Origin of the sequence: Hydrogenophaga sp. (genome assembly GCF_028698005.1) — a bacterium.
Lineage (GTDB): Bacteria > Pseudomonadota > Gammaproteobacteria > Burkholderiales > Burkholderiaceae_C > Hydrogenophaga.
Map to the genome: position 1 here is coordinate 1 of NZ_JAQVEJ010000005.1, position 44,779 is coordinate 44,779.

Genomic DNA, 44,779 nt, shown 5'->3' on the forward strand with positions numbered 1-44,779 from the left:
TCAGTTCAGCGCGTCCTTGAGTGCCTTGCCCGGGCGGAACTTGGGCACCTTGGCAGATTTGATCTTGATTTCAGCACCCGTGCGCGGGTTGCGACCTTTGCGTGCCGGGCGCTTGGTCACCGAGAAGGACCCGAAGCCAACCAGCGACACGGTGCCGCCTTTCTTGAGCGTGGTACGGATGGCGGTGATGGTCGAATCCAGCGCGCGGGTGGCGGCCGCTTTGGAGATATCGGCTTGTTTGGCAATGTGTTCGACGAGTTCTGTTTTGTTCACAAAAAGCCCCTCTTGAAGTGTTGAATACCGGCAGGATCATGGTCGATCCACAGACACACAAACGCATGCCCACCTTGGCTTGACCGTCGATCACATGACTCGCCCGGCATACCATCCAAGTAAACGCCGGGCGCCTTTTGATTAGACCCACGCCCTTGCAAGACTGTCAATACTCGCCTGCCCGATACGGCGCCCAATCTGGAACGGGAGGCGAGATTCTAGTCGCTTTCCCGCGCCCGCTTCCCACAAACGCAACGCCTGGCCGTCAGCTTCGCGTCATGTCAGCACGTCGTCAGGCTCGCGCGACCACGGCGGCCACGGCACGGCCGAGGTCCGAGGTCGTGGCCATGCCACCCAGGTCGCGCGTGCGGGGTGCGCCGCTGGCCGGGTCGAGCACGGCTTCGATGGCGCCCAGGATCGCATCGTGCGCCGCACGGTAGCCCAGGTAGTCGAGCATCATGGCGCCGCACCAGATCTGCCCGATCGGGTTGGCAATGCCCTGCCCCGCAATGTCGGGCGCCGAGCCGTGCACCGGCTCGAACAGCGAGGGGTGCTCGCGCGTGGGGTTGAGATTGGCGCTGGGCGCGATGCCGATCGTGCCCGTGCAGGCGGGGCCGAGGTCGGAGAGGATGTCGCCGAACAGGTTGGACGCGACCACCACGTCGAAATGGTCCGGACGCTGCACGAAGTGCGCGGTCAGGATGTCGATGTGGAACTTGTCCACCTTGATCTCCGGATAGGCCTTCGCCATCTCGGCCACGCGCTCGTCCCAGTAGGGCATGGTGATGGCGATGCCGTTGCTCTTCGTGGCACTGGTCAGGTGCTTTTTCGGCCGTGTCTGCGCCAGCTCGAACGCGAATTTCAGCACGCGGTCGACGCCGTGACGCGACATCACGGTCTCCTGCAAGACGATCTCGCGCGGCGTGCCTTCGAACATGCGCCCGCCGACGCTCGAATATTCGCCCTCGGTATTCTCGCGCACGATCAGCATGTCGATTTCGCCGGGCTGGCGCGGGCTGCCGTCGCGCCGCACCACCGGCGCGATCACACCGGGCATCAGGCGTGCGGGCCGCAGGTTGATGTACTGGTCGAACTCGCGGCGGAACAGCAGCAGCGAACCCCAGAGCGACACATGGTCGGGAATCTTTTCCGGCCAGCCCACGGCACCGAAGTAGATCGCGTCGTGGCCACCGATCTGCTCCTTCCAGTTGTCCGGCAGCATCTTGCCGTGCTTCTCGTAGTAGTCCCAACTGGAGAAATCGAAGTGGTCGAACTGCAGGTTGATGCCGAAACGCGATGCGGCGGCTTCGAGCACGCGCAGGCCTTCGGGCATGACTTCCTTGCCAATGCCGTCGCCAGCGATGACGGCTATGCGATGGGTGGAGCTCATCGGTGTTCCTTGTGCTTGTTGGAGTGTGGGGAAAAAAAGAATGGCGGTGCTGGCGTCAGGTGGGCCGCGGGACCCGTACCACGAGGCTGACGCCAAAGGCCGTGAGCGCGATACCTGCGATGGTGGCCAGTGTGACGGGCTCGCCGAACAGCACCCAGGCGACCAGCGCCGTGCAGGGCGGCACCAGGTACATGAGGCTGCTGACCGAGGCGGCCGCGCCGCGCTGGATCAGCAGGTACAGCAGCGAGCTGCCGCCCAGCGTCAGCCCCAGGACCGACCAGGCCATGGCACCGGCCAGTTCGCCGTTCCAGCGCATGGCCTCGGTCTCCAGCAGGGCCAGCGGCAGCGTCACGACCAGTGCGGCCAGCAATTGCACCGTGTTGGCGGTGCGCACGTCACAGGGCTGCACGAAGCGCTTCTGGTAGAGCGTGCCGGCCGTGATCGACAGCAGCGCGACCAGCGCATAGGACAGGTTGAGCCAGTTGGCCTGGTCGCCCGGCCCGCCGGCGCCGAATTTGTTGGACACCACCAGCACGAGGCCGGCGAACCCCAGTAGCAGGCCCAGCCATTGCTTGCGCGAGACGTGATGGCCACTGACGCCGGACAGCCAGATCGCGGTGAGCACCGGCTGGATGCCCACGATCAGCGCGGACAGGCCCGAACCCATGCCGGCCTTGACCGCGGCCCACACGCCCCCCAGGTAGCCCGCGTGCATCAGCGCACCCGTCACCGCCAGATGCAGCACCTGCCGCCGGCTTGCCGGCCAGCGCACACCCGCCAGCGCGATCCAGGGCAGAAAGCACAGGATCGACAGCGCGTAGCGCACCGCCAGGAACGTCATCGGCGGCGAGTGCGGCATGCCGTAGCGCGCCACGATGAAGCCGGTGCTCCAGATCAGCACGAACACCCAGGGCATGGCCCGGATCCAGGGGCTGGCGCCATCGGCGCGTGTGTCGGCGCGGCTCATGCTCCGGTGTCAGGGCTCAGCGCGCGCTCGCACGGATTTCAGGCAGGGCCTTGCGCAGATAGTACGCCATCGACCAGATGGTCAGCACCGCCGAGGCCCAGATCAGCCAGGTGCCCCACAGATGCGTGTCGATCACGCCGAACAGCATGCCGTGGTAGAGCAGGAAGGGAATGGCCGTCATCTGCACCGCGGTCTTGAGCTTGCCCACCATGTGCACCGCCACGCTCTTGTTGGCACCGATCATGGCCATCCACTCGCGCAATGCCGAGATGGCGATCTCGCGGCCGATGATGATGAGCGCCACAAACACGTTGGCGCGGTCCAGATGCACGAGCACCAGGAGGCTGGCGCAAACGAGGAACTTGTCGGCCACCGGATCGAGAAAGGCCCCGAAGGCGGACGTCTGCCCCAGCCGGCGGGCGAGGTAACCGTCGGCCCAGTCGGTGGCCGCGAACACGATGAACAGCACCGTGGCCACGAGATTCTGTTGCGCGGCGGGCACACCTTCCCAATAGAACACCCCGACGATCAGGGGGATGGCGGCGATGCGCGCCCAGGTCAGCAGGGTGGGAAGGTTGAAGAACATGGCGCGATTATGGAGGAGGACAGGCGCTAGCGCAGCGCCCGGTAGATGGTGTCGGCCAGCTCCGGCGAGATGCCATCCACCGAACTCAGGTCTTCGACGCTGGCGGCTGCCACACCGCGAACGCCACCAAAGCGCTGCAGCAGGCGCGCCCGCTTCTTGGGGCCGACGCCCGGGATGTCTTCCAGCTTGCTGCCACCGGTGCGCACCCGCGCACGTTGCGCGCGCATGCCGGTGATGGCAAAGCGGTGGGCCTCGTCGCGGATCTGCGCCACCAGCATCAGCGCGGCCGAGTCGTGTCCGAGCCAGACCTTGGGCCGGCCGTCGGCAAACACCAGTTCTTCCAGGCCGACCTTGCGGCCCTCGCCCTTTTCCACGCCAACGATCAGCGACAGATCCAACCCCAACTGCTGGAACACCTCGCGCGCCACGCCCACCTGGCCCTTGCCGCCATCGATCAGCACCAGGTCGGGCATGCGCGGTCCGCGCGGCGGCTGCGCGCCGGCGCCGTCGGCCTGCACCTCCACGGGGGTGTCGTCGCCGGCACCGGATGCGGGCGGGGCTTCGCCGCCCTGCTCGGCCCGCAGCGCCTCGGCGATGCGCCCGTAGCGGCGCAACAGCACCTGGCGCATGGCGGCATAGTCGTCGCCAGGGGTGATGCCCACGATGTTGTAGCGCCGGTACTGGCTGTTCTGCATCTTGTGGTTCTCGAACACCACGCACGAGGCCTGGGTGGATTCGCCCGCGGTGTGCGAGATGTCGAAGCACTCGATGCGCAGCTCGTCAAGGTTGTCGTCGGGCAGGCCCAGCGCCTCGGCCAGTGCCCGCGTGCGGGCCTGCTGCGAGCCCTCCTCGGCCAGCAGGCGCGCCAGCGCGATCTCGGCGTTCTTCTCGGCCATCTCCAGCCAGGCACGCCGGTGCTCGCGCGGCTGGTGCACGGCGTGCACCCGCACGCCGGCCTGCGCGCTCAGTGCCTCGATCAGGTCCTTGCCAACCGGGTGGCTCGTCACCAGCGTGTGCGGCAGCGCCGCACCCAGGTAGTGCTGCGCGATGAAGGCCTCGAGCACGCGCACGTGCACCTGCTCGAGCGGATCGGGCGCCTGCGCGGACGGGCTCCCGGCCTCCAGGTCGGCGGCGATCTGGGTCGCGTCGTCCACGTGGGACGGGAAGTACGGCCGGTCGCCCAGGTGGCGCCCGCCGCGCACCATGGCCAGATTGACGCAGGCACGGCCGCCCTGCACGCGCACCGCCAGGATGTCGACGTCGCGGTCGCTGGCGGTGTCCATCGCCTGCTGGTGCAGCACGCGCGAGAGCGCCGACATCTGGTTGCGGATCTCGGCCGCCTGCTCGAATTCGAGCTTCTCGGCGTGCGCCATCATGCGCGCCTGCAGCTCGTCCAGCACGGCCTGCGTCTCGCCGCGCAGGAACTGCTCGGCCGCGGCCACGTCACGCCCGTAGTCCTCGACGCTGATGAGATCCACACAGGGGCCGCTGCAGCGCTTGATCTGGTACAGCAAGCAGGGCCGCGTGCGGTTGGCAAACACCGTGTCCTCGCAGGTGCGCAGGCGGAACACCTTCTGCAGCAGCGTGATCGCCTCCTTGACCGCCCAGGCGCTCGGGTAGGGGCCGTAGTAACTGTGCCGCCGGTCCACCACGCCCCGGTAGTAGGCCATGCGCGGAAACAGGATCGCGGGCGCCGCCCCAGGCCCCGCGGTGCGCCAGGTCTCGCGCGTGCCCGTGATCTTGAGGTACGGGTAGCTCTTGTCGTCGCGGAACAGGATGTTGTAGCGCGGCTGCAGGGTCTTGATGAGGTTGTTCTCGAGCAGCAGCGCCTCGGCCTCGGACCGGACCACCGTCGTTTCCATGCGCGCGATGCGGCTGACCATCTGGCCGATGCGCGTGCCGTCGTGGCTCTTCTGGAAATAGCTGCTGACACGCTTTTTCAGGTTGCGCGCCTTGCCCACGTACAGCAACTGCCCCTGGGCGTCGAAGTAGCGATAGACCCCGGGCAACGCGGGCAGGGCCGCGACCTCGCTGAGCAACTGTTCGGAATGGACCTCGGCCATGGGTCCGTATTGTGGCGCTTCGCCGATGGCTGCGCTGCCCCTGGCGCGGCGTGGACAATCGCCCCATGCGATGGGACATCTTTTGCCGCGTCATCGACAACCTGGGCGACACCGGCGTCTGCTGGCGCCTGTGCGCCGACCTGGCCGCGCGCGGCGAAGACGTGCGCCTGTGGATCGACCTGCCCGACGATCTGGACTGGATGGCACCCGGCGCGCTGCAGGGCCGCTGGCCGGGTGTTCAGGTCATCCGGTGGACCGACCCGCTGCCCGCGGGGCTGGTGGACGCCCTGCCCCCGGCCGACGTCTGGATCGAGGCCTTCGGCTGCGATCCGGCACCCGAGTGCATCGAAACGCTGGCCCGGCGCCTGGCGGCCGGCGCGACGCCACCGGTCTGGCTCAACCTCGAATACATGAGCGCCGAGGCCTATGTGGAGCGCTGCCACCGCCTGCCTTCGCCGGTGATGTCGGGCCCCCTGAAGGGTCTGACCAAGTGGTTCTTCTACCCCGGCTTCACGCCGGCCACCGGCGGCCTGCTGCGCGAGCCCGGATTGCCGGCGCGCCAGGCAGCCTTCGACGCCGGCCGCTGGCTCTCATCACGCCGTCTGCCGGCCGGCGATGCCGGACGCCACCGCATCAGCCTGTTCTGCTATGAGCCACGCCCGCTACGTGACTTGCTCGCCGGCGCCGGCACGGCCAGCCACCCGGTGGACTGGCTGGTCGCGGCCGGGCGCACCGCCGATGCCGTCGCCACGGTCTGGCCCGCCGATGCACCCCGGCCGCCCCATGCCCGGCTGCACACCCTGCCGCACCTGACCCAGTTTGATTTCGATCACCTGCTGTGGTCCTGCGACCTCAACTTCGTGCGCGGCGAGGACTCGCTGGTGCGCGCGCTGTGGGCCGGCAAGCCCTTCGTCTGGCACATCTACCCACAGCACGACAACGCGCACCACGCCAAGCTCGACGCCTTCCTCGACTGGCTGGACGCCCCGCCCTCGCTGCGCGCCTTCCACCACTGGTGGAACGACATCGCCACCGGGCACCCGGGCTGGCCTGGCTGGGACGTGGTGGCCACCTGGCGGGCCTGCGCGCAGGCGGCACGCGCGCGTCTTCTGGCTCAGCCCGACCTGGTGAGACAGTTGCTGGAATTCGTGAGGGAAAGGCGCTAAAATCCAAGGTTTTGCGTATATCCGCATCGGTTGTCGGGCCTGACGCCCGTCGATGCCGGCCGCAAGCGTGTGTCGTCTGCCTCGCCGCACAGATCGCCCACACTGCGCCACGCTGCTCCCTTCCCGGGGCAACGCCCTCCATCTGCGCACACGCGGCCCAACCGTTGGAAGACCCATGAAAATCGCTCAAGAAATCCGCGCCGGCAACGTGATCATGCACGGCAAGGACCCGATGATCGTCCTGAAGACCGAATACGCCCGCGGCGGCCGCGGCGCCGCCACCGTCCGCATGAAGCTCAAGGGCCTGCTGGGCAACATCGGCACCGAAGTCGTCTTCAAGGCCGACGACAAGATCGACAACATCGTCCTCGACCACAAGGAGTGCACCTACTCCTATTTCGCCGATCCCATGTATGTCTTCATGGACGCGGAATACAACCAGTACGAGGTCGAGGCCGAAAACATGGGCGACGCCCTGCACTACCTGGAAGACGGCATGGCCGTGGAAGTGGTGTTCTACGAAGGCAAGGCCATCTCGGTCGAGCTGCCCACGTCGGTCGAACGTGAAATCACCTGGACCGAACCCGCCGTCAAGGGGGATACTTCGGGCAAGGTGCTCAAGCCCGCCAAGATCGCCACCGGTTTCGAAGTGGCAGTGCCGCTGTTCGTGTCGCAAGGCGACCGGATCGAAATCGACACGCGCACCGGCGAGTACCGCAAGCGGGTCTGATCCGTCCCCACACAGCAAGAGGCTCCTACAGGAGCCTCTTTGTTTTGGGAGGCCTGAAATCGCTCGCCCAGCCGGCCGGCATCAGGACCCCGGCGATGAACTCACCACACGACAGGCAAAGAAAGGACACACGTTCATGGAAACCACCCAGCAACTGAGCGAACAGCGGCTGGCCGACGCGTGGGCCGAATTGCAGGCACATTCCAGCAACGGCAATGCCCTGCAGGCCGACGCCTACCGCCTGGCCTTCGCCGACCCCGAGTTCCTGCTGCGCCGCGAGACGCGCGGCATCCGCTTCCAGCTGGAGCTGCTCAAGCCCGATCTGGCCCAGAGCGAGCAGGGGATCGACAACACGGTCGTGGTGTATGGCAGCGCACGCCTGCGCGAGCCGGCGCTGGCGCGCGAGCACCTGGCCGAGGCACAGGCCAGCGGCGACGCCCGTGCGATCGCTCGCGCCAAGACCTTGCTGCGCAACGCGCACTACTACGACAAGGCGCGTGAATTTGCCCGCATCGCGGCCCGCTACAGCAAGCACTGCGCACGCGAAGACCAGCTTTTCATCTGCACCGGCGGTGGCCCCGGCATCATGGAAGCGGCCAACCGTGGTGCACACGACGAAGGCTGTCTCAACGTCGGGCTGAACATCACCCTGCCGCATGAACAGTCGGGCAACCGCTACATCACACCCGAACTGAGCTTCAAGTTCCACTACTTCGCGCTGCGCAAGATGCACTTCATGATGCGTGCCAAGGCGCTGGCGGTGTTCCCGGGCGGCTTCGGCACGCTGGATGAACTGTTCGAGGTCATCACGCTCGTGCAGTGCAAGAAAGCCAAACCGGTGCCCATCGTGCTGTTTGGCAGCGAGTACTGGAAGCGCCTGCTCAACCTGGAGGTGCTGGTCGAGGAAGGCACGATCTCACCGGAAGACCTGAACCTGTTCACCTACCAGGACGACCCGCAGGCCGCCTGGGATTACATCCTCGACTTCTACAACCTGCCACACGTCGAGTCGCGCTGCGACTGAGCGCGCTGCCCGGGCAAAGAAAAGGGCCCGCGAAACGGGCCCTTCCGGTGCCGGCACGTCATGCCGGATCATCGCCAGCCGGTTTAGCTGGCGTCGGCCGTCCAGCCACCGCCCAGGGCCTTGTACAGGCCCACCTGGTTGAGCTGGCGCGCCAGGCGCGTCTGCGTCAGGCCCTGCTGGGCGCTGAACAGCGAGCGCTGAGCATCCAGCAGATCCAGGAAACTGGCGACACCATTGCGGTAGCGCAGGTCGGCCAGGCGCACACGCTCCGCCTCGGCCTGCACCAGTTGCTCCTGGGCGGCCAGTTGCTCGCCATAGGTGGCGCGGCCGGCCAGGGCATCGGCCACTTCGCGGAACGCGGTCTGGATGGTCTTCTCGTAGGTCGCCACGGCAGCCACCCTGGAGGCTTCGGCTGCTGCCAGCGCCGCCCGGTTGCGGCCCAGGTCGAAGATCGGCAGCAGCGCCTGCGGCGCCAGCGTGAAGCCCCAGCTACCGTCCTTGAACAGACCCGAGAGCTCGGTACTGGCCGACCCCAGCGAAGCGGTCAGCGAGATCCGGGGGAAGAAGGCCGCACGCGCCGCGCCGATGTTGGCGTTGCTCGCCATCAGTTGCTGCTCGGCCGCGCGGATGTCCGGGCGGCGCGTCAGCAGATCCGAAGGCAGGCCTTCGGGCACGTCGGCCATCTGCACCGGCGGCTGGACGCCCGCCACCGGCAGCAGATCCGCCGGCACGGGCTGCCCCGCCAGCAGGGCCAGCGCGTTCAGGTCCTGCGCCCGCTGGCGCTCCTGCTGGGCACGCGTGGCGCGTGCCGTGGCGGCCAGCGATTCGGCCTGGCGCAGGTCCAGCGCCGACGCGGCCCCATTGTCAAAGCGCAGCCTGGTCAGGCGCAGCGAATCCTCGCGCGTGGCCTGAGCCCTGCGCGTGAGGTCCAGCATCTCCTCGTCGGCCTGCACCGTCAGCCAGGTGCTGACCACGGCCGCCACGATACTGGTCTGCGCGGCCCTGGCGGCCTCCTCGGTCGCCAGGTATTGCGCGAGCGCGGCCTCCTTGAGACTGCCCAGGCGGCCGAAGAAGTCGATCTCCCAGGCGCTGACCATCAGACCGGCCGTGTAGACGCTGCTGATGTCCCCGCCTTCGGTGCCCTTGCGCTCGCCGGTCACCCCGGCCGCGACCGTCGGCGCCTGGTTGGCGCGGGCGATGCGGTACTGCGCGCGCACCTGCTCCACGTTGGCCATCGCCACGCGCAGGTCGCGGTTGTTCTCCAGCGCCAGTTGCACCAGCTTGCGCAGGCGCTCGTCGGCCACGAAGTCCGACCACGCCGGCAACGCCTGGCCGGCCTGGGCATCGGCTGCCCCGCTGGGAAAGGCCATGGGCACAGGCGCGGCGGGGCGCTGGTAGTCGGGTGTCAGCGAGCACGCCGTCAGCACCGCCAGCGACAGCACGCTGGCGGCCAGCCGGCCGCGCGGGGCGGACGTCCGCGTCATGTTCTTGATGGCTTGCTCACTCATCGATCTTGGCTCCGATATGGGAATGTTCGGCAGCGAACTGCTGCTGCCGCTTGCTGCCCTTGAAAATCGAGCGCACCACGACAAAGAAGACCGGCACGAACACGACGGCCAGGATCGTGCCGCTGATCATGCCGCCGATCACGCCGGTGCCGATGGCCCGCTGGCTGGCCGAGCCGGCGCCCGACGCAATCGCCAGCGGCAGCACGCCCAGCGTGAACGCCATGGAGGTCATGACGATCGGCCGGAAACGCATGTGCGCCGCGCCCAGTGCTGCCTCGATCACGCTCTTGCCCTGGGCCTGCAGGTCCTTGGCGAACTCGATGATCAGGATGGCGTTCTTCGCCGACAGGCCGATGATCGTGATCAGGCCGACCTGGAAGTACACGTCGTTCGAGTACTGCCGCAGCAGGGTCGCCAGCAGCACGCCGAGCACACCGCAGGGCACGACCAGGATCACCGCCAGCGGAATCGACCAGCTCTCGTACAGCGCCGCCAGGCACAGGAACACCGCCAGGATGGCAAACGCATACACGATGAGCGCCTGCGAGCCGGCCTGCTTTTCCTCGCGCGACTGACCCGTCCACTCGAAGCCGAAGCCCTCGGGCAGTTGCGCCGCCAGGCGCTCCATCTCGGCCATGGCGTCGCCCGTGCTGTAACCCGGCGCCGGGGCACCTTCGATGCGCATGGACGGATAGCCGTTGTAGCGCACGGTCTGCTGCGCCCCCTTGACCCAGCGCGTGGTCGCGAAGGCGGACAGCGGCACCGGCTGACCCTGTTTGTTGGGTGCCGTCAGGCGCAGCAGGTCTTCCGGCTGCATGCGCGCGGGTGCATCGGCCTGCACCACCACACGCTGCAGGCGGCCGCGGTTCGGGAAGTCGTTCACGTAGGACGAACCCAGCGCAGTGGACAGGCTGCTGTTGATCGCGTCGAAACCGACACCCAGGGCCTGCGCCTTGTCGCGGTCGATGTCGATCTGCAACTGTGGCGCATCTTCCAGGCCATTCGGGCGCACCTGCGCCAGCACGGAGCTTTGCATCGCCATGCCCAGCATCTGGTTGCGCGCAGCCACCAGCGCCTCGTGGCCACGGCCACCACGGTCCTGCAGGCGGAACTGGAAACCCATCGAGGCGCCCAGCTCGGGGATCGGCGGCGGGTTCAGCGGGTAGATGAACGCGTCGCGGATGCCGGAGAGGGCACCGAAGGCCTTGCCAGCCACCGCCGTGGCGTCCGAGCCCGGCGCCGTGCGTTCAGGCCAGTCCTTGAGCGTCACGAAGCCGATACCGGCGTTCTGGCCCTGGCCCGAGAAGCTGAAGCCCAGCACGCTGACCATGCTCGAGACCTCGGGCTGGCCCAGCATGTACTGCTCGACCTGCTTCATCACGCTGAGTGTGCGCTCCTGCGTGGCGCCCGGGGGCAGTTGCACGTTGACGAGCACCGTGCCCTGATCCTCCTGCGGCAGGAACGAGGTCGGCAGGCGCTGGTACAGCAGCGCCACGGCGCCGATGATGGCCGCGTAGATGATCAGATAGCGGGCAGCTCGCCTGAGCACGCGTGCGACGATGCTCTCATAGCCCTTGGCCGTGCGCTTGAAGGAGCGGTTGAACCAGCCAAAAAAACCCTTCTTCTCGATGTGATGGCCCTTCTCCACGGGCTTGAGCAGCGTGGCGCACAGGGCCGGTGTGAGCGACAGCGCCATGAAGGCCGAGAAGGCGATCGAGGCCACCATCACCGCCGAGAACTGGCGGTAGATGTTCCCGGTCGAGCCCGCGAAGAAGGCCAGCGGCACGAACACCGAAACCAGCACCACGGTCACGCCCACGATGGCACCCGAGATCTGACCCATGGCCTTGCGTGTGGCCTCGAGGGGTGGCAGCCCCTCCTCACTCATGATGCGCTCAACATTCTCCACCACCACGATGGCGTCGTCCACCACAATGCCGATCACCAGCACCATGCCGAACATCGTCAGCACGTTGATCGAGAAGCCCAGCGCCATCAGCGTGGCAAAAGTGCCCAGCAGCGCGATCGGCACCACCAGGGTCGGGATGATGGTGTAGCGCCAGTTCTGCAGGAACAGGAACATCACCAGGAACACCAGCAGCACCGCCTCGAACAGCGTCTGCGTCACCTGCGTGATGGAGATGTCGACGAAACGCGAGCTGTCGTAGGGGATGTTCCACTTCACGCCCTGGGGGAAGTAGCGCGCCAGCTCGTCCATCTTTTCGCGGATGAGTTTGGCCGATTCCATGGCGTTGCCGGTGGAGGACAGCTGCACGCCCATGCCGACCGCGGGAACGCCGTTCAGGCGCGCCGACGTGGCGTAGCTCTGGCCGCCCAGCTCGACCCGTGCCACGTCCCTGAGGCGGACGGTGGAGCCGTCCTCGTTGGAACGGAGCACGATGTTGGCGAACTGGTCCACGCTTGAGAGCTGGCCCTTGACCGTCACCGTAGCCGCGATGCTCTGGCCCGGGATGTTGGGCAGATCACCGATCACGCCCGAGGCCACCTGCGCGTTCTGCGCACGGATGGCCGCCACCACGTCGGCGGACGAGAGGCGGTAGCCCTCGAGCTTGGCCGGATCGACCCAGACGCGCATCGAAGTCTCGCTGCCGAACAGCTGCACCTGGCCGATGCCCTTGACGCGCTGCAGTTCCGGCTGGACGTTGCGGGCGACGTAGTCACCGAGCTGGACGATGTCGAAATCGGGGTTGTCGGAGGACAGCATCGCGAACAGCAGGAAGTTGCTGCGCGACTTGTCCACCCGCACGCCCTGCTGCGTCACCGCCGCCGGCAGGCGCGGCGTGGCGCGAGAGAGGCGGTTCTGCACGTCCACCTGCGCCAGGTCGATGTCGGTGCCCGGCTCGAAGGTGACGGTGATGGAGCCCGAGCCGTCGGCCTGGGCCACCGATTCCATGTAAGCGAGACCCGGCGAGCCGTTCATCTCGCGTTCGATGACCGACAGCACGCTGTCTTCCAGCGTCTGCGCGGACGCGCCGGGATAGGCGGCGCTGATGACCACGGCGGGCGGCGCCACCGGTGGGTACTGTGCGATGGGTAGCTGCGTGATGGACGTCAGGCCCAACACGGCAATGAACAGCGCGATCACCCAGGCGAAGATCGGGCGTTCGATGAAGAACTTGGCCATATCTGCTCTTGTTCGTGTTCTGTGGGCTTATTGCTGACGCCCGGCGTCGGCCGGCTGGCCTTCAGCCGGGGCCGCGGCGGCGGGTGCGGCACTGTTCGGCGGCGTCCAGGGCACGGCCTTCACGGGCGTGCCCGGCGGCAGCATCTGCAGCTTCTGGAAGCCATCGACCATGACCTGCTCGCCCTCTTGCAGGCCTTCGGTGACGATCCACTGGTTGTCCTTGCCGGCCACGACCTTCACGTTGCGCGTGCTCAGCTTGCCTTCGGCATCGACCACGGTCAGCGTGTCACCCGCATCCGTGCGCGTGACGGCCTGCTGCGGCACGGTGATGGCGTTGTTCACCATCGCCTGCTCCATCTGCACCCGCACGTACAGGCCGGGCAGCAGCTCCCCTTGCGGGTTCGGCACCTCGGCGCGCAGGGTCACCTGGCCGGTGCTGGTGTCCACCGTCAGATCGGCGAACAGCAGCTTGCCCTTGTGCGGGTATTCGGTGCCATCCTCCAGCAGCACACTCACCTCGGCCGCACCGCTGCCCGCCGCCTTGAGCTGGCCAGCCTCCATGGCCCGGCGCAGGCGCAGGGCCTCGGAAGCCGGCTGGGTGAAGTTCACGTACAGCGGATCGATCTGCTGGATCACGGCCAGCGGAGTGGCCTCGCCCTGTCCCACCAGCGCGCCCTCGGTCACCAGGGCACGGCCGATGCGGCCCGAGATCGGCGCCGTCACGTTGGCATAGCCCAGGTTGATGGTGGCGGTCTGCACGGTCGCCTTGGCCGCGGCCACCTCGGCCTCGGCCATCTTCTGTGCCGACACGGCGTTGGCGTAGTCCTGCTGGCTCACCGCATTTTCGGCCACCAGCGGCTGGTAGCGATCGGCCAGCGACTTGGCCTGGACCAGGCTGGCCTCTGCCCGGGCGAGGTTCGCGCGCGCCGACTGCAGGGCCGCCTCGTAGGGACCCGGATCGATGCGGAACAGCAGTTGGCCGGCCTTGACATCACTGCCTTCCCGGAACTGCCGCTGCACGAGGATGCCCGCCGCACGCGCCCGCACCTGCGCCACGCGCGAGGCCTCCAGACGACCCGGCAGCTCGGTCCGCAGACCGACTTCGCCCGGCTTGGCCACCACCACACCGACCTGGGGTGCCGGCATCCCGCCACCCGGGGCGACCGGCGGCGGTGGCACATCGGACTGGCCACAGGCCACCAGCGCGGCGACGATGGGCAGCAGCACCAGGGGGCGCCACCCTCTGGCAAACGATGGGCCTCGACCGGCCGGGCGGGCATGGTGGTGGATTCTCTGGCGTTGGGCGCTGGGCATGGCGGTCCTTCGAATGCGTTGGCGAGGGAGACGGTAAAAACGGACACAGGACACTAGCGGCCAGCCCCGAGGCTGTCCGGGATATCCCATCAATCGACTGCGGTAAGGGGGCGAATTATACATACATACAAGAATGTATGTATAGTATGACTTCGGTTCCACCATGACGAGCACAGGAGGTTCACCCCGTGGTACGACGCACCAAAGCCGATGCCGAAGCAACCCGGCACAAGCTTCTGGACGCTGCGGAAACCCTGTTCCAGCTCAAGGGTGTTTCCAACACGTCGCTCAACGACATCGCCGTCGCGGCCGGCACCACGCGCGGCGCCATCTACTGGCATTTCAAGGACAAGGCCGACCTGTTCAACGCGATGATGGACCGCGTGACCCTGCCGCTGGAAGAAATGCTGGCGCGCATCAGCTCGCAGTCCGAGCAGGAACCTGCGCGCGACCCCCTGCAGGACATGCGGCAGAACACGCTGATCGCGCTGCACCGCGTCGCCACCGACGAGCAGACCCGCCGCGTCTTCGAAGTGGCCACACACCAGGTCGAATACAACAATGAGATGTCGGCCGTGCGCGAGCGCCACCTGCGGGTGCGCAACGAATGCATCCGCCTCACGGAACGGGCCCTGGAGGTCGCCTCGCAGCGTCAGCCGGGCCACCGCCTGCCGGTCGCGCCCCGGACGGCCGCGCTGGGCCTGCACGTGATGATCGACGGCCTGATCCAGAACTGGCTGCTCGAGCCGGGCGACTTCGACCTGGTCGTCGCCGGTCTGGACGCCATGGACACCTACCTGCTGGGCCTGGGCTTCAGACTGCAGCCCCGCCCCTCGCTGCCCTCGCCGGTGCCACCGCCGCCGCCCATGCCGGCGCTGGACGACCTGCCGCCCGAAACGCCCCCCGCACCCGTCAGGCGTCACCGCCGCCGTTCTGCGGTGGTGCCGTGACCGGTGACGGCTCGGTGGTCGCGTGCGGCAGCCTCCAGGCCAGCCGCGAACCCAGCCCCACGACGGCGCCGACACACCAGAACACGGCCCCCACACCGACCACCGCCCCCACCGATCCGAACAGCAGCGGCATCACCACGCTGGAGCCGTTGATCGCCATCGAGCGCATCCCCAGCGCCTCGCCATGACGCTCCCTGGGCGTGATCTGGTGCAGGGTGCTCATGATCATGGGCTGCACCGAGCCCAGCGCGAAACCCAGCAACACCGACAGCAGACCCATGAGCCAGGGGCCGCTGGCCAGCGGATACAGCCCGAACAGGATGGCCGTGGCCAGCATGGCGGCACCGATCACCGTCGCTTCGCGCAGGCGCGCCGCGACCCAGGGCATCAGCAGGCGGATCGCCGTGGCGGCCAGCGCGAAGGCTCCCAGGATGGTGCCAATCACCGTCGCCGACAGGCTGCGCTCGTGGCCGATCACCGGCACCAGGAAGGTGTGCACGTCCCAGCAGGACGCCATCATCCAGTTGAGCAGCATCAGGTCCCGGAAGCTCTTGCCGCGCAAGAGGTCCCAGGATGAGCGCCGGCGGTCACCCGCCGGTTGCCCATGCCCGGGCAGCTCCGCCACCGGCCGCATCCACCACAGGGCCAGCGGCGGCAGCAGGGCCATCAGCAGGTAGGCCGCACGAAAGCCCGAGGCGTCGATGAGCATGCCCGCCAGCAGCGGCCCCAGAAAGCTGGACACCGACGGCCCCAGCGCCAGCCAGCTGAACACCTGCCGCAACTCGGACGGCCCGTTGGCCATCAGGCCCACATGCCGCTGCAGGGCGATCATCGCCACGCAAGCGGCAGCGCCACAAGTCAGCGCCGTCACGCACAGCACGCCGAACACCGGCCAGACCACGGCCAGCAGTGCACCGGGCGTGGCCACCGCCGCCGCCAGCCGCATCGGCCGGTGTAGGCCGTGCCGCTCGGCATAACGTCCCGCCGGCAGCGCCAGGAACACCTGCGACAGCGCAAACAGCGCCAGCAGCACGCCGACGGCGACCGCACCATAGCCTTCGCGCAGAGCCATGAGCGGCGCGGCCATGCGGATGCCCGTCATGCACGCGTGCACGCAGACCTGGGCGCCGATCAGGCGCAGCAACGATACAAACAGCGGCGAGTTCAAGATGCGCCCGTGGTGTCCAGGGGATCGGCAGGCAGCAGGGCCTGGGCCTGCTCCTGGGGCAATGCTTCGACGGTCTTGAGTACCCTGCCCATGGCCCGGCTGCGCACCTCGGCCGCATCCAGCGTGTTGAGCACGGTCTGTGTCTGGTTCTTCACGCGGGCCAGCACGTCACCGAACTTGCCGAACTCGGTCTTGACCGCACCCAGCACCTGCCAGACCTCGCTGCTGCGCTTTTCCAGCGCCAGCGTGCGGAAACCCATCTGCAAGGAATTGAGCATGGCCATCAGCGTCGTCGGACCGGCCAGCGTGACACGGTGTTCGCGCTGCAGGGACTCCATCAGGCCCGGACGGCGCAGCACCTCGGCATACAGACCTTCGCTGGGCAGGAACAGGATCGCGAAGTCCGTCGTGTGAGGCGGCTCCAGGTACTTCTCGGCAATCGAGCGGGCTTCCAGTCGGATGCGCTGCTCCAGCGCCCGCGCCGCCAGCTCGGCGCCTTCGGCATCGGCACGCTGCTGGGCATCGAGCAGGCGCTCGTAATCCTCGTTGGGAAACTTGGCGTCGATGGGCAGCCAGCACGGGGCGCCCTCGTTGCCGCGCCCCGGCAGACGGATCGCGAAATCCACCACGTTCCGGCTGCCCGGGCGCGTGGCCACCTGTGCGGCGTACTGGTCGGGCGCGAACACCTGCTCCAGCAACGCACCCAGTTGCGCCTCACCGAACATGCCGCGCGTCTTGACGTTGCTCAGCAGGTGCTTGAGATCGCCCACGCCCTGCGCCAAGGTCTGCATCTCGCCCAGGCCCTTGTGCACCTGCTCCAGGCGTTCGGCCACCTGCTTGAAACTCTCACCCAGACGCTGCTCCAGCGTCGCGTGCAGCTTCTCGTCCACCGTGGCGCGCATTTCGTCGAGCTTGGCGGCGTTGCCCTGTTGCAGTTGCGTCAGTTGCTGCTCCAGCGTGGCGCGCATTTCAGCCACGCGACGGGCGTTGACCTCGCTCAGCTGTGCCAACTGTTGCGTCAGGGTTTCGGACAGGCTTGCGCGCAGGTGCGCCAGTTGCTGGGCAAACGCGTCAATCTGCGCATTCTGCGTGCGTGTGGCCTCGGCCGCTTGCTGACTCATCCCCAGGCTGATCGCCTGCAACTGCTGGGTCAGCGTGTCGCCCAGCGTGCCACGCAACTGCAAAAGCTGCTGCGCAAGGGCGTCAAGCTGCGCATTTTGCGTACGGGTGGTTTCCGCACCCTGCCGTGAAATCGTTTCCTGGAACGTGGTCAGCGTCTGCTGCATCTCCTGCCGGCCACTGCGGGCGTTCTCGCCGATGTCGCGCCGCAGCTCGCCCTCGACATGCTCGATGCGTTGCATGGTCTGCTGCGTCTGACCCTGCACCATCTGCATGATCGACCGCAGGCGGTCAACATCCTCGTTGTCGACCGGCGGACGGCGTAACAGCAGCGCGATCAGCAGCACCATGTTCAGCAGCAACAGCGCCAGCGCACCCCAAAGGATCCATGCATCGATCATGGAGCGGGATTATCTGCCCTGCACCGATGGCGCCTGCATCACTCGGGCATTTCACCCCGGCATTCAGCGGGATCCCGCGTCCACACCAGGTTCGTGTGCCACGTTCCCTTCGGCCCGCCCGGCGATGCCGGCACCAGCCGCCATGCCCGCGCCGCCTCCTGCGGCGCCGCCAGCGCCTCCGCGCCCACCGCCCGCTTCCGACCCCCGGCCCCGCCCAGCCTGGCCACCCGGCACACGCAGCGGCCCCTGGTCCGGGATACTCACCTCGGACGGAATGGGCTCCAGGTCCAGCGCCTCGCGCACATAGTGCCGCAACGAAGCCACCAACTCGGCGGTATGCACCACGCGCCCGGCCACCATGTCTTGCGCCGCGCGCGCAGCGAGCCGGACCTGTTCCTCGGTACCCAGCAGGATGACATCCGACAACGCGGCTTCCACCGCATCGCGCACGCGCCGCCGTCGCTCGGCCACCTCTTCCGGAACCGGCGACACCACCGCCTCCTGGTCCCCCGCGCTGCGCCGCTGTTCCCGCCGATGGACCGGATCGACCGTGAGCTCGCCCGTGAACGAACTGCCCAGCGTCTTGTACGCCGCCATCAGCGTGCGCAGACGCTCATTGATCTGCCGGTTTTCCCGCTCGCGTCACCGCTGTATCGTTTGCATGAACAGCAGCCGGACCCCCACCGCCACCAGAGAGAACAGCACCAGGCCGAACAGCGTCGTCGCCAGCGACGGGATGGAACTGAAATCCAGGCCACGCATGTCCGCCTCGCAGCGTGCCCGGTCAGGCGCGACCGACGACCTCCGGATTGAGCGGCGTCAGCGCCCGACCTTCCGTCAGGTAGGCGATCAGGTTGTCGGCCGCCAGCATGGCCATGGCCATCCGCGTGGGGAGGGTCGCGCTGGCGATGTGCGGCGTCAACACCACGTTGGGCACCGTCAGCAGGGCCGGGTTGATGCGGGGCTCGCCCTCGAACACGTCCAGGCCGGCAGCGGCAATGCGCCGCTCGCGCAGCGCGGCGACCAGCGCCTCCTCGTCGACGATGCCGCCGCGCGCGATGTTGACCAGCGTGGCGGTGGGTTTCATGCGCGCGATCTCGGCCGCCCCCACCGTGTGGTGCACGGCTGGCGTGTAGGGCAGCACCAGCACCACGTGATCGGCCTCGGCGAACAGCGTATCGCGGTCCACGTAGCGGGCGCCGATGGCCGCCTCCTTGTCCTCGGGCAGGCGCGAGCGGTTGTGGTAGATCACCTTCATGCCGAAGCCCAGCGCGCCGCGCCGCGCGATGGCCTGGCCGATGCGCCCCATGCCCAGGATGCCCAGCGTGCTGCCATGCACCTCGGCACCGGCGAACAGGTCCAGCGACCACTCCTTCCAGTGTCCGGCACGCAGGTAATGCTCGCTTTCGGTGATGCGTCGCGCCGTGGCCATGAGCAGCGCGAAGCCGAAGTCGGCCGTGGTCTCCGTCAGCACGTCGGGTGCGTTGGTGCCCAGCACGCCAGCGGCTGTCATGGCGTCCAGATCAAAGTTGTTGAAACCGACCGCCAGGTTGGCGGCGATTTTCAGTTGCGGGCAGGCCGCCAGCAGCGCCGCGTCGATGCGTTCGCTGCCCGTGGTCAGTACGCCTTCCTTGCCCTGCAGGCGCTGTACCAGTTGCTGTGCCGACCAGACGGTGCCGGCCGGCGTGGTCTCCACGTCAAAGTGCTGGCGCAGCTTGTCCACCACCTCGGGAAAGACGGTGCGAGCGATCAGGATGGAAGGGCGGGCTGGCATGTCGGTGTCTCCGGGTAGTGGGTCTTGTTGGTCGTGTCACGAAGGGTGGCCAAGCCGGGCCATGTGCTCCAGACATTCCCTCCGCCGGCCTGCCGGCGGGAGGGGCTGGCCACCAGGTCAGAAGAACAGCCAGGTCAGCAGCACGAACAGCGGCACCAGGATGCCGATCGACCAGGCCATGTAGCCGAAGAAGCTGGGCATCTTCACGCCGCGGTCCTCGGCAATGGCCTTGACCATCAGGTTCGGCGCGTTGCCGATGTAGGTGTTGGCACCCATGAACACCGCGCCGGCCGAGATCGCCGCCAGGGTGGGCGCCAAGGTCGTCATCAGCTCCTGCGGATTGCCACCGGCGGTGTTGAAGAACACGAGGTAGGTCGGCGCGTTGTCGAGGAACGAGCTCAGCACGCCGGTCGCCCAGAAGTACATCGCCGGGTTGGGACTGCCATCGGGATTGGTCACCGCGCGCACGATGGCACTGAACGGGCCATCCACACCCGCCTTGAGCATGGCGATCACCGGAATGATGGTGAGGAAGATGCCCGCGAACAGCTTGGCCACCTCCTGCATCGGGCCCCAGTTGAACTGGTTGTCGGCATGCACGCTGCCGGGGGTGACCTGCAGCGACACCACGGTCACGACGATCAGGCCGATGTCGCGCACCAGGCCGGGCAGGCCGACCTCGGTGCCGGCCACGTTGAACGCCACGTCCGACTTCCAGATACCGCTCATCAGCACCAGGCTCACGACGAACAGCAGCAGCACGAAGTTGATGCCGCCATCGAAGCCGAACGCACGGTCGTCGGGCGTCGGGTCGGTGGGCATCACCTCGCCCTCACGCCGGTAGAGCCAGCTGTCCAGCACAAAGAAGGCCACCAGCAGGACCGCCACCATGAGCGCGGTCTCGGGCAGGATGTGCCGCAGTGTCCACGAGAACTCGATGCCCTTGAGGAAGCCCAGGAACAGCGGCGGGTCGCCCAGGGGCGTGAGCGAGCCGCCCACGTTGGACACCAGGAAGATGAAGAACACCACCACGTGCACGACATGCTTGCGGTTGTCGTTGGCACGGATCAGCGGCCGGATCAGCAGCATCGACGCCCCCGTGGTCCCCATGAGGCTGGCAAGCACCGTGCCGATGGCCAGAATGCCCGTGTTCAGCCCCGGGCTGCCGCGCAGGTTGCCGCGGATGTAGATGCCTCCCGAGACGGTGAACAGCGCCGTCAGCAGGATGATGAAGGGGATGTACTCCGCCAGCAGCGCATGCACCACGCCCGCGCCGGCCGCACCGATCCCGTAGATGGCGGCGAAGGGCAGCAGGAAGGCCAGCGCCCAGGCCGCCGACACCTTGCCAAAATGGTGGTGCCAGAACATCGGGGCCAGCAGCGGCATGATCGCGATCGACAGCAGAATGCCCGCGAAGGGTACACCCCACAGGATCGACAACTGGCTGCCATCGATGTCGGCCGCCTGCGCCAGTAGGGGCATGCACCCGGCCGCGCCAAGGGTCAGACTACGGAGGTAACGGAAAGTCATGTTCTGGGGTCTCCTCCGGCGGCCGGTGCGTCGGCCGCCTTGTTGTCGATCAAGCAAACGAAACCGAGGCGCGCGCCGTTCACACGGCCAGCAGATCCACCTCGAACAGCAGGGTCGCGTTGGGCGGAATCACGCCACCCGCGCCGCGCGCACCATAACCCAGTTGCGGCGGAATCACCAGCCGGCGCGTGCCGCCCACGGCCATGCCCTGCACGCCCTCGTCCCAGCCCTTGATCACATGACCTGCGCCGAGCGGAAACTCGAAGGGCTGACCACGGTCCTTGCTGGAATCGAACTTGCCGCCGACCTGGCCATCCTGGTAGAGCCAGCCGGTGTAATGCACCTGCACATAGCGTCCGGCCTGCGCGACCTCGCCCTGGCCCACCACGGTGTCTTCGTACTGCAGGCCGCTGGGTGTCGTGATCATGGTTTCTCCTTGAGGTTTGAAAGGCCAAAGCACCCATTATTCCAGCAATGGCACCGTACCACGCCCGGGCCGGCATGCAGTGCCTGCCCCGATAGAATGCCCCGGAACCCACGCCGCACACGGCCCGATCCGACCAAGAAACGAAAGAACACCATGAGCGTCTACGACAAACTGTCCCAACTGGGCATCGAGCTGCCTCCCGTCGCCGTGCCGGCCGCCGCCTATGTGCCCTACGTGCAAAGCGGCAAACAGGTCTTCCTGAGCGGCCACATCGCGCGCCGCGACGGCAAGCCCTGGGTCGGCCAGCTGGGCCTGACCATGACCACCGGGGAAGGCCAGGCCGCCGCACGCGCCATCGCCATCGACCTGCTGGGCACGCTGCACGCCGCCTGCCAGGCCGCCGGCACCGACCTCGACGGGATCAAGCGCATCGTCAAGGTGATGAGCCTGGTGAACTCGGCACCGACCTTCACCGAGCAGCACCTGGTCACCAACGGTGCCAGCGAACTGATCGGCGAGGTCTTCGGCCCCGAGGTGGGCGCGCATGCCCGCAGCGCCTTCGGCGTCGCCCAGATTCCGCTGGGCGCCTGCGTCGAGATCGAACTGATCGCCGAACTGAAGTAAGCCAGCCCGCCCGTCAGAACCAGGTGTGGGCGGCATCGACGACGCGCCAGTCGTCATCGACCACCGGCATCCAGCGCCACTTGTCGAAGGTGGTGCACGGGTGCGAGATGCCCGACGTCACCGTCTCGCCCAGTTGCGGCCATTCTGTCGCGGGGGCTCCGGCGTCGAACCGCAGGTAGGCGTGCTGGTCGTTCAGGGCATCGATGCGCCAGTGGTCCGGCACGGCGCGCGGCAGGCCGCCGGCACCGTTCGCGCGCCACACCGGCTGCGGCAGGTCCATGTCGCTGGACACGTCGCGTTTGCCCATGCTCAACAGTGCCAGCCCCGGCTCCGGCTGGCTCTGCACGCAGGCCAGCACCTCCAGCGCCGGCTTCAGCGTCTCGCGCAACTGCAGCCGCTCGCCGACACAGCACAGGAAGCGCGCATAGCGCTGGTGGTCGTGCGTGAGGTAGCAACCCGATCGCAGCACGCCGCGCACCGGCCGCCCGATGGCCGGCAACAGGCGCTCGGCCACCAGATCGAAGATCGCCGAGCCGCCCGCGCTCAGGATGATCTCGTCCTCGCTGGCGAACCAGCCGGCAGTCACCGCCTCGCGGGCCACCACCGCCACCCGGTCCATCAGGACACCGACGGCCGCGCGGTCCCGGTCATGGTCGCAAAACGCGCTCGTGCCCTCGTAGCACTCCACGCCCGCCAACGCCAGCACCGGGCTGGCATGGATGCGCGCCGCCAGGCGCAGCGCATCCTCGTCGGTGCGGCAACCCGTGCGCTGGCCCGGCATGCCCAGCTCCAGCAGCACCTCAAACACCCCGGAAAAGCCGCTGCCCGCGGCCCAGGCTTCGATGCGCTCGACCTGGCCGACCGAATCGACGAGGAACATCGAGCGCAGCCCGGGTTGCCGCGCATGCAGCAGCGCCAGGGCTGACAGCTCCGCCGGCTGGATCACCTGGTTGGCGATGATGAGACGCCGCACACCGTGGCGCACGCCCACCGACGCCTGGAACACGGTAGCAAAAGTGATACCCCAGGCCCCGGCGTCCAGCTGCATCTGCCACAGCTCGGGCGACATGGTGGTCTTGCCGTGGGGTGCGAGCGACAGGCCACGCTGCGCGCAGAAGTCCCGCATCCAGTACAGGTTGTGGCGCAACGCCGGCTGCCGGAGCACGGCCAGCGGCAGCGGCAGATTGCCCCGCAGCACGTTCCAGCCGGCGCGGCCCAACTGCTCGCGCGTCAGGGGCGGCTGCCCGATCGGCCAGCCCTTGAGCCAGGGTCCGAAGAAAACCTCCGCGTCGCTGTGGCTGCTGCCCATCGCTGTCTCCTGCCTGTGCCGCCGCGCCACGGGTCGGCGCTTCAGCGGCGTTTGTTGCGTTCGCGCTCCTGCGCACGCCGTACCTGGCGGCTTTGCGAGCGCAGCGCCTGCGTGCGATCGCGCTGCGCCTGCCGGCGGCTGCGCCATCGCACGATGGTACGCGCCACGCCGAAGGTCAGCGCGAACGCGAGCGCAGCAATCAGCATGCCGGCGAGATTGCCCTCCATCATTCGACCCTTGTGATGCGGTTGGGCTTGAAGCCGAGGTCGGCCGCCTTGCCCTTGCGGGCGCGCGCCGCACGGGCGTTGTTCAGGCTGCGGATCTCCAGCGTCTCCTCGCGCGCCTTGCCACCGCGCCCGATGCCCTCGATGCGCACGCTGCGCGCGTAGGCCGCCGCGCCGGCCAGTGTGTCCTTGGCCTCCAGGTCGATGAGCATCAGCCCCCGGCCGCCCTTGTCCATCTGCTTGAGCTCGCCGATCTCGAACGTGAGGATGCGCCCACCCGTGGAGGCACAGCACACGTGCGTGGCCGGCACCGGTGGCCGGCTGCCCGAGCCGCCGCTGACCAGCGACGGCGCGCAGACCGTCTCGCCCTGGCCCAGGCTGATGAAGGTCTTGCCCGCCTTCTGGCGCGAGATCAGGTTTTCGATCCGGGCCAAAAAGCCGTAGCCGCCCGTGCCCGAGAGCAGCAGCGTGGTCTCCACCGGACCGGCAACGTAGTGCACCGGCTGCGTGCCCGATTCCAGGTCGATCAGCGTCGTGATCGGCTGGCCGTCGCCGCGCGCACCCGGCAGGCTGGCCACCGGCACGCTGTAGACCCGGCCGTTGGAGCCAAACACGATCAACACGTCCACCGTGCGGCACTCGAAGGTGCCGTACAGGCCGTCGCCGGCCTTGAAGGCAAAGCCGGCCGGATCGTGACCATGGCCCGTGCGCGCGCGCACCCAGCCCTTGCTGGAGACCACCACCGTCACGGGTTCGTCCACCACCTTGATCTCGGCAACCGCCTTCTTCTCCTCCTGGATCAGCGTGCGGCGGTCGTCGCCGAAGGTCCTGGCGTCGGCCTCGATTTCCTTGATCATCAGGCGCCGCAGCGTCGCCGGGTTGCCCAGGATGTCCTCCAGACGCCCCTGCTCCTCGCGCAGCTCCTTGAGCTCCTGCTCGATCTTGATCGCCTCCAGGCGCGCCAGCTGCCGCAGGCGGATTTCCAGGATGTCCTCGGCCTGGCGGTCACTCAGTGCAAAGCGCTCGATCAGCGCGGCCTTGGGATCGTCGGCCTGGCGGATGATCGCGATCACCTCGTCGATGTTGAGCAGCACAAGCTGGCGGCCTTCGAGGATGTGGATGCGATCCAGCACCTTGCCCAGCCGGTGCTCGGAGCGACGCGTGATGGTGTTCTGGCGGAAGGCGATCCATTCCTCCAGCATCTGGCGCAGCGACTTCTGCGTCGGGCGCCCGTCCAGACCGACCATGGTCAGGTTGATGGGCGCGGACGTTTCCAGGCTGGTGTGTGCCAGCAGCGCCGTGATCAGTTCCTGCTGGGCGATGCGGCTGCTCTTGGGCTCGAACACCAGCCGCACCGGCGCATCCTTGCTCGATTCGTCGCGCACGCCGTCGAGCACCATGAGGATGCTGGCCTTGAGCTGGGTCTGCTCCTGTGTCAGCGCCTTCTTGCCGGACTTGACCTTGGGATTGGAGAGTTCCTCGATCTCCTCCAGCACCTTCTGGCTGCTGACACCTGGCGGCAGTTCGGTCACCACCAGTTGCCACTGGCCGCGCGCCAGGTCCTCGATCTTCCAGCGCGCGCGCACCTTCAGGCTGCCGCGACCGCTGCGGTAGGCGTCGGCGATGTCACCGGCCGGGCTGATGATCTGGCCACCCCCCGGGTAGTCCGGCCCGGGGATCAGCGCGAACAGTTCGTCGTCGCCGAGTTTCGGGTTCCTGACCAGCGCCACGCAGGCCCCGGCCACCTCGCGCAGGTTGTGGCTGGGAATCTCGGTGGCCAGGCCCACGGCGATGCCGCTGGCACCGTTGAGGAGCGTGAACGGCAGGCGTGCCGGCAGTTGCCTCGGTTCCTCGGTGGAGCCGTCGTAGTTGGGCACGAAGTCCACCGTGCCCTCGTCGATCTCGTCCAGCAGCAGGCCGGTGATTTTCGACAGGCGTGCCTCGGTGTAGCGCATGGCAGCGGCACCGTCGCCGTCACGGCTGCCGAAGTTGCCGTGGCCATCGATCAGCGGGTAACGCTGCGAGAAGTCCTGCGCCATGCGCACCAGCGCGTCGTAAGCCGCCTGGTCGCCGTGCGGATGGAAGCGCCCGAGCACATCGCCCACCACGCGTGCGCTCTTGACCGGCTTGGCCGGCGTGTTGCGGTTGGGGCCGCTCCATCCCAGGCCCATGCGCTCCATGGCGTACAGGATGCGCCGCTGCACGGGCTTCTGGCCGTCGCAGACATCGGGCAGCGCGCGCCCCTTGACGACCGACAGCGCGTATTCGAGGTAGGCCCGCTGGGCATAGGAGGCCAGGCTGTCGTCGTCGCCGTGGCCCGCGTGCCCCAATTCAATGATCTCTGTGCTCATGTTGTCCTCAGACGTCGATCTCCACGGAGTCGCCGTGCAGTTCCATCAGGTCGCGCCGCGCGGCCGCCTCACCCTTGCCCATGAGCTTGGCGATCAGCACTTCGGTGTCGCCGAAGCCGAGCGCGCCCAGGGTCACCGGCAGCAGGCGCCGCGTGTCGGGGTTGAGCGTCGTGTCCCACAACTGCTCGGCGCTCATCTCGCCGAGGCCCTTGAAGCGGCTGATCTGGCACTTGCCGCGCGCCACGCCGTCCTTTTCAGCCTTGTCCAGAATGGCCTGCAGCTCGCCCTCGTCGAGCGCGTACTGCTTGCTCGCGGGTTTCTTGCCGCGCGCCGGCACATCGACCCGAAACAGCGGCGGCCGGGCCACGTAGACATGGCCGGCCTCGATCAGCTTGGGGAAATGACGGAAGAACAGCGTCAGCAGCAGCACCTGGATGTGCGAGCCGTCCACATCCGCATCCGAGAGGATACAGACCTTGCCGTAGCGCAGACCCGAGAGGTCCGGGCTGTCGTTCGGGCCGTGCGGATCGACACCGATCGCGACCGAGATGTCGTGGATTTCCGTATTGGCAAACAGCCGGTCGCGCTCCACCTCCCAGGTGTTGAGCACCTTGCCGCGCAGCGGCAGCACCGCCTGGCACTCCTTGTCGCGCCCCATCTTGGCGCTGCCGCCGGCGGAGTCGCCCTCCACCAGGAACAGTTCGTTGTGCGAGAGGTCGCGGCTTTCGCAGTCGGTGAGCTTGCCCGGCAGCACGGCCACGCCCGAGCCCTTGCGCTTTTCCACCTTCTGGCCGGCCCGCTGACGCGTCTGTGCCGCCTTGATCGCCAGCTCGGCCAGCCTGCGGCCGTATTCCACGTGCTGGTTCAGCCACAGCTCCAGCGCCGGCTTGACGAAGCTGGAGACGAGCCGCACGGCATCGCGCGAATTGAGCCGCTCCTTGACCTGGCCCTGGAACTGGGGGTCCAGCACCTTGGCCGAGAGCACATAGCTGGCGCGCGCAAACACGTCCTCGGGCAGCAGCTTCACGCCCTTGGGCAGCAGCGCGTGCAACTCGATGAAGCCCTTGACCGCCTGGAACAAGCCATCGCGCAGGCCGCTGTCGTGCGTGCCACCGGCGCTGGTCGGAATCAGGTTGACATAGCTCTCGCGCACCGGCGCGCCCTCTTCCGTGAAGGCCACGCACCAGGCCGCGCCCTCGCCCTCGGCGAAGCTGTCGTCCTTGCTGTCGGCATAGCCCTCGCCCTCGAACAGGGGGATGACGGGATCGGCCGTCAGGGTCTGGCCCAGGTAGTCGCGCAGGCCGCCCTTGTATTGCCAGGTCTGCGTCTCGCGGTTCTTTTCGTTGGCCAGCGTGACCGAGACGCCCGGCATCAGCACCGCCTTGCTGCGCAGCAGGTGCGTCAGCTCGCCCATGGGCAGGCCGGCGGCGTCGAAATACTTCGCATCGGGCCAGACACGCACCGTCGTGCCCTGCTTGCGATCGCCCTCGCCCAGCGGGCGGGTCAGCAGCGGCTCGACCACGTCGCCGCCAGCGAACACAATGCGGGCCACCTGGCCTTCGCGGTGACTGCTCACCTCCATGCGCGTGGACAGGGCGTTGGTCACGCTCACGCCCACACCGTGCAGGCCACCCGAGAAGCTGTAGGCGCCACCCTGACCCTTGTCGAACTTGCCGCCGGCGTGCAGCCGTGTGAACACCAGCTCGATGACGGGCGCGTTCTCTTCCGGGTGCAACCCGAACGGGATGCCGCGGCCGTCGTCCTCGACGCTGACCGAGCCGTCGGCGTGCAGCGTGACGCGGATCTTCTTGCCAAAACCGGCCAGCGCCTCGTCGGCGGCGTTGTCGATCACCTCCTGGATGACGTGCAGCGGGTTGTCGGTGCGGGTGTACATGCCCGGCCGCTGCTTGACCGGCTCCAGGCCCTTGAGAACGCGGATCGAACCTTCGGAATATGCGGGAGGATTCAGGCTTGCCATGGTCGCGGATTGTAAGCAAGCGCCGATCAAAACACTGTACGCATATCCAGAAAATCAGCACGATGAAGGGATTCATGACCGCGGCGCATCGATAAGAACCGCAAATTTCATGCGTCCCACCCACCGGTGCAACCGGCAGGAGCGCAACAGATTGGCTACATTCGCGGGATGCCTGTTTCTCCACCACCCCGTCTGTCCGCTGCCCAGGTTCTGCTGTGCGGCGCTGCCATCCTGACCCTGTCCATGGGCATCCGCCACGGTTTCGGCCTGTGGCTGCAACCGATCACCCAGGCGCAGGGCTGGACACGCGAAAACTTCGCCTTCGCCCTGGCGGTCCAGAATTTCGCCTGGGGCCTGTTCGGCATCTTCGCCGGCATGGCCGCCGACCGCTACGGCGCGTTCAAGGTGCTGCTGGTCGGCGCCGTGGCCTACGCCCTGGGCCTGGTCGGCATGGCCACCACGACCACCCCCCTGCTGTTCGCGCTGACGGCGGGGGTGCTGATCGGCGCGGCCCAGGCCGGCACCACCTACGCGATCATCTATGGCGTCATCGGCCGGCAGATCCCGGCCGAGCGCCGCTCCTGGGCCATGGGCGTGGCGGCTGCGGCCGGCTCGTTCGGCCAGTTCCTGATGGTGCCGGTCGAGGGCTGGCTGATCACCGGTTTCGGCTGGCAGCAGGCGCTGCTGATCCTGGGGGCCTCGGCGCTGCTGATCATTCCGCTGGCGGTGTTCCTGCGCGAGCCGGGTTTTGGCGGCAGCGGCGCCACCAGCATCCACCGCGAGCAGACCATCGGCCATGCCCTGCGCGAGGCGTTCCGGTACCGCAGCTTCCAGCTGCTGATGGTGGGCTATTTCGTTTGTGGTTTCCAGGTGGTGTTCATCGGCGTGCACATGCCCAGCTACCTCAAGGACCAGGGTCTCGCACCCCAGGTGGCCAGTTATGCGCTGGCGCTGATCGGCCTGTTCAACGTGGTCGGCACCTATGCCGCCGGGGCCCTGGGTCAGCGCATGGCCAAGCGCCACATCCTGGCCTTCATCTACCTGGCGCGCTCCGTGGTCATCGCCCTGTTCCTGGCGGCGCCGCTCACGCCGACCAGCGTCTACGTGTTCTCGGCCATCATGGGCGTTCTGTGGCTCTCGACCGTGCCGCCCACCAATGCCGTGGTGGCGCAGATATTCGGCGTCGCCCACCTCTCGATGCTGGGTGGTTTCGTGTTCTTCAGTCACCAGATCGGCAGCTTCATGGGCGTGTGGCTGGGTGGTCTGCTCTATGACCAGACCGGCAGCTACGACATCGTCTGGTACATCTCGATTGCGCTGGGCGTGCTGGCCGCGCTGGTGAACCTGCCGGTGCGCGAGAGCGCCATCGAGCGCGGGCCACAGCGCGTGGAGGCCATGGCATGAGCGCCACGCGGCGGCGGCGCGGCTGGCAGGCCATGGCGTGGCTGGCGGTGGTGCTGGCCCTGCTGGGGACGCTGCTGCTCTACCGCGACCCGGATTTCGCCGTGCGCCTGGCCGACCAGCTCTGGAGCTGCTTCTGATGAATCCGCCTGCCACAGACACCGTCCGACCACCGTCCCCACCGCACCCGCCATCGGACTGGGTACGGCGCTGGAGCCACCTGGTCCCCGCCGGTGGTCGCGTGCTCGACGTGGCCTGCGGCACCGGCCGTCACCTGTACGGGTTTCACGCGCTGGGCCATCCGGTCACGGGCGTGGACCGCTCACCCGAGGCCATCGCCGCCCTGGGCGAGCTGGCCCGTGCCGGTGCCGAGATCGTGCAGGCCGACATCGAGAATGGCCCATGGCCGTTCCCGGGCCGCCGCTTCGATGCCGTGGTCGTCACCAACTACCTCTGGCGCCCCCTGTGGCCCACCCTGCTGGCCAGTGTCGCCCCGGGCGGCGCGCTGCTCTACGAGACCTTCGCCCACGGCAACGCCAGCGTCGGCCGGCCCGCGCGGCCCGAGTTCCTGCTGCAGCCCGGAGAGCTGCTCGACCTGTGCCGGCCCGCGCTGCGGGTGGTCGCCTTCGAGGACGGCTTCCTGGACGCACCCGCGCGCTTCGTGCAGCGGATCGCCGCCGTGCGCGAAACGGCGTCCGCTCAGGACATCCTGCCCCGCCACCGCCTGAGTGCACCGCCACCGGCGCAAACCGCTGGTTAGAATGGCAGATCACCAGGGCCACGCCATGCCGCGGCCTTTCCACACACCGACACAGACCATGGACACCATCACCGGCAGCATCGTCGCCCTCGTCACCCCCTTTCAGCCGGACGGCAGTGTGGACTACGCCACCCTGCGCAAACTGATCGACTGGCACATCGCCGAGGGTACGGACTGCATCTGCGTCGTCGGCACCACGGGCGAATCGCCCACTGTCAGTGTGGAAGAGCATTGCGAGGTGATCCGGGTGGCGGTCGAACAGGCCGCCAAGCGCGTGCCCATCATGGCCGGCTGTGGTGCCAATGCCACCGCCGAGGCCATCGAACTGGCCACCTTCGCCCGTGGCGTGGGTGCCGACCTCCAGTTGCAGGTCGTCCCCTACTACAACAAGCCGTCACAGGAAGGGATGTACCAGCATTTCAAGGCCATTGCCGAGGCCACGGGCGACCTGCCCATCGTGCTGTACAACGTACCCGGCCGCACCGTGGCCGACATGGCGGTGGACACCGCATTGCGGCTGGCGCAGGTGCCCGGCATCGTCGGCATCAAGGAGGCCACCGGCAACATCGAGCGTGCCCAGTGGCTGATCCGCGAGGCCCCCGAAGGTTTTGCCATCTACTCGGGTGACGACCCCACCGCCGTGGCGCTGATGCTCTGCGGCGGCCAGGGCAACATCAGCGTCACCGCCAACATCGCTCCCCGGCTGATGCACGAGCTGTGCATGGCTGCCCTGGCCGGCGATGCCAGGCAGGCCATGCAGATCCAGCGCCGCCTCCTGCCGGTGCACAAGCACCTGTTCGTGGAGGCCAACCCCATCCCCCTGAAGTGGGCCATGGCGCGCATGGGCCTGTGCGGTGCCACGATGCGCCTGCCCATGACCCCCCTGACGCCCTCCCTGGAACCGATCGTGGAACGCGCCCTCCAACAAAGTGGCCTGATCGACTGAACACCCGCACCATGCAGCACGCTGACAAAGCCCCCCTTTCCCGACCCGGCCGCTGGATGGCTCTGGCGCTGGCCGCCGCCCTTGCGTCCGGCTGCACCATCCTGCAGGAAGACAAGATCGACTACAGCTCGGCACAGCGTGGCAACACACTGGAAGTGCCACCCGACCTGACCCAGCTCGCCCGCGACTCGCGCTACGCCCTGCCCGGCGAGGCAGCCACCGCCAGCGGCTACCAGGCCACGACGGCCGCCTCGGGGCACGCCGGCGACACTGCGTTGCAAAAAATCGGCGATGCCCGCATTGAGCGTGCCGGCAACCAACGCTGGCTGGTCGTCGACCGGCCACCCGAGCAACTGTGGGATACCGTCCGCGCCTTCTGGCAGGACAACGGCTTCGTGCTCGAGATCGACCAGGAAAAAATCGGCATCATGGAAACCGATTGGGCCGAGAATCGCGCCAAGATCCCCCAGGACTTCATCCGCAGGACCTTGGGCCGGGTGATTGACAACCTGTACTCCACCGGCGAACGCGACCGTTTCCGCACGCGCTTCGAGCGCAACGCGGCCGGCGGCACCGAGATCTACATCTCCCACCGTGGCATGGAAGAGGTTTACACCAGCAGCCAGAAGGAGCGCACCATCTGGCAGCCCCGCGCCTCGGATGTCGAACTGGAAACGGAATTCCTGCGCCGCCTGATGGTCGCCCTCGGTGGTGCGACCGAAGAGCAGGCCAAGGCCGCCGCCACGGTCGCCGCCGCACCGTCCTCGGTCCAGCAAACCACCGTCGATGGCACACCAGCCCTGCGGTTTGCCGACAACTTCGACCGCGCCTGGCGCCGCGTCGGTCTCTCGCTGGACCGCACCGGCTTCACGGTCGAGGACCGTGACCGCAGCGCGGGCATCTACTACGTCCGCTTCGTGGCACCCGACCCGGACCGCAGCAGCAAGCCCGGCCTGTTCTCGCGCCTGTTCGGTGGCAGCAAGAAGGCCGATGCCTCACCCGAGCGGCAACGCATCGTGGTGCGCAGCAGCGACGAATTGACCACCGTGAGCGTGCAGGATGCCCAAGGCAAGCCAGACGGTGGCCCGAACGCACAAACGATCATCAAGCTGCTGGCGCAAGACCTGAACTGACCCAGGCCAGGCCCGGCCCGGCAACAAAAAAAAACCGCTCCATGGAGCGGTTTTTTTCAGACCGGCGCCGGCACCAGCGCACGGGCTTTACTGGCTGACAGCTTCCTTGGCCGATTCAGCAGCGTCCTTGACGGCGTCGGCTGCCGCCGCAGCGCCTTCCTTGGCCGCATCCACCGCGCCCTCGGCCGCTTCCTGGACGGCCTCGGTGGCTTCCTTGGCGGCATCGGTCGTGGCATCAGCCGCTTCCTGAGCGGCCTCAACGGCTGCTTCTGCGCCTTCCTTGGCCGCATCGGTCGCGGCCGCAGCAGCTTCCTGGGCCGCCTCGACAGCGGCAGCAGCAGGGGCTTCCTCCTTCTGGCCACAGGCGGTGATGGCCATGGCGGCCAGCAGGCTGGCCAGGATGAGGGTCTTGTTCATGGTGATTTCCAATGGATGATGAAAGTATGTTTTTGGCATTGCACCGGCCCACAACCGGTGTGGCCACGCTGGTGCAATTTCATGATCATATAGGGTTATTACTTACAGGGCGAACCCGTACGTTTTTTTGCGGCTTTTACACGAATCTGTGGCGCGAAGGTTGCATTGATCGGGCACACCAGGCCACGGAGGCGGGTGTTTACAGCCCCAGCACGGAGGCAGGGAAAGAGGGCATTCCGCGCTCCCAGCAGGCATCGATGCGCTCGCGCAACGCCTGGCACCGCCCGATGTCGGCGGTGGCCACCACGACGCAGCGCTCGGGATCGATGCGCTCCATGGCCCAGGCCGGCGTCCAGATCGCGCTGGGTGGCACCGGGCAGGCGCGCGCTTCGACAATGTGCGACCAGATGCCCCGCCATTGGACCAGTCGGGGGTGCGCCTGGCGCACGGCACGGAAATCGCGCGCCAGCCAGCGCATCGCCCTACCCTGGCCGGCCCAGGCATGCAGCGCCTCCACCACGGCCCGTTCGCCCAGGGGCCAGTCACTGAAATCCGCGTCGGAGAACACGACCGGGGAGCACTTTTCACGGGCGAGCAAGACCGCCGCCTGACGCACCAGGCCGGCAAAGGCCTCGCGCCCCTGAAAACGCCCTTCGGGCCACATAGGAACCTCTTCGAACCGGCCCGCCAAGTCGTCGCTCATCGCCCGCCTCCTTGCCGGCTCAACCCACCTCGTCGGCGCGGTGCAACCATCCCGCGTCATGCCAGTCCTGCAGCAACGCCTGCGCCGGGGTGGACGCACGGACCACCCGCGACGCCGGCAGGCACCGGCGATCCGCCAGCTCGCGCATCAGGCGGGCATCGGCACCACCGGCGCGAAAGCTCTCGCCATTGATGAAGACATGGTGGTCGTCATACATCATCCGGGTGCGGCGGTCCAGCCGCACGGCGCCGGCCACCCAGTCCTGGCCCGGCTCATCGAACCAGACCTTCGGTTTGGGCTCGGTCATCACCTCACCCAGGGCGCAGGCCAGCAGGCGCCTGTCGGCAATGAGCCGGCGCAGGCCATCGGCGGCAAAGTCCTGCAGTGCGGCCGGGATGGCCGCCGGCGTGGATGTCGCCGACTGGGCCGGATCACGGTACAGCGTCTCGTCGTCGAACTCGTCGGCCATGCGTTGCACCAGCTCGGCGGCCAGTCCGCCGCGTTGCGGCACCCTGAAGCCGATCGAGCAGGTCATGCACTCACCGCCATCGGCCACGCCATCGTGCGCCCATTCGGGTGGCAGGTAGAGCATGTCCCCCGGCTCCAGCACGTACTCTTCTTCTGGCTGAAAGTTCGTGAGGATCTTCAGCGGCACATCCGGCTGCAATGACAGGTCTTTCTGGCGCCCGATGCGCCAGCGCCGGCGGCCCTGGATCTGCAACAGGAACACGTCGTAGCTGTCGAAATGCGGACCGACGCCGCCACCCTCGCTGGCCCAGGAGATCATCACATCGTCCAGCCGTGCATCGGGCACGAAGCGGAAGCGCTGCATCAGCGCGTGCGCCGCATCCAGGTGCAGATCCACGCCTTGCACCAGCAGTGTCCAGCCCGGGCGCGAGAATGGCGGCATCTGCGAGCGTTTGAAAGGCCCGTGGCGCAGCTTCCAGCCCTCATCACCGTGCACGATCAGGCGCGACTCGACGTCCTCCTGCGCGGCGAGTTCGAGCAACATCCGGCGGTCGAACAAGGCCTGTGCATCCGGTTGGGCCTGGCGCACCAGCAGCGGCTTTTTCTGCCAGTGGCGGCGCATGAACTGGGCAGGTGACAGGCCGCCGAACAGCGGGGTCGGGGAGCGTGTGGCGTCGTCCGCAGGGACGGTACGGGAATGGACAGTCATGGGACAATTGTGCGATGAAAATCAGTGAGCAATGCGTGGTGGGTCTGAGCTGGACCCTCAAGGACACCCTGGGCGAGGTGCTGGACGAGTCCGACGAACCGGTGGAGTTCCTGCTGGGCGGCCAGGACCTGCTGGCCAAAATCGAAGAGGCCCTGCAAGGGCACGAGCCCGGAGACCGGGTCGACCTGCACCTGGAGCCGGAGCATGCTTTCGGCGACTACGACGACCGCCTGCTGTTCCTGGAGCCGCGCCACCTGTTTCCCGAAGCGCTGGAAGAAGGCATGGGCTTCGAGGGACTGCCCGAGGGTTGCAACCCGGCCGCGCCGCGCGACCGCCTGTATTTCGTCAGCGACATCTACCCCGACCATGTGGTGCTGGACGGCAACCACCCGCTGGCCGGCATCGCGCTGCGCCTGAAGCTGCGGGTGCACAGTGTGCGCGAGGCCACGCTCGACGAGGTCGGCCGTGGCACCCTGGGCACCGGTTTCTTTCGCATGCAGATCGACCCGGACGAGTCCGCCGGCGACGGCGCACGCCCGACCCTGCACTGAGAACGCCGAGGCTCCCGGTCAACCCCGGCCGGTCGAACCATAGCCCCCGGCACCGCGTTCGGTGGCGTGTTCGAAATCGGCGACCACGTTCAAGCGCGCCTGCACCACCGGCACGATGACCAGTTGCGCGATGCGCTCCATCGGTTCGATGGTGAAGGCCACGTCGCTGCGGTTCCAGGCGCTCACCATGAGCTGCCCCTGGTAATCGCTGTCGATCAGGCCCACCAGATTGCCCAGCACGATGCCGTGCTTGTGGCCCAGGCCCGAGCGCGGCAGGATCAGGGCCGCATAGCCCGGATCGGCCAGATGGATCGCCAGCCCCGTGGGCACCAGCTGCCACGCATTGGGTGCCAGCGTCAGTGGCGCTTCCAGGCAGGCCCGCAGATCCAGCCCGGCACTGCCGGAGGTGGCATACGACGGCATCTGCTCCGCCAGCCGCGGATCGAGCACACGGACATCGAGTTCCATAAACAAACAACCCAAGAATCAACAGGAATGAAAAGGCCCGCTGCAAGCAGCGGGCCGGCATCCCCAGGGCGCCGTGGATCCGGCTTTGCCGGTCCACTGGCGCCGTCCCCCCTCCAAGCGGCGCAGCCGCGCCAGAGAGGGGGGAAGCCGCGTCAGCGGCGCAGGGGGGAGTCTCAGATCTTCACGCCGTTGACGTACTGGTTGTACGGGAACTCCGAGAAGCGGTTCCACAGGATCTGGTCGCGCTGGAAGGCGCGCATGTCCTGGTGGATCTTCTTGAACGTGGGCGACTTGGCCTCGTGCTCGGCGAACACCTCCATGCAGGCCTTGAAGCCGGCGTCGATGACCGCCTTCGGGAACGCCTTGAGCTGGGTCTTGTCGGCCACCAGCTTTTTCAGGGCGATCGGGTTGTAGGTGTCGTACTTGGCCGTCATGTCGCTGGCCGCCACGGCCATGGCCGCGTTCAGGATGGCCTTGTTCTCGGCCGACAGGGTGTTGTACTTCTTCAGGTTGACGAAGAATTCGAGGTCGGCACCACCTTCCCACCAGCCGGGGTAGTAGTAGTACGGCGCCACCTTGTTGAAGCCGAGCTTCTGGTCGTCGTGGGGGCCGACGAATTCGACCGCGTCCAGCGTGCCCTTTTCCAGCGCCTGGTACACGTCGCCCGCGGGCAGGTTCTGCGACACCACGCCCAGCTTGGCCATGGCTTCGCCGAACACGCCACCGCCCATGCGCATCTTCAGGCCCTTGAGGTCATTGGCGGTCTTGATTTCCTTGCGGTACCAGCCGCCCATCTGCGTGCCGGTGTTACCGGCGCTGCGGGCCATGAAGTTGTACTGGGCGAAGAAGTCGTCGAGCAGCTTGCCACCGTTGCCATGCTTGCGCCAGGCCGCGTTCTGGCGGGCCGTCAGCCCGAAGGGCACGGCGCAACTGAACGCAAAAGACGGATCCTTGCCGGTGAAGTAGTAGGCAGCCGTCAGGGCCATCTCGATGTTGTCGCCCTCCAGCGCGTCGACCACACCGAAGGCGGGCATCAGCTCGCCCGCGGGGTGCACGGAGACCTCGAACTTGCCGCCCGACAGTGCCTTGACGGTTTCGGACATTTTTTCGGCGCTGCCGAAGATGGTGTCCAGCGAGCGGGGAAAGCTGGCGGCCAGGCGCCAGCGCACAGTGGCCTGGGCGTGCACGGCAGGGGCCACACCGGCGGCCAGCACACCGGCCAAGCCGGCACTTTTCACGATTGAACGACGATCCATTGAGATTGCTCCAGGATTTGTTTGGATGGAAAAGCCTCGCCTTATGGGCGATGCCCGGACTGAGAGTCGCCCCTGATTTTAGGGACATTTGCCGGCCGCCATGGACCGGTGTCGCGAGGGTTTTCCCTCGACGGCATGAGGTGTGTCATGCAGCACGCCCCTGCACCACGGCAGCCGCGGACCACGGGTGTCCGGCATCAACGCTCCTGGCGTTGCAACGCCTCTTCCATGGCCTTCATCGGATCGTCCGCTTCCTCAGGCGCCTCGCCTTCGGCCGCAGGCTCTTCGGCGGACAGGCCCGTGCCGGACTCGGCACCGTCGCCGGCGCCATCGTCGCTGCCATAGCCCTCATCGCTGCCGTAGCCACCTTCGGACTCGTCGACGAGCTGCTCCAGCATCTGCTCGCCCACGGCCTTGAGGTCGTATTCGCCCTGCTTGTCGAGGTTGCCTGTGACCAGGCCCGGGAAGGCGATCAGCGTGCCCACCATGAGCAACTGGATGAGCAGGAAGGGGATGGCGCCCTTGTAGATCTGCATCGTTGTGACGGGCTCCATCACCTTGTTCGTCACGCGGTCCACGTAGGGCTTGTCCGGGGCCACCGAGCGCAGGAAGAACAGCGCGAAGCCGAACGGCGGGTGCAGGAACGAGGTCTGCATGTTGATCGCCAGCAGCACACCGAACCAGATCAGGTCGATGCCCAGCTTCTCGGCCACCGGTGCCAGCAGCGGCACGACGATGAACGACAGCTCGAAGTAATCGAGGAAGAAGGCCAGGAAGAAGATCATGATGTTGACCACGATCAGGAAGCCCACAGGCCCGCCCGGCAGGTCGGCCAGCAGGTGCTCCACCCAGACCGGACCATCGGCCGCCTGGAACACCAGACCGAAAATCGTGGCGCCGATCAGGATGAACATCACGAAGCTGCCCAGCTTGGTGGTGCTGGCCAGCGCCTGCTTGAGCAGCTTCATGTCCAGGCGCTTGCGCACCAGCGCCATGACCATGGCGCCGACCGCGCCCATGGCACCACCCTCGGTGGGCGTGGCCACGCCCAGGAAGATCGTGCCCAGCACCAGGAAAATCAGCAGCAGCGGCGGGATCAGCACAAAGGTCACGCGCTCGGCCAGGCGCGACAGCAGCCCCAGCCGGGCGTACTTGTTCAGCAGGGCGATCACCAGTGCGACAAAAGCACCGCCGCACATGGCCACGACCACCTTCTCGTCGGTGGGCACGGAAGTGACCTCGCGGCCCAGCCACCAGCTGTGCACCTCGGGCATGTAGCGTGCCAGCACGATGGAGACCAGGAAGGACAGCACCATCAGCACCAGCAGCGACGGGTAGCCGCCGCCGCCATTGGGTTCGCGGTAGATGCGCGCCTCGGGCGGCAGCGCGGGCACGCTGGCGGGGCGGAAGATGGCCAGGCCGGCGATGTACACCACGTAGCAGCCGACCAGCATGAAGGCCGGGACAAACGCGCCCTTGTACATGTCGCCCACGCTGCGGCCCAGCTGGTCGGCCATGATGATCAGCACCAGCGAGGGCGGGATGATCTGCGCCAGCGTGCCCGAGGCCGCTATCACGCCACTGGTGAACTTGCGGTCATAGCCATTGCGCAGCATGATGGGCAAGGAAATCAGGCCCATCGAGATCACCGAGGCGGCGACCACACCGGTGGTGGCGGCCAGCATGGCACCGACCAGCACCACGGCCAATGCCAGACCACCGCGCAACGGGCCAAACACCTGGCCGACGGTGTCGAGCAGGTCCTCGGCCATGCCGCTGCGCTCCAGGATCAGGCCCATGAGCGTGAAAAAGGGAACGGCCAGCAGCGTGTCGTTGGCCATGATGCCGATCAGCCGCTGGGGCAGCCAGGCCAGCACCGAAGAGGGGAACACGCCCATTTCGATGCCGATGACGCCGAAAGCCAGGCCGCAGGCACCCAGGCTGAAGGCCACCGGGAAACCCAGCAGCAGAAAAATGATCAGCCCCCCGAACATGATCGGGGCGAAGTTCGTCGCAATGAATTCCATCGTCTTGTTCCTGGCTGATCAGCGGGACACGGGCGCTGCCTGGGACGATTCGCGCTGACGCAGAATCTCGGCCAGTTCCTCCTCGGCGGATTTTTCATCGGCCTTGACGGTCGGGTCAGGCCCATGCCCGGTCAGGAAGGCCACACGCTTGATCAGCTCGGACCAGCCCTGGAGCATCAGCAGCGTGAAGCCCACCGGAATGGCCAGCCACACGGGCCAGCGGATCAGGCCACCCGGATTGCCGGACATCTCGCCCGATGCGTACTTCTGCATCAGCATGGGGACACCGTAGTACAGCACCAGCAGACAGACCGGCGTCAGAAAGAACGCAAAGCCCAGGATGTCGATCCAGATCTGTTTTTTCTTCGACAGCCGGCTGTTGATCACGTCGATGCGCACGTGCTCGCGGTGCAGCAGCGTGAACCCGGCCGCAATGAGGAACGACCAGGCAAAGAGGTACCACTGGATCTCGAGCAGCCCGTTGGAGCTGGTGTTGAAGGTGTAGCGCACGACCGCGTTGATGGCACTGATCACGGTGGAGCCCATGATCAGCCAGATCGCGTACTTGCCCACCTGGGCATTGAGCCAGTCGATGGCCCGGGAGAATTTGAGCAATGCACCCATTGTGTCTTCCGTGTCTTGTGAACGCCGACCCAGGTCCACCTTCTGTTGATAGATAAAGAAACACGCAACATGCGCCAGGTCTGGCATGCTGCGTGTGGGTTCTGGTCGGCAGACAAATTGTAAGTGAGCGATTTCGCCGGTCACCAGGGGCACCGGCGGGGAAAACCCTTGGGCCGGCGCGCGACGGGCGCCTCAGGCCGAGCGGATCAGCGGCTGTGCGCTGGCATCGAGCAGCCCGGCATGGGCCTCGCGGATGGAGCGCTCGATGCCGGCCGCATCCAGCCCGAGCTGCGCCAGCAGCTTGGCCGGATCGCCGTGTTCGACGAATTCGTCGGGCAGGCCCAGCGGCAGCACCGGCATGGCGATGCCTTCGGCCTGCAGTGCCTCGATCACGGCACTGCCCGCGCCGCCCATGACGCAGCCCTCTTCCACCGTGACCAGCGCATCGTGGGTGTTGGCCAGCTCGCGCAGCAATTCGAGGTCGAGCGGCTTGACCCAGCGCATGTTGGCCACCGTCGCACCCAGCCGCTCGCCGGCCGTGAGCGCCGGGTACAGCAGCGTGCCGAAGGCCAGGATGGCGATGCGCCGCCCGCGGCGCCGCACCTCGCCCTTGCCGTAGGGCAGCCCCTCCAGGCCGGCGGGCACCTCGGCGCCGATGCCGCTGCCACGTGGATAGCGCACCGCCACCGGGTGGTTCTGCGCGAAGGCGGTGGACAGCAGTTGGCGCGCCTCCGCTTCGTCGGCGGGACAGGCCATGGCCATGTTGGGGATGCAGCGCACGAAGGCGATGTCGTAGGCGCCGGCATGGGTCGCGCCATCGGCGCCGACGATGCCGGCACGGTCGAGCGCGAACACCACCGGCAGGTTCTGCAGGGCCACGTCGTGGATGAGCTGGTCGTAGGCACGCTGCAGGAAGGTGGAATAGATCGCCACCACCGGCTTCATGCCCTCGCAGGCCAGGCCACCGGCAAAGGTGACGGCGTGCTGCTCGGCGATGCCGACGTCGAAGTAGCGCCCCGGGAAGCGCTTGTGGAATTCGACCATGCCCGAGCCTTCGCGCATGGCGGGCGTGATGCCCACCAGCCTGGTATCGGCCTCGGCCATGTCGCACAGCCATTGACCGAACACCTGCGTGAACGTGGGTTTGGGCGGTGCGGCCGGCTTGACCAGTCCCACCTTGGGATCGAACTTGCCGGGGCCATGGTAGGCCACCGGATCGGCCTCGGCCAGCTTGTAGCCCTGGCCCTTCTTCGTGACGACGTGCAGGAACTGCGGCCCGTCGCCCTTGTCCATGAGCTGGCGGATGTTCTCCAGCGTCGGCACCAGCGAATCCAGGTCATGGCCGTCGATCGGCCCGACGTAGTTGAAGCCGAACTGCTCGAACAGCGTCGCCGGCACGACCATGCCCTTGGCATGCTCCTCCAGGCGCTTGGCCAACTCGAACAGCGGCGGCGCGCCCTTGAGCACGGTCTTGCCCACGTTCTTGGCCGCCGCATAGAAGCGGCCGCTCATGAGCTGGGCCAGGTAGCGGTTGAGCGCCCCCACCGGCGGCGAGATCGACATGTCGTTGTCGTTGAGCACCACCAGCAGGCGGCCGTCCTCGACACCGGCGTTGTTCAGCGCCTCGAAGGCCATGCCGGCGGTCATGGCGCCATCGCCGATGATGGCCACGGCGTGACGGCTCTCGCCCTTCATCCGCGCCGCCATGGCCATGCCCAGCGCGGCCGAGATGCTGGTGGACGAATGCGCGGTACCGAAGGTGTCGTACTCGCTCTCGTCGCGCCGCGGGAAGCCGCTGATGCCCCCGAGCTGGCGCAGGGTGTCCATGCGCTCGCGCCGGCCGGTCAGGATCTTGTGCGGATAGGTCTGGTGGCCCACGTCCCACACCAGCCGGTCCTCGGGGGTGTTGAAGACGTAGTGCAGGGCAATGGTCAGCTCCACCGTACCGAGATTGGAGCTGAGGTGGCCACCGGTGCGCGAGACGCTGTCCAGCACGAAGCCGCGCAGCTCTTTGGCCAGCGCGGGCAATTGCTGGCGCGTCAGTTGCCGCAGGTCGGCAGGGGATTCGATGGAAGACAGCAGGGAGCTCATGGTGTGGGCGTAGGTCGTTTCAGTGCGAACGGCGGCCGACCCAGTCGGCCAGGCCGTGCAGGAGTCCTGGCGATGGCAGGCCGCTGCCGTCGAGGGCGCGGTGAGCCCGCCCGATCATCTCGTCCGCGTAGGCCTGCGCGGCATCCAGACCCATCAGGGACACATAGGTGGGCTTGTCGGCGGCGGCGTCCTTGCCGGCGGTCTTGCCCAGGGTCTGGGAATCGGCGGTGACGTCGAGCACGTCGTCCACCACCTGAAAGGCCAGACCGATGCAGGCACCGTAGTCAGCCAGCGCGGCCACCTCGGCCGCTCCGGTCTGCGCCGTCGCAGCCCCCATCAACACGCTGGCCTGCAACAGGGCTCCGGTCTTGAGCCGGTGCATGGCCTCCAGCGAGGGCTGGTCGAGCGCCACGCCCACGCTGGCCAGATCGATGGCCTGGCCGCCCGCCATGCCGCCGGCGCCGGCGGCACGCGCCAGCAAGCGGCACAGGTGCGCTGCCATGGCATCGGGCACCGAGCCGTCGTCGGGTGTCAGCAACTCAAAGGCCAGCGCCTGCAAGGCATCACCGGCCAGCAGTGCCTGCGCCTGGCCGAAGCGCACATGCACCGTGGGCTTGCCACGCCGCAAGACATCGTCGTCCATGCAGGGCATGTCGTCGTGCACCAGCGAATAGGCGTGGATCAGCTCCACCGCACAGGCCGCCCGCATGGCCGCCGCCCGGTTGCCACCCAGTACCTCGCTGGAGGCCAGCACCAGCAGGGGACGCAGGCGTTTGCCGCCATCCAGGACCGCATACCGCATGGCCTCGCCCAGCGCGGCCGGCGTGTCGGACGTGACCCAGGCATCGAGCGCCCGCTCCACCGCGGCCTGGCGCTCACGCCGCCAAGCATCAAGATCGGCCACCATGGCAGGAGAAAAAAACGGATCGTTCAAGCGGCGTCCCAGGGCTTGATGTCGCCTGCTTCCAGCACGCGAATCTGTTGTTCGACGGCATCGAGACGGCTGCGGCAATAGGCCAGCAGCTCGGTACCGCGCTGGTAGCGGCCGAGCAACTGGTCCAGGGGCAACTGGCCGGCATCGAGCTGGGCGACCAGTTGCTCCAGTTCGTCCAGCGCGGCCTCGTAGCTGGCGGCCACCGGCGCCTGCACCGGCACCGCCTTGGCCTTGGATGGGGTCGAGGATGTCATGGATGTCTATGGTGGCCCGTGGCCGGTACGCGGCCTGGGCACGGGCTGCACCCGCCATCGGCGGCGGGCCGAATGGGGCATTTTAGCGCCCACCCCCGGTTTTTCGTATCACAAAACCACAAACCTCCCGACCCGAAGTTCAACCGACACGGGATACAATCGCCGTCTTTTTTCCAACTGACGGGCCTTATCAGCCCGGAGGGACGTAACACCCATTTCCCGCGCAGATCGTTCACTCGCTAAGCGCTTCACCCTGCCCCTTCATAGGGGGAGTCTTTAGGTCAGGACCATCATGGCTGATTTGAGTCTTCAATTGCAGCAGGCCGCAAGCCAATTGCCGGTTTCCAGCTATTTCGATGAGGCGTTGTTCCGGCGGGAACTTGAAACGATCTTTCAGCGCGGGCCCCGCTATGTGGGGCACGCCAACGCTGTGCCCGACGTGGGCGACTATTTTGCGCTGCCCCAGGAGGGCGAAGGCCGCGCGCTGGTGCGCACGCCCGGCGGCGTCGAACTGGTGTCCAACGTATGCCGCCACCGCCAGGCGGTGATGCTCAAGGGCCGCGGCAACCTCGGACAGAACGCCTCCGGCCATGCCGGCGGTCACATCGTCTGCCCGCTGCACCGCTGGACCTACAGCGGCGGCCAGGGCAGCAAGCTCGGCAACCTGCTGGGGGCGCCACATTTCGCGCACGACCCCTGCCTCGACCTGAACCGCTACGCGCTGCGCGAGTGGCACGGCATGCTGTTCGAGGACAACGGCCGCGACATCGCCGCCGACCTGGCCGGCATGGGCCCGGCCTCGGTGCTCAACTTCGAGGGCATGGTGCTGGGCCACGTGGAACTGCACACCTGCAACTACAACTGGAAGACCTTCATCGAGGTCTATCTCGAGGACTACCACGTCGAACCCTTCCACCCGGGCCTGGGCAATTTCGTGACCTGCGACGACCTGCGCTGGGAATTCAAGCCCGAGTTCTCGGTGCAGACCGTGGGCGTGCAGAACCTGCTGAGCAAGTCCGGCAGCCCGGTCTATCAGCGCTGGCACGAGGTGCTGATGAAGTACCGCAACGGCGAGTTGCCCGAGCAGGGCGCCGTCTGGCTGACCTACTACCCCCACATCATGGTGGAGTGGTACCCGCACGTCCTGACGGTTTCCACGCTGCACCCGCTGGCCGTGGACAAGACGCTGAACATGGTGGAGTTCTACTACCCCGAGGAAATCGCCGCGTTCGAGCCCGAGTTCATGGAAGCCCAGCGCGCGGCGTACATGGAAACCTGCATCGAGGACGACGAGATCGCCGAACGCATGGATGCCGGCCGCAAGGCCCTGCTGGAGCGCGGCGACAACGAGGTCGGTCCCTACCAGAGCCCGATGGAAGACGGCATGCAGCACTTCCACGAGTGGTACCGGGAAAAAATGGGAACCACCCTCCCCGCCCGCGACCAGACCCCCTGAGGGGTTGCCGCCAGCGGCCCGCGCAACTGCGGCTGCACACGGCACTGGCCCGGGCCCCGACAGCACCACATCCACACGACTGACCCTGATTCACCATGCAAGCGTTGTGGATGCTGCTGGGCGCGTTTTTCTTCGCCACCATGGGGGTGTGCATCAAGTTCGCGTCCAACGATTTCAACAGTTTCGAGATCGTCACCTACCGCGGCCTGGTCGGCATCATCTTCATGTGGTTCTACGTCCGTCATCGCGGGGTTTCCCTGCATACGCGGGTGCCAATGATGCACGCCTGGCGCAGCCTGGTCGGCTCCGTCGCGATGACGTCGTGGTTCTTCGCCATCTCGGCATTGCCCCTGGCCACGGCCATGACGCTCAATTACATGAGCAGCGTCTGGATCGCAACCTTTCTGATCGGCGGGGCCATCCTGTTGCAGAGACGGGGCCAGCCGATCCTGCGACAAGGCCCCCTGTTCCTGACCGTGCTGGCCGGCTTCGCCGGTGTGGCCATGATGCTGCGCCCGACGCTGGCGCCGAACCAGCTCCTGGGCGGACTGGTCGGCCTG

The 44,779-nt window shown here is 67.2% G+C and carries 40 protein-coding genes and 1 pseudogene; 13 read left to right on the forward strand and 28 right to left on the reverse strand.

The genetic code is table 11. The features are described from left to right. The 5 genes from PHQ87_RS01065 to uvrC form a co-directional block, all read right to left on the reverse strand. A complete protein-coding gene (locus tag PHQ87_RS01065) occupies positions 1-273 on the reverse strand; it encodes an HU family DNA-binding protein (RefSeq protein WP_300230323.1) in 273 nt (90 codons plus the stop codon). A gap of 292 nt (positions 274-565) precedes the next feature. Further along, complete coding sequence (locus PHQ87_RS01070) at positions 566-1,663, reverse strand: tartrate dehydrogenase (protein WP_300230325.1); 1,098 nt, start codon at positions 1,661-1,663, stop codon at positions 566-568. 55 nt (positions 1,664-1,718) lie between these two features. Beyond that, entirely contained in the window at positions 1,719-2,630 is a 912-nt protein-coding gene (locus PHQ87_RS01075; RefSeq protein WP_300230327.1) for a DMT family transporter, read from the reverse strand. 16 nt (positions 2,631-2,646) lie between these two features. Beyond that, a complete protein-coding gene (gene pgsA, locus PHQ87_RS01080; RefSeq protein ID WP_300230329.1) occupies positions 2,647-3,216 on the reverse strand; it encodes a CDP-diacylglycerol--glycerol-3-phosphate 3-phosphatidyltransferase in 570 nt (189 codons plus the stop codon). Positions 3,217-3,242: 26 nt separating this feature from the next. Then, the gene (uvrC, locus tag PHQ87_RS01085; protein WP_300230331.1) at positions 3,243-5,279 is read right to left on the reverse strand and encodes an excinuclease ABC subunit UvrC; all 2,037 of its coding nucleotides are present in this window, start codon (positions 5,277-5,279) and stop codon (positions 3,243-3,245) included. 65 nt (positions 5,280-5,344) lie between these two features. Here uvrC and earP point away from each other — a divergent pair, with 65 nt between their 5' ends. From earP to PHQ87_RS01100, 3 genes are all read left to right on the forward strand, one after another. After that, positions 5,345-6,445 (forward strand): elongation factor P maturation arginine rhamnosyltransferase EarP, encoded by a 1,101-nt coding sequence (gene earP, locus PHQ87_RS01090; RefSeq protein WP_300230333.1) that lies wholly within the window; start codon positions 5,345-5,347, stop codon positions 6,443-6,445. Positions 6,446-6,620: 175 nt separating this feature from the next. Further along, positions 6,621-7,175, forward strand: coding sequence for an elongation factor P (gene efp, locus PHQ87_RS01095; RefSeq protein ID WP_300230335.1), 555 nt, complete (start codon positions 6,621-6,623; stop codon positions 7,173-7,175). A 136-nt stretch (positions 7,176-7,311) separates the two neighbouring features. Next, a complete protein-coding gene (locus PHQ87_RS01100) occupies positions 7,312-8,199 on the forward strand; it encodes an LOG family protein (protein ID WP_300230337.1) in 888 nt (295 codons plus the stop codon). Positions 8,200-8,282: 83 nt separating this feature from the next. Here the strand turns inward: PHQ87_RS01100 and PHQ87_RS01105 are convergent, their stop codons facing one another. The 3 genes from PHQ87_RS01105 to PHQ87_RS01115 are packed head-to-tail and all read right to left on the reverse strand — an operon-like array spanning position 8,283 to position 14,166. After that, positions 8,283-9,683 carry an efflux transporter outer membrane subunit gene (locus PHQ87_RS01105; protein WP_300230396.1) on the reverse strand — a complete coding sequence of 467 codons (1,401 nt, stop codon included), beginning with the start codon at positions 9,681-9,683 and terminating at the stop codon, positions 8,283-8,285. A gap of 16 nt (positions 9,684-9,699) precedes the next feature. After that, positions 9,700-12,852, reverse strand: a complete 3,153-nt coding sequence (locus tag PHQ87_RS01110) for an efflux RND transporter permease subunit (protein ID WP_300230339.1) — start codon at positions 12,850-12,852, stop codon at positions 9,700-9,702. Between the two features lie 27 nt (positions 12,853-12,879). Further along, complete coding sequence (locus PHQ87_RS01115; protein WP_300230341.1) at positions 12,880-14,166, reverse strand: efflux RND transporter periplasmic adaptor subunit; 1,287 nt, start codon at positions 14,164-14,166, stop codon at positions 12,880-12,882. Between the two features lie 188 nt (positions 14,167-14,354). On the opposite strand from PHQ87_RS01115, the gene PHQ87_RS01120 reads away from it, so the two are divergent. After that, positions 14,355-15,116, forward strand: a complete 762-nt coding sequence (locus PHQ87_RS01120) for a TetR family transcriptional regulator (RefSeq protein ID WP_300230343.1) — start codon at positions 14,355-14,357, stop codon at positions 15,114-15,116. On the opposite strand, the gene PHQ87_RS01125 is transcribed toward PHQ87_RS01120, so the two are convergent. The 6 genes and pseudogenes from PHQ87_RS01125 to PHQ87_RS01150 all read right to left on the reverse strand — a co-directional run bounded on the left by PHQ87_RS01125 (position 15,079) and on the right by PHQ87_RS01150 (position 21,535). Beyond that, complete coding sequence (locus PHQ87_RS01125; RefSeq protein ID WP_300230398.1) at positions 15,079-16,272, reverse strand: MFS transporter; 1,194 nt, start codon at positions 16,270-16,272, stop codon at positions 15,079-15,081. The genes PHQ87_RS01120 and PHQ87_RS01125 overlap by 38 nt on opposite strands. Positions 16,273-16,280: 8 nt before the next feature. After that, positions 16,281-17,804 carry a DNA recombination protein RmuC gene (gene rmuC, locus PHQ87_RS01130; RefSeq protein WP_300230345.1) on the reverse strand — a complete coding sequence of 508 codons (1,524 nt, stop codon included), beginning with the start codon at positions 17,802-17,804 and terminating at the stop codon, positions 16,281-16,283. A 63-nt stretch (positions 17,805-17,867) separates the two neighbouring features. Beyond that, a pseudogene (locus PHQ87_RS01135) lies at positions 17,868-18,566 on the reverse strand (hypothetical protein). Between the two features lie 22 nt (positions 18,567-18,588). Continuing rightward, on the reverse strand, positions 18,589-19,578 hold the full coding sequence (locus tag PHQ87_RS01140) for a D-glycerate dehydrogenase (RefSeq protein WP_300230347.1): 990 nt from the start codon (positions 19,576-19,578) through the stop codon (positions 18,589-18,591). Positions 19,579-19,695: 117 nt separating this feature from the next. Next, complete coding sequence (locus PHQ87_RS01145; protein WP_300230349.1) at positions 19,696-21,108, reverse strand: sodium:proton antiporter; 1,413 nt, start codon at positions 21,106-21,108, stop codon at positions 19,696-19,698. 79 nt (positions 21,109-21,187) lie between these two features. Next, complete coding sequence (locus tag PHQ87_RS01150; RefSeq protein ID WP_300230351.1) at positions 21,188-21,535, reverse strand: FKBP-type peptidyl-prolyl cis-trans isomerase; 348 nt, start codon at positions 21,533-21,535, stop codon at positions 21,188-21,190. Between the two features lie 153 nt (positions 21,536-21,688). On the opposite strand from PHQ87_RS01150, the gene PHQ87_RS01155 reads away from it, so the two are divergent. After that, positions 21,689-22,159, forward strand: a complete 471-nt coding sequence (locus tag PHQ87_RS01155) for a RidA family protein (RefSeq protein WP_300230353.1) — start codon at positions 21,689-21,691, stop codon at positions 22,157-22,159. Positions 22,160-22,172: 13 nt separating this feature from the next. Here the strand turns inward: PHQ87_RS01155 and PHQ87_RS01160 are convergent, their stop codons facing one another. The 4 genes from PHQ87_RS01160 to PHQ87_RS01175 are packed head-to-tail and all read right to left on the reverse strand — an operon-like array spanning position 22,173 to position 28,021. After that, on the reverse strand, positions 22,173-23,468 hold the full coding sequence (locus PHQ87_RS01160; RefSeq protein ID WP_300230355.1) for an alanine racemase: 1,296 nt from the start codon (positions 23,466-23,468) through the stop codon (positions 22,173-22,175). 41 nt (positions 23,469-23,509) lie between these two features. Next, a complete protein-coding gene (locus tag PHQ87_RS01165; RefSeq protein ID WP_300230357.1) occupies positions 23,510-23,698 on the reverse strand; it encodes a hypothetical protein in 189 nt (62 codons plus the stop codon). Further along, positions 23,695-26,043, reverse strand: a complete 2,349-nt coding sequence (gene parC, locus PHQ87_RS01170; RefSeq protein ID WP_300230359.1) for a DNA topoisomerase IV subunit A — start codon at positions 26,041-26,043, stop codon at positions 23,695-23,697. Before parC ends, PHQ87_RS01165 begins: the two co-directional genes overlap by 4 nt. A gap of 7 nt (positions 26,044-26,050) precedes the next feature. After that, on the reverse strand, positions 26,051-28,021 hold the full coding sequence (locus PHQ87_RS01175) for a DNA topoisomerase IV subunit B (RefSeq protein ID WP_300230361.1): 1,971 nt from the start codon (positions 28,019-28,021) through the stop codon (positions 26,051-26,053). Positions 28,022-28,189: 168 nt separating this feature from the next. On the opposite strand from PHQ87_RS01175, the gene PHQ87_RS01180 reads away from it, so the two are divergent. The 5 genes from PHQ87_RS01180 to bamC are packed head-to-tail and all read left to right on the forward strand — an operon-like array spanning position 28,190 to position 32,261. Next, positions 28,190-29,425, forward strand: coding sequence for an MFS transporter (locus PHQ87_RS01180; RefSeq protein ID WP_300230363.1), 1,236 nt, complete (start codon positions 28,190-28,192; stop codon positions 29,423-29,425). Then, positions 29,422-29,562, forward strand: a complete 141-nt coding sequence (locus tag PHQ87_RS01185) for a hypothetical protein (protein ID WP_300230365.1) — start codon at positions 29,422-29,424, stop codon at positions 29,560-29,562. The genes PHQ87_RS01180 and PHQ87_RS01185 overlap by 4 nt, the downstream gene beginning before the upstream one ends. Beyond that, complete coding sequence (locus PHQ87_RS01190) at positions 29,562-30,182, forward strand: class I SAM-dependent methyltransferase (RefSeq protein WP_300230367.1); 621 nt, start codon at positions 29,562-29,564, stop codon at positions 30,180-30,182. Before PHQ87_RS01185 ends, PHQ87_RS01190 begins: the two co-directional genes overlap by 1 nt. A 58-nt stretch (positions 30,183-30,240) precedes the next feature. After that, positions 30,241-31,128, forward strand: coding sequence for a 4-hydroxy-tetrahydrodipicolinate synthase (gene dapA, locus PHQ87_RS01195; protein ID WP_300230369.1), 888 nt, complete (start codon positions 30,241-30,243; stop codon positions 31,126-31,128). A gap of 11 nt (positions 31,129-31,139) precedes the next feature. Further along, positions 31,140-32,261, forward strand: coding sequence for an outer membrane protein assembly factor BamC (gene bamC / locus PHQ87_RS01200; RefSeq protein ID WP_300230371.1), 1,122 nt, complete (start codon positions 31,140-31,142; stop codon positions 32,259-32,261). A gap of 87 nt (positions 32,262-32,348) precedes the next feature. On the opposite strand, the gene PHQ87_RS01205 is transcribed toward bamC, so the two are convergent. The 3 genes from PHQ87_RS01205 to PHQ87_RS01215 form a co-directional block, all read right to left on the reverse strand. Continuing rightward, positions 32,349-32,678, reverse strand: coding sequence for a hypothetical protein (locus tag PHQ87_RS01205; RefSeq protein WP_300230373.1), 330 nt, complete (start codon positions 32,676-32,678; stop codon positions 32,349-32,351). A 199-nt stretch (positions 32,679-32,877) separates the two neighbouring features. Beyond that, positions 32,878-33,381, reverse strand: a complete 504-nt coding sequence (locus tag PHQ87_RS01210; RefSeq protein WP_300230375.1) for a hypothetical protein — start codon at positions 33,379-33,381, stop codon at positions 32,878-32,880. 19 nt (positions 33,382-33,400) lie between these two features. Continuing rightward, on the reverse strand, positions 33,401-34,558 hold the full coding sequence (locus tag PHQ87_RS01215; RefSeq protein WP_300230377.1) for a cupin domain-containing protein: 1,158 nt from the start codon (positions 34,556-34,558) through the stop codon (positions 33,401-33,403). Between the two features lie 14 nt (positions 34,559-34,572). On the opposite strand from PHQ87_RS01215, the gene PHQ87_RS01220 reads away from it, so the two are divergent. After that, positions 34,573-35,109, forward strand: coding sequence for an FKBP-type peptidyl-prolyl cis-trans isomerase (locus PHQ87_RS01220; RefSeq protein WP_300230379.1), 537 nt, complete (start codon positions 34,573-34,575; stop codon positions 35,107-35,109). Between the two features lie 18 nt (positions 35,110-35,127). Here the strand turns inward: PHQ87_RS01220 and dut are convergent, their stop codons facing one another. From dut to xseB, 7 genes are all read right to left on the reverse strand, one after another. Beyond that, a complete protein-coding gene (gene dut, locus PHQ87_RS01225) occupies positions 35,128-35,577 on the reverse strand; it encodes a dUTP diphosphatase (protein ID WP_300230381.1) in 450 nt (149 codons plus the stop codon). A gap of 173 nt (positions 35,578-35,750) precedes the next feature. After that, on the reverse strand, positions 35,751-36,833 hold the full coding sequence (gene dctP, locus PHQ87_RS01230) for a TRAP transporter substrate-binding protein DctP (RefSeq protein ID WP_300230383.1): 1,083 nt from the start codon (positions 36,831-36,833) through the stop codon (positions 35,751-35,753). A 197-nt stretch (positions 36,834-37,030) separates the two neighbouring features. Next, positions 37,031-38,860, reverse strand: a complete 1,830-nt coding sequence (locus tag PHQ87_RS01235; protein WP_300230385.1) for a TRAP transporter large permease subunit — start codon at positions 38,858-38,860, stop codon at positions 37,031-37,033. 18 nt (positions 38,861-38,878) lie between these two features. Next, a complete protein-coding gene (locus PHQ87_RS01240) occupies positions 38,879-39,484 on the reverse strand; it encodes a TRAP transporter small permease subunit (RefSeq protein ID WP_300230387.1) in 606 nt (201 codons plus the stop codon). Positions 39,485-39,676: 192 nt separating this feature from the next. Next, positions 39,677-41,575, reverse strand: a complete 1,899-nt coding sequence (gene dxs / locus PHQ87_RS01245) for a 1-deoxy-D-xylulose-5-phosphate synthase (protein ID WP_300230389.1) — start codon at positions 41,573-41,575, stop codon at positions 39,677-39,679. A 19-nt stretch (positions 41,576-41,594) separates the two neighbouring features. After that, positions 41,595-42,482 (reverse strand): polyprenyl synthetase family protein, encoded by an 888-nt coding sequence (locus PHQ87_RS01250; RefSeq protein ID WP_300230400.1) that lies wholly within the window; start codon positions 42,480-42,482, stop codon positions 41,595-41,597. Between the two features lie 23 nt (positions 42,483-42,505). Beyond that, a complete protein-coding gene (gene xseB, locus PHQ87_RS01255; protein ID WP_300230391.1) occupies positions 42,506-42,763 on the reverse strand; it encodes an exodeoxyribonuclease VII small subunit in 258 nt (85 codons plus the stop codon). Positions 42,764-43,055: 292 nt separating this feature from the next. Here xseB and PHQ87_RS01260 point away from each other — a divergent pair, with 292 nt between their 5' ends. Together PHQ87_RS01260 and PHQ87_RS01265 are read left to right on the forward strand one after the other, a co-directional pair. Further along, positions 43,056-44,219 (forward strand): aromatic ring-hydroxylating dioxygenase subunit alpha, encoded by a 1,164-nt coding sequence (locus tag PHQ87_RS01260; RefSeq protein ID WP_300230393.1) that lies wholly within the window; start codon positions 43,056-43,058, stop codon positions 44,217-44,219. Between the two features lie 95 nt (positions 44,220-44,314). Continuing rightward, positions 44,315-44,779: EamA family transporter (locus PHQ87_RS01265; RefSeq protein ID WP_300230395.1), on the forward strand; the 465-nt coding region annotated here is incomplete at its 3' end.

Coding starts and splice junctions, on each gene's coding strand:
- PHQ87_RS01070 (WP_300230325.1), bottom strand. CDS start 1,663: ATGAGCTCCACCCATCGCATAGCCGTCATCGCTGGCGACGGCATTGGC.
- PHQ87_RS01075 (WP_300230327.1), bottom strand. CDS start 2,630: ATGAGCCGCGCCGACACACGCGCCGATGGCGCCAGCCCCTGGATCCGG.
- pgsA (WP_300230329.1), bottom strand. CDS start 3,216: ATGTTCTTCAACCTTCCCACCCTGCTGACCTGGGCGCGCATCGCCGCC.
- uvrC (WP_300230331.1), bottom strand. CDS start 5,279: ATGGCCGAGGTCCATTCCGAACAGTTGCTCAGCGAGGTCGCGGCCCTG.
- earP (WP_300230333.1), top strand. CDS start 5,345: ATGCGATGGGACATCTTTTGCCGCGTCATCGACAACCTGGGCGACACC.
- efp (WP_300230335.1), top strand. CDS start 6,621: ATGAAAATCGCTCAAGAAATCCGCGCCGGCAACGTGATCATGCACGGC.
- PHQ87_RS01100 (WP_300230337.1), top strand. CDS start 7,312: ATGGAAACCACCCAGCAACTGAGCGAACAGCGGCTGGCCGACGCGTGG.
- PHQ87_RS01105 (WP_300230396.1), bottom strand. CDS start 9,683: ATGACGCGGACGTCCGCCCCGCGCGGCCGGCTGGCCGCCAGCGTGCTG.
- PHQ87_RS01110 (WP_300230339.1), bottom strand. CDS start 12,852: ATGGCCAAGTTCTTCATCGAACGCCCGATCTTCGCCTGGGTGATCGCG.
- PHQ87_RS01115 (WP_300230341.1), bottom strand. CDS start 14,166: ATGCCCAGCGCCCAACGCCAGAGAATCCACCACCATGCCCGCCCGGCC.
- rmuC (WP_300230345.1), bottom strand. CDS start 17,804: ATGATCGATGCATGGATCCTTTGGGGTGCGCTGGCGCTGTTGCTGCTG.
- PHQ87_RS01140 (WP_300230347.1), bottom strand. CDS start 19,578: ATGCCAGCCCGCCCTTCCATCCTGATCGCTCGCACCGTCTTTCCCGAG.
- PHQ87_RS01145 (WP_300230349.1), bottom strand. CDS start 21,108: ATGACTTTCCGTTACCTCCGTAGTCTGACCCTTGGCGCGGCCGGGTGC.
- PHQ87_RS01150 (WP_300230351.1), bottom strand. CDS start 21,535: ATGATCACGACACCCAGCGGCCTGCAGTACGAAGACACCGTGGTGGGC.
- PHQ87_RS01155 (WP_300230353.1), top strand. CDS start 21,689: ATGAGCGTCTACGACAAACTGTCCCAACTGGGCATCGAGCTGCCTCCC.
- PHQ87_RS01160 (WP_300230355.1), bottom strand. CDS start 23,468: ATGGGCAGCAGCCACAGCGACGCGGAGGTTTTCTTCGGACCCTGGCTC.
- PHQ87_RS01165 (WP_300230357.1), bottom strand. CDS start 23,698: ATGATGGAGGGCAATCTCGCCGGCATGCTGATTGCTGCGCTCGCGTTC.
- parC (WP_300230359.1), bottom strand. CDS start 26,043: ATGAGCACAGAGATCATTGAATTGGGGCACGCGGGCCACGGCGACGAC.
- PHQ87_RS01175 (WP_300230361.1), bottom strand. CDS start 28,021: ATGGCAAGCCTGAATCCTCCCGCATATTCCGAAGGTTCGATCCGCGTT.
- PHQ87_RS01180 (WP_300230363.1), top strand. CDS start 28,190: ATGCCTGTTTCTCCACCACCCCGTCTGTCCGCTGCCCAGGTTCTGCTG.
- PHQ87_RS01185 (WP_300230365.1), top strand. CDS start 29,422: ATGAGCGCCACGCGGCGGCGGCGCGGCTGGCAGGCCATGGCGTGGCTG.
- PHQ87_RS01190 (WP_300230367.1), top strand. CDS start 29,562: ATGAATCCGCCTGCCACAGACACCGTCCGACCACCGTCCCCACCGCAC.
- dapA (WP_300230369.1), top strand. CDS start 30,241: ATGGACACCATCACCGGCAGCATCGTCGCCCTCGTCACCCCCTTTCAG.
- bamC (WP_300230371.1), top strand. CDS start 31,140: ATGCAGCACGCTGACAAAGCCCCCCTTTCCCGACCCGGCCGCTGGATG.
- PHQ87_RS01205 (WP_300230373.1), bottom strand. CDS start 32,678: ATGAACAAGACCCTCATCCTGGCCAGCCTGCTGGCCGCCATGGCCATC.
- PHQ87_RS01210 (WP_300230375.1), bottom strand. CDS start 33,381: ATGAGCGACGACTTGGCGGGCCGGTTCGAAGAGGTTCCTATGTGGCCC.
- PHQ87_RS01215 (WP_300230377.1), bottom strand. CDS start 34,558: ATGACTGTCCATTCCCGTACCGTCCCTGCGGACGACGCCACACGCTCC.
- PHQ87_RS01220 (WP_300230379.1), top strand. CDS start 34,573: ATGAAAATCAGTGAGCAATGCGTGGTGGGTCTGAGCTGGACCCTCAAG.
- dut (WP_300230381.1), bottom strand. CDS start 35,577: ATGGAACTCGATGTCCGTGTGCTCGATCCGCGGCTGGCGGAGCAGATG.
- dctP (WP_300230383.1), bottom strand. CDS start 36,833: ATGGATCGTCGTTCAATCGTGAAAAGTGCCGGCTTGGCCGGTGTGCTG.
- PHQ87_RS01235 (WP_300230385.1), bottom strand. CDS start 38,860: ATGGAATTCATTGCGACGAACTTCGCCCCGATCATGTTCGGGGGGCTG.
- PHQ87_RS01240 (WP_300230387.1), bottom strand. CDS start 39,484: ATGGGTGCATTGCTCAAATTCTCCCGGGCCATCGACTGGCTCAATGCC.
- dxs (WP_300230389.1), bottom strand. CDS start 41,575: ATGAGCTCCCTGCTGTCTTCCATCGAATCCCCTGCCGACCTGCGGCAA.
- PHQ87_RS01250 (WP_300230400.1), bottom strand. CDS start 42,482: ATGGTGGCCGATCTTGATGCTTGGCGGCGTGAGCGCCAGGCCGCGGTG.
- xseB (WP_300230391.1), bottom strand. CDS start 42,763: ATGACATCCTCGACCCCATCCAAGGCCAAGGCGGTGCCGGTGCAGGCG.
- PHQ87_RS01260 (WP_300230393.1), top strand. CDS start 43,056: ATGGCTGATTTGAGTCTTCAATTGCAGCAGGCCGCAAGCCAATTGCCG.